We start from the raw sequence: 57488 nt of genomic DNA, 5'->3' as shown, positions 1-57488 counted from the left end.
TCGACTTTTTTCAAGAACAATGCGGCTATGAAGCTGCCGTCGCGCGCGCAATCCTTGACAGCCGCCATTATGCCAAACGTCAGATGACCTGGATCCGCAACCGGGCTGCGGCGTGGAAAGTGATTGACGTATGATTGTGGCTACATGGCAATTGTGATTGCTCTGTCGCCAATAGTGTCGCAACACAGATTGGCAAAGCCTGTTAAGGGCCAAACGAGAATCAGGCGGGGAGCGCGATGTCAGGTCCATTAAGCGGGGTTAAAATTGTTGAGTTTGAAGCCATCGGGCCATGTCCGTTTTGTGGGATGCTGCTCTCGGATTTAGGCGCGGACGTGATCCGTTTGGATGGTCCCCGCTCGCGCTCAGGCGGTGGCGCTCAAGATGTCACAGGCCGTGGTCGGCGCTCGATCAGCCTTGATTTGAAGAACCCGGAAGATCATGAGACCTGTTTAAAGCTTTTGGATAAAGCCGAAGGCTTGATTGAAGGCTATCGGCCAGGCGTTCTTGAAAAACTGGGGCTAGGCCCTGATGTGGTTTTGACGCGTAATCCAAAGCTGGTATATGGTAGGATGACCGGATGGGGTCAGTTTGGACCCTTGGCTAAGGCTGCTGGTCATGATCTCAATTACATTGCGCTAACGGGTGCTTTGTGGGCGAGCGGGCGCAAAGATAGTCCGCCAGCACCTCCGCTTAATCTGATTGGCGATTATGGTGGAGGTGCGCTTTTTCTGGCCTTAGGGCTTTTGGCAGGGATACTTCATGCGCGCGCAACCGGTGAGGGTCAGGTGATTGATGCGGCCATGACCGATGGCGCGGCTTCTTTGACTGCCATGTTCTGGGGCATGCGGGCCGGCGGCTTTTGGCAGGACAGCCGCGACGCCAATCTTTTAGACGGCGGCGCGCATTTTTACGATTGCTATGAAACCGCTGACGGCAAGTGGATTTCGATTGGTGCCATTGAGCCCCAGTTTTATGCGTTGCTGCTGGAGAAGGCCGCCATCACCGACGAAGCCTTTTTGACCCAATATGATCGCAAGGCTTGGCCAGATCTTTCGATAAAGCTCGCCGAGATATTTAAAGCTAAAACCCGCGACCAGTGGTGCGCCCTCCTTGAAGGTACCGATGTGTGCTTTGCCCCGGTCCTGGATTGGCAGGAAGCGGCCACCCATCCCCATAATGTGGCGCGGCAAACCTTTATTGAGATTGAAGGCGTGATGCAGCCAGCACCTGCCCCGCGCTTTTCCAAAACTCCGGGCTCTGTATCTTCGATTGCCCCCAAGCCCGGTGAACATCATGCGGCGATCTTAAAAGACTGGGGCGTCTCCTAAAGTCGGAGTTGGCAGGAACCATTGGCGGCGGCGGATTTATCTGATGCGCCACGGCAATAGGGATTATGGCCGACGTATGGGGGTGAAAGCCATGACCTCACCGTGGTCCGGCTTACCCCTGGGCAAAGACCAAGCCGCAGCAGCCGGAGCCGCCTTTGCCCATATGCCCTTGGATATTGCGGTATGCTCTGGTCTAAGCCGCACCCGCGAGACAGCGCAAATTGTATTGTCCCACCGTATAGCACCACCCGCGTTAGTGGATGGCCCGGCCTGACCGCGCTTCATTCAGGCGCGTTTATTCCCTTCACCAGTAAGCAAGAACTCAGCGCCTATTTGACCATCACGTTTGAACAGACAGGGGGGGAAGGCGCACGCTTTTTTGAGGGCGGGGAATTATTTTGTGACGCCTATGCGCGAGCTGTCGCAGCGATAGAGAAGCTGCTTCATCTCCCCGGATGGAGCAGTGCTTTGGTCGTGGCCCATGAAGGGATCAACCGATTGCTTTAGGCTGGATGTGTGGCGCAGGACCCAGCACTTCCTTGCCGTTTGAGCAGGATTTAGCCTGCATCAATGTGCTCGACTTTGATTTGGTCCCCGATGAAACAAATGGCCCGATCAGCCGGATTGAACGGCGCATCATCAAAGCCACCAATGTCACGCCTTACGGTTGGCTCAAAGACGGCATGCACGAGACCAGTTTTGAGGCGATTTTTACAGCACTAGACTTAAAGGAGGTGGCTGAGGACGCGGGAAAAGCAACCCACGCATTGTAAAGCGTGGGCGACCTTCCTGATTGGCTCTATTTGCCCGATGACCGCACCGCTGGCACACCGCGCTCAAGATAGCGGATGGCGGTTAGGATATGGGTGCGCACGCCCAGCGGTAGCGCGGCTTCATTGGTATCAAATTGGGGGGAGTGATTGACCACCCATTCTGATTCGGGTGCGCCATCCTTGCTGACGCCCAAATTATAAAACACGCCGGGAATTTTGGCTTGGAAGTCTGAAAAGTCTTCAGAGCCGGTTTTAGGCGGCCTATTGATATCAACTTTGCCTTTGCCCGCCGCTTCTTCTAGGGCTGGTAGCGTGGCCCGCGCCAAATCAGGGTCATTAAAAGTGACATTATTACCGCCGTAGGGATCGCCACCGTTGAACTCAATGCGGGCTTGGGCACCGTATGCGGCAGCTAGAGAAGCGACACTTTTAGCCATACGGTCTTTGATTTGTTGACGTTGGGTTGTGTCAAAGGTCCGCAATGTTCCGCCCATTTCAAGGGTCTCTGGAATGATATTGTGGCGCACACCGCCGTGGATCATCGCGGTGGTTATGACCGTTGGCGTGGCCGTAACGTCAACCGTTCGTGCAGCCAGCCGGTTAAAATCCTGCACAATGGCTGCTTGGAGCGAGACAATATCGATCCCGCCCCAAGGCACCGCCCCATGGGTTTGCTTACCCTTGATAAAGACCTGAAATTTGTCCGACGCGGCCATAAAGCCGCCCGCGCGATAAGAAATGCTGCCCACTGGGCCTGGGGCTACATGGAGACCGAAAATCGCAGAAGGGGCAGGGTTTTCCAATGCCCCTTCCTCAATCATCAAGGCCGCACCACCTTTTTCGCCCGGAGGTGCCCCTTCTTCTGCGGGCTGGAAGATAAAGACGATGGTGCCTGGAATTTGCGCCTTCATCTTGCTTAAAATTTCTGCCGCGCCCATCAGCATGGCAACATGGGCATCATGGCCACAAGCGTGTGCGACGGGTACGGGATTACCTAAATATTCACCCATGGCTTTCGAGGCAAAAGGCAGGCCGGTCGCTTCTAGAACGGGCAATGCGTCCATATCGGCCCGCAAAGCCACCACAGGGCCGGGTTTCCCTCCGCGCAAAACACCAACAACGCCGGTTTTGGCGACATTTTCGCGCACTTCCATACCTAGCGACTTCAAGTGTGCGGCGACCAAAGCACTGGTTCTAAACTCCCGATTGGAAAGCTCTGGATGCTCATGAATGTCCCTTCGCCATGCGATCACTTTGGGGGCAATGGCTTCAGATGCGGCTTTAATCTGCGCAGCTGAAATTGGGGTAGCGGCATTGGCCGTGGAGACAAAGCTCATGGCCAAAGCCAAGCTTACGAAGCGGAGGGGGGCGTTGTTGATCATGAGAGGGAGGCTAGGATACCCTTCCTATATGTCAAGGCTAAAGAGGGCATCTTGATTTTCGCAACCGGGGTTAGTCAATTCCTTAGAATCAGATTCAGCAAATCAAGGAAAACGCCGCCTTGATTGAATCTTTTAGGTTTTGTTATGATAAGTTTCATTGCTCTAAGGGCCGTGGACATGCTAATTCGCCCGCCTGCCTTTGGCTGACTTGCTCATTGGATTGAGAAAGCCTACCTAGAGCGCAGTTTTGATCCCAAGCTTTTTTGAGGTATTTCATGTTTTCCAACCCCGCATACGCTCAAGCCGCCGGCGCAGGTGCCGCTGCAGGCCCAGAAGTGATCATGATGCAATTATTGCCTTTGGTAATGATTTTAGTGGTGTTTTACTTTTTGCTTATTCGCCCCCAGCAAAAGCGGATGAAACAGCATACTGAAATGTTGGGCGCGATCCGCCGTGGCGACACTATTGTGACATCTGGTGGCATCATTGGAAAAGTCACCAAAGTTGCTGAAGATGAGTTAAGCGTTGAGATTGCACCCAATGTGACGGTTCGTGTGGTTAAATCGACCGTCAGTCAGGTTCAAGGTAAAGGTGAACCCGTTGTTGCCAACGATGCCAAATCCTAATGTAGTTGAGATTAGGCCAAGCAAGGCCTGAGATAGCCAAAGGTCTATTCAGACGTGTTACATGTTGCGCGCTGGCGGGTTCTCGCCGTCATCATCGTCACCTTATTGGGCCTTATTTTTGCCCTGCCAAACTCTATACCCGCGTCCATACGCAGCGCAATGCCAAGCTTTCTGCCCAATAAGACGGTTAATCTGGGCCTTGATTTGCAAGGCGGCTCTTACCTCATGTTTGAAGTTGAGGCTGGTGCTGTTTATAAAGCGCGCTTGGAGAGTGTGGCCGACGATCTTTCGCGTGAGCTGCGCGGGCAAAAGCGCCCGGGCGAATTGGGTGCTGCTAAAAGGCCCATCGCATTTTCAGGCCGTGGACTGTCCCCTGACGGGGAAGTTGTGCGCGTCACCATCGACAATAGTGCGGATATTCCTGAAGCCATCAAACGTATTGCTGCGCTTGCATCCCCTGTGGTCGGTCTAAGTGGCCCAACCGGTGGAAGCGACCTTGAAATAAAGCAAGCGGCTGGCTCTGTCCTTGAAATCCGGCTGACCCAAGAAGCCAAAATCTCCATGACCCGGCGCGCCGTCAGCCAATCCATAGAAGTGATCCGTCGCCGCATTGACGAAACCGGCACCAAAGAACCTGCCATCACCCGTCAAGGTGTGGACCGTATTGTGGTGCAAGCGCCCGGCGAAAGCGATCCTGAAAAACTCAAGCGCCTTGTGGGTCAAACGGCGCGCCTAACCTTCCAAATGGTCGATGAAAGCATATCGCCCGCCGAAGCAGCGGCAGGGCGCATCCCACCTGGTTCTGTTTTGTTGGCGCAACCAGGCGACCCTAACGAGCCCTTTGTTTTGGTACGTCGTCGCGCGCTGGTTACAGGCGATAATTTGACCAAAGCCGATCCAGGTTTTGACCAGCAAACCGGTGTACCTTCGGTGACCTTCCAATTTGATGGCGCGGGTGGGCGGGCTTTCGCGCGGGCGACCACCGAAAATGTTGGTAAGCGCTTTGCCATTGTGCTCGACGATAAGGTGCTGTCGGCACCGTCAATCCGCGAGCCGATTTTGGCGGGCAGTGGTCAAATCACGGGTAACTTTACCATCGAAAGCGCCAATGAATTAGCGACCCTATTGCGGGCAGGGGCTCTACCTGCCCCTTTAAAAGTCATGGAACAGCGTACCGTCGGTCCAGAGCTTGGACGCGATTCCATTAATGCAGGAGCGACCGCAGGCATCATCGCGATGTTGTTGATCGTTGTCTTTATGATCTTGGCCTATGGGCTGGTTTTTGGCGGTATCGCCATCATCGCCCTTGCGGTCAATCTGATCTTGATCATCGCCGCCATGACGGGAGTAGGGGCAACTTTAACCTTACCTGGGATCGCGGGCTTAATCTTGACCATCGGTGCGGCTGTGGACGCCAATGTTTTGATCTATGAGCGGATGCGCGAAGAAGAATTGGCAGGTCGCTCAACCGCTTTGGCCATAGATGCAGGCTTCAAGCGGGCGATTGTCACGGTGATGGACGCCAATGTGACGGCACTATTGACGGCCTTGATCCTGTTTTATTTTGGAGCAGGTCCAGTGCGTGGCTTTGCTTGGACATTGTCGATTGGTGTGATCACATCCTTGTTCACCGCCATTTTGATGACGCAGGTTTTGGTTGCGGCTTGGTATTGGCGCACCAAGCCTAAGCGCCTCCCGATTTAAGGAAACCTACAATGAAATGGCCATTTATCAAACTTATCCCTAAGAACACGCAATTTGGGTTTGTTCGTTTTTCCTTCCCTGCGGCCATTGTGTCGGTGGTTTTGTGTATGGGCTCGCTTGTGGCTTGCTTTACCTTGGGCCTTAATTTCGGCATTGACTTTAAAGGTGGGACTGTGGTGGAGGCAGTGTGGGACAGGCCGATCAATCTGGCGCAGGTGCGTCAACAAATTGGCAATATGGGTTTACGCGATGTCGGTGTGCAGGACTTTCAAGAACCCACCCAAGCTATGATCCGCTTTTTACCACCTGACGGGGCGGATGCGTCGGCAACGGTTGACCGGGTAAAAGGTGAATTGCGCACCATGATGCCCGGGGTTAAGTTTCCTCGCGTAGAAGTCGTTGGTCCGAAAGTGTCTGAGGAACTTGGTGTGAACGGGGCTTTGGCGCTAGGCATCGCGATTGTACTGGTGGTGCTATATATTTGGACCCGGTTTGAGTTGCAAATGGGCTTTGGTTCTATTGTTGCTTTGGCCCATGACATCATTTTGACTTTGGGCTTTATGGCCGTCACGCAATTGGATTTTTCCCTTACCACTATTGCGGCTTTATTGACCATCATAGGCTATTCCATGAATGACACGGTCGTAGTGTTTGACCGCATGCGCGAAAATATGCGCAAATATAAAAAAATGCCCTTAGGCGATATAATTGACCTTTCGACCAATGAAACATTATCGCGCACCATCATTACGGCCTTAACGACATTCTTGGCACTTTTGGGCCTTACCGTAGTTGGGGGTGAGACCATGCAAGTATTTACCATCATCATGCTGTTTGGCGTATTCATTGGCACCTATTCGTCTATCTATGTGGCCGCACCGGTCTTGATCCTGTGGCCGCCAAAGCGCGGTATTGAAAAAGCTGTGGCAAAGACTGCGGCGGATGCGAGGCCCTAAGCGGTCATGAAATTGGTTCCAGCCACCGGCAAGGGCCGCCCTTTGATCACGGCCTATGGCGCGGGCGGCTTTCGGTTTGGCTTACCCAGCGGCGACATTCGCATTGATGGCTCGGTTCTGGTTCTCGCAGATCAGCCAAGCCCTTGGGCGGTTTCGGACATGGAGGTCCTGCGCCAAGGCCCACTTGAAACCCTGCTTGCCCCCATTCTTCAAGGAAGTGGACAAATTGAGTTTTTGCTGTTTGGGACGGGCGCGACCATTGAAGCGCCACCCCTTCACATGCGGGAACGATTGCGCGCTGCAAGCATTGGGCTGGAGATCATGTCAACGCCCTCAGCGTGTCGCACCTATAATCATTTAGCCAGCGAAGGACGTCACTTTGCAGTGGCAATGCTGAGGGTTGGGTGACATGGCTTCAAATTAAGCTAAAAAGATATCTAACGAACGTCAGCATATAGGGGTTATCATGGGTGCTTTATTGTCCAACTTTCGAAACACAATGATCGTCAGTCTTGTGTTGGCTATTGCCTTAATCGGCGTCTTCGCGACACAGCCTTCCAACACCATGGGAAATATGCATGAGTTGATGGGCCACGCGGCCATGCGCTGGCTGCACGTATTTTTTGGTATCTTGTGGATTGGATTGCTTTATTATTTCAACTTTGTACAAATCCGCACCATGCCAAAAATTCCCGATGAGCTCAAGCCCGCTATTGGCAAATTCATTGCCCCAGAGGCTCTGTTTTGGTTCCGTTGGGCAGCCGTGGGTACTTTGGTGACCGGGCTTTTGGTGGCTTGGGCACGCGGATATCTGGTGCCAGCTTTGAGCCTTAATGCAAGCGATGGCTTTGCGCTCGATGATGGTAATGTCTTTATCGGCATTGGCATGTGGTTGGCGATCATCATGTTTATCAACGTGTGGTTTGTGATTTGGCCAAACCAGAAGATAGCTCTGGGACTGGTTGATGCCCCAGCTGAAGCTAAGCCAAAAGCGGCGCGCACCGCGATGTTATTCTCGCGCACCAATCTCTTGCTATCCTTGCCCATGTTGGTGGCGATGAGCATGCGTCAGACCATGTGGGGTTAAGCATCCTTGGAATAGTGTAAGACGGCCCGCTACCTCGCGGGCCGTTTTTGATTTAGGGCCAAGCATGATCAAACTCAGCCAAGATTTGATTGAACAGGCGGCGCGCGTGGCCCCTGATGCCACCTTGGCGACCCACTTTTTGCTGCCAGAAGCACGGCCCGCCATGCTGGCCTTGCTTTTGTTTCACCACGAAATTGCCCGTGCAAGACAAGTGGTTTCTGAGTCTATGTTGGCGGCTATGCGCCTTCAGTGGTGGCGCGAAACAGTGCATGAGATTTATCAGGCAAACCGCGTTCGGGGCCATCCAATTGCTGAGGCCTTAGCACAAACGATCCGCCAGCATGAGCTTCCGCGGGCGCATTTCGACGCGATGATTGACGCATATGGCGCTGAGCAAGAGCCCCAACCCTTTCGCGACTGGCCTGCCTTATTGGCCCATTGTGATCAAAGCCTTGGCCAGTTTCACCGCCTCGCCCTCCTGATCGGTGGTGTGGGTGCCTTATCGTGCCCGTTGGATGAAGCCTGCAAACAGGCTGGGATTGCTTGGCGCTTGTGGGAGTTGATGGCGCATTGGCCCAAGTGGGCGCAGCGGCACCAATGCTGGCTTCCAAGTGAAGCCCTAACCAGTGCAGATCTAGAAGAGGTCTGTCGTGGGGCCCTGAGTTTAGCAGCCCAAAGTGGCCTGCGCCAAGCCAAAGATCAAATCAACACTGCATTGAACGCCGCAAATCGGGCTCTAGTTCGAGCAGATTTAAACCAAGCTTTTGGGGCGATCGCTTATGTCAGCCTCGCCAGAACTTACGCCAATAGATTTACCCGCCTAACCGATCCCTATGTCCACCCAGTCCAGATATCGTTACTTCGCCGACAAATGTTATTGATTTGGTCAGTTGCGCGCCAGCGTTTATAAAGTTCAAGCGTTAGCGTGCAGTCGTTTTTGGCGCAACTGATAGGAAAATAGCGCGGTGATGACCCCCACTAAGGGCACTACCTAGCTTACATTTTGTCACTTTAAGATCGCGCACATAGACATGATCATAAGTAACGCCAAGCAGGCCGTAGGCTTGGCTTAATGTCGTGCCGAAGAGGCCACCACATTGTATCCGAACAACATTGCCATAATGGCGAAACCGCCCCATCGCCCCGTCCCATGGCACGGCATTAAAATCACCAATAACGGCGATCGGTCCGGCTTGATCCCCTGCACGAATGGCCGCACGGTTGAGCTGGGCTTCACGTGTCACACGGTCGCTTTGGGTACCATTAGGCGGCTGTGGCCGTACCCCGATCACAGTGAGATCGATGTTGTTGTTGTGCAGCATGGCTGGCTCACCTGGCGTGGTCACTGATTTCCAAGGGTTTTTGGCCAGAACTGCAATACTGGATGTATCGGCAAAATCTGGTTTTTCAAGCAATGTCCACCCGGGAGGCGGTATCAGAATTGATTTGGGCGGCTCACCAATCATGATCAAGCTCGCCTTTTGCTTTTCACTTTGCGCAATAAGTTGCTCAAACCCTAGTTGAGCCCCCTTCACATTGGCCCATGCCACAATAGCTTGGGCATCCCTGCCGCCCTTAGGAGACTGACCAATAGACGGCAACATCACGACACAATTAAGCCCCACCACGAGGCCAGAGAGGATCATCATACCCCTGCTACGGACAAAAGCCCATGCGCAGAAACTGACCAGTGCCATCAAGGTCCAATACCAGCGATAACTTGACACCATATCATAGGGATAACCCAGTGGTGCCGCAAAGGAGAAAAAGGAGGCAAATAAAGCTGCGTGGAACAGTCCAAATCCTAAAATTGTTGCAGCAAGTTTCTGCAATGCTAAGCGCCGTGCAACCGCACTTCGTATCGGCAGGTTTTGGCGACGCGCTTGTCGATCCGCCTCACTGGGCGTGCCGACCTTGAACGATTCAATCACCTCACCCATTTTAAAGATTGGCTTAAGCCATTGTCCAAGTGGTTTACCTGCAAGGGTTTCTTGGATCTTTGCCATTTCGATCCCAGCACCAAATTGGGGTATAAAAGCAAGCCTTGGACGCTTCCTATTCATGGGGCTTTCTAGGGGTTCATCTGAGGCAGGTAGCGTCTTTTGTGTGTCTAACTTGATATCACTTTCGGTCGTTGGGAGGTCAGCTATGAAGTCTAACCAGGAAGAGGCCTGGGTTTGATCGGGGGAAGAGGCCCCAGATCGCGAACGCAAACGTGATTTACGCCCTAAGATATTCTGTCTTTGGGCACCACCCTCAGGGATCAGTATGTCGGTAATATCGACTTCGTCAAACACGCTTTGATCCAGATTGAGCCGTGTTGGGCGGGGCTTAGGCACACGGTCTGGTTTTTCGCGCACTGTGCGCCCAAGTAGGGGGTCGAACTCAGTATCGTGTTCTTCACCCACTCGATGTTGCAAGATCGGTTTTGCCATGATTACCCGATGTCCTAACTTGCTTGCGTGACCAATGTCTTTAGCCCAGAACAGAATGAGCCTGCTTAGGCCAGCAAAGGGAGCAGCCTTGCTCTTTAAGGAAATAAAGGCTCCATGGTCAATGCTTCTGACTCAGGAAGGTCAAAAGCACTATTCATATTTTGAATGGCTTGCCCGCCAGATCCCTTAACCAGATTGTCAATCACGGCCACCACAATCACCCTTCCAGGTATGCGATCCGCAAACACCGCAAGCAAGCAAAGATTAGTGCCGCGCACCCAGCGCGTATCGGGGCATGCACCCGCCTTTGCCACTTTGACAAAGGGTTCCTCTGCATAGCGTTGACTTAAGACTTTGCGAACATCCCCGACTTCGGCCCCATGTGCCAGTTTAAGATGGCACGTGACCAATTCGCCGCGCGTCATCGGCACCAAATGCGGCGTAAAATTCACTAATACCGATGCGCCTGAAGCCAGTGACAATTCCTGCTCAATCTCCGGTGCGTGACGGTGCTGGCCCACACTATAGGCATGGATGCCTTCTGCCGCTTCACAAAACAGATTGCCTTCTTTCAGGCCCCGTCCTGCCCCTGACACACCCGATTTGGCGTCAATAATAATATCAATAGGTAACACGATACCAGCCTCCAGCAACGGCTTTATCGCCAGAAGGCTTGCGGTGGGGTAGCAGCCGGGGCAAGCAATGATTGGAGGCCTGTTGGCTAAGGCTTCGCGGGCAAACTCGGTCAAGCCATAAATCGCCGATCTGGTCTTGTCAGGATGCGTATGGGTGCGACCATAATGAACGGCATAGGTTCTCGGATCACGAAAGCGAAAGTCGGCGGATAAGTCGATCACCGTCACATGGTCAGGCAATTTACCCAACACTTCTTCACTGGTCCCGTGTGGTAAACAGCCAAACGCCACATCCACCCCATCCCAATTCACATCTTCTGCCTTCACCAAGTTACGTTCTGCAAAGGGGTGAAGATGGGGAAATAAGTCACCCAAGCTGCGCCCGGCCTGTGCATGGGCGGTAATGGGCCCGATGCGGACATTGGCGTGGTGGGCTAATAGGCGAATGGTCTCTGCCCCTGTATAGCCAGAGGCACCAAGTATAGCAGCGTTAAGGGTCTGAGTGGTCATGGATTGGCGGCTTTCTCCAAAGTCTTAAACGAAAACGGGCGGCCCGCTAAGGCCGCCCGCATCAACCATAGATTGGCTGACCGAAAGTCCTAGCGCTTGGAGAACTGGAAGCTACGGCGTGCTTTCGCGCGGCCATACTTCTTACGCTCAACCACACGGCTGTCTCGGGTCAGATAGCCAAATGGCTTCAGAACTGGGCGCAAGCCAGGCTCAAATCGAGTCAAAGCGGTTGCAATACCGTGACGGACAGCACCAGCCTGGCCAGAAAGGCCCCCGCCCTTGACCGTGGCGATGACGTCAAACTCGGTTGCGCGGTTTGTTACTTGCATCGGCTGGTTGATAACCATGCGCAGAACAGGGCGGGCAAAATAAGCGCCATGGTCCTTGCCATTGATGGTGATCTTACCGGTACCGCGCTTAACCCAAACGCGCGCAATCGCGCTTTTACGCTTACCGGTGGAATAGGCCCGTCCTAAGCTGTCGATCTGAGGTTCACGAACAACCACTTCCACAACACCTTCACCGGTGCCCATGGCTGCGAGGTCTTCGAAGCTTTTTGCTACTTCTTCCATTAGGCGGCCCTAACGTTCTTGCGGTTACGACCCTTGAAATCCACCACTTCGGGGGATTGGGCCTCATGTGGGTGTTCTGCGCCAGCGTAGACACGCAGCTTGCCGAATTGCGAACGCGCCAAAGGGCTTTCCTTTGGCATCATACGCAGCACAGCTTTTTCAAGTACCCGCTCAGGAAAACGCCCAGCGAGCAAACGTTCAGCTGTTGTTTCTTTAATGCCGCCAGCATAGCCGGTGTGGCGGTAATAAACTTTGTCACGCTGCTTGTTGCCAGTGAACACGACTTTCCGCGCATTAATAATCACCACGTGATCGCCAACATCGGCATGGGGGGTAAAATCAGGACGGTGCTTACCGCGCAAACGCATGGCAATAAATGTCGCGAGACGGCCAACAACCACCCCTTCAGCATCTACGACAATCCATTTATGCTCGGCTTCGTGCGTTTTGGCACTGAAGGTCTTCATGGGGTTGTTCCAATTGATTGCGGCACCCAAAGGGGCCAAGTCTTGTGCGCGTGCTTCTAGTTGGCGAAGTCGGTTCTGTCAATCGATTTACTGAAAGTCTTAATGAAACAGATACTTATAAGTATGGTATTATATTACCACTCTAAGCTTAGGTCAAGCCTAGCATAAAGTTTCAGCTTACACTGGGGTTTCAAGGGGGGGCATTGCAGAGTATGCGGCAGCTGTGGGCATCCAAGAAAGGCTGTTTATTGTTGGAGAGAGGCAATAATTACAAGCTGGAGGACCTAGCTCAATCCATTTATCGCAATGCGCTTGATGCCGTAAGCGCTACCAACCCACATCCTCTAAGCGATGAGCCTGAATACAAATATCTTACCATCGCTGCTCGGATGTTAAAGGACCGTGGCGTTGATACTAAGAAAGTCAATTGCCAGGTCGATGAGTTTGATAAACGCGTCGGTGCTGGCCTGCGGCACGATTATAGTTTTGAGGATCTTGCTCCAGGTCAGCCTTAATGGTTTCTTATGCCCGCGAGGTGATCCGTCGGTGTGAGAGTATCACCACCCCGCCACCAATACCCACCCAATTATGACCAAGCGATGATGGTTTTGCGACGGGGCCTTCATACATCCGTAGCCGAAGTTTCACGGGGCCGTGATCAAACCGTCAAACCATCGAGTTAGTGGCGCTACCCAACAGAGAAATTGCGATTCTGTTGGATAGGGGACATTCCATCATGACAAAGAATACCATCTCGCGGCGCCTCTTGTGGGCATCTGTAAGCGCTTTTGCTTGCTTGGTAGCGGGCCCCGCTTTGGCCGTGGGTGCCCCAACGCCAGAAGATGAGCCGGCCCTGGGTTTGGATGTCATCGTTGTCACGGCGCAAAAGCGTGAAACCAACCAACAGACCACTCCTATCGCGATGTCGGTTTTGGGTGGGGAGCAATTAAAGGCGCGGCGAATTGAAAGCTTGGCTGATCTGATGAACGGCTCGATTCCTTCGCTTCGGGTCGCACCCTTCTTCTCGCGTAGTTCAGCCCTAACCGTGGGTATTCGCGGCATTGTGCCATTCGATGCGAACCAGCCCAGCCGTGACGCAGGTGTGGGCGTTTATATTGACGGGGTTTATCTTGGCCGCTCGCAGGGGCTTGGTGCTGCATTGATGGATATTGAGCGTATCGAAGTGCTCAAAGGGCCCCAAGGCACCTTGTTTGGACGTAATTCTACCGGTGGGGCTGTCAGCATCGTGACACGCAAGCCTTCAGGCAAATTTGGCGTGCGCCAAACCGTTGGGATGCGTAATTTTGGCGGCTATCTCTCTGAGACCCATCTGGATTTGGAAGAAGTCAATAATGTCTCCGTGAAGCTCGATGCCGTGTTCACGGGCCGCGACGGTACAGTTGAGAACACGCTGCAAGGCGAAGAAGATTTCAATAAATATGAGCGTCGCGGCGTCCATCTGGGTGTGCGGTGGCAGGCGAGTGAAGCGATCACGGCCCAATATGATTATGATATCTCCAAAGACATCACCACGCCTTATTATGTGCAATTGATCGAGAAGAACCCAGCTGCACCGGCACTCGCACCCTTGGTAAAAGAACAAAGGGGCCGCGCCCGTGAAACCGATATCGGCGTACCCCAAGAGGACAATGTTGGTAATATCTCCGGCCATGTGGTCCACATCAACTGGCAAGCCGCGCCCTCCATTGATGTGCGTTCGATCACGTCGTTCCGCACAGTGGATCAAACCCAATTGGATAACGGGATTGGTGCCCATTCAGGGCCTTTCCGCCCCAGTGGCAATTTTGCGCGCTATAGCCTTGCATCCTTGCGCCAAGAACAATTCAGCCAAGAGTTTCAAATTCTAGGTAGCATGGACCGGCTGACCTATGTGGCCGGTACCTATTTCTATCATGAAAAAGGCGATGACGACGCGTGGACACCCAACACCATGACCTGGAATGCCACAGGCACGGCCGCTACACGCATCCCATCGCTGCAAGCAGGCGCTGCTACACCATTCCCGGATCGCGCCAGCACGGCCAAGGCCGATAGCTTTGCGGTATTTGGGCAAGCAACTTACGCGCCAGCCGCCTTTAAGGATCAACTCCACCTGACAGCGGGTGCGCGCTACACCAAGGATAAAAAAAGGGGCGTTCTAACCAAGGTCAATGGCGCGGATACCACTTTCAGCTTCAACACGTCGTCGGACCGGATCGATCCGATGGTGACGGTCAGCTATGACGCGACCGATACAGTGCATGTCTATGCCAAATGGGGCACAGCTTATCGCGCCGGGGGTGCAAACTCCCGCTCTGTCAATTACCGCGCCTTTGATCCTGAAGAGGTAGAGACCAGCGAAATAGGCGTGAAGTCAGAATGGCTTGATCGGCGCGCACGTATCAATCTTGCGGCCTATTCCACCAAATATAAGGATATTCAGATCGATTTTTCGGCGGTCAATCTGCTCAATAGCAACCGCGGCACGCTCGAAACCGTCAATGCACCAGGCAAGGGCACCATTGAAGGCTATGAGGCCGATCTTTTGTTCGCGCCCATTGAAGGCCTTACCTTGTCGGCCAGTTATGCTTATACCAATGGAAAGCTGCCAAGAGCAGCGAACCCCTTTAACAATAACGCGCTTCAAAACGTGTTTATCGTTTACACCCCCAAGAATGCGATCAATTTTGCGGTCGATTATCAACGCCAAGCTTTGGGTGCGCTGTTCAAAGCCCATCTCGATCTGAGCCAAGCAGATGGCTATCGCAGCTCGTCTGGGGAGGCGACATTGACCGATAGCTCCAGCGTCCTCAATGGACGCTTGGCGTTGAGCGAAATTAATGTTGGCAAAGGGGCTAAGCTTCAGCTTTCCTTATGGTCGCGCAATATGTTGGATGAAGAGCATACCTTTTATGAGAGCCGCGCTTCTTATGCCTTCATCGGCACGTTTGGCATGTATAATGAGCCGATGACTTATGGGCTTGATGCGACGGTCAGCTTTTAATTTGTATTGATATCTCATCACTTGTTCAAAAAGGCATTTGGCCATGGATCGTAGAAGCTTTCTCGTCAGTGCTGGCTGCGCAGGTGCGCTTAGCCTGCCAGTCGCGGCAGATGCTGCCACCCCAATAACAGCCACAGCCGTGCGCTTGGATGCTGGCAAAGTTCGGCTAAACTGGTCGGATAAGGCCGCGAAAGCCACGTTACGGGTCGCCGATGCCCCAGATAAGCCTGCTGTTTTGATGCGCACCTTGGTCAAGGGTGCGGGGGGCGGACAAGCTGAGGTGGCAGCACCAACCACCCCTCGGCCTTATTTCCTGATCGACACGGGCTGGGGTCGCCAAGTTCGGGTCGCAGAACGCTTGCTACCCCTTCAATGCGGCCGCAATTTCCGCGATCTGGGTGGGTATCAAACCCAAACTGGTCAGGCTGTGAAATGGGGCAAGCTTTACCGGTCTGGCGTTATGTCCAATCTGTCGCGCAGCGATATTTCGTATTTGGCGCAACTGGGCATTGCGATCATCTGTGACTTGCGCAGCCAGCAAGAGCGCACCAGTGAGCCCAGCCAGCTTCTGGCCAGCGATGCGATCAAAACCTTGGCGCATGATTATGAGATGCAATCCTCGCTCGCGAGCTTATTGCGGGCCAAAACGCGCGCTGAAGCCGTGAACATATTTTCAGAGGTCTATCTGAACTTCGCCACGATGCTAGCACCCCAATATACAGAGATGTTTGCCAGCATGCTGGAAAACAAAGGCCCACTGGTGGTCAATTGTACGGCTGGCAAGGATCGCACAGGCGTGGCCAGCGCCTTGATCCTGTCTGTTTTGGGCGTCCGACGGGAGACGGTTATTGCCGATTATGCTTTGAGCCAAACCTATGTGCCAGTGTCCTATTATTTGAATCTGGCCCAACAGGCTGGCAGTGCACCAACCGGTACGGCCGCCCAAACCAGCCCGTTCGCGCGCTTGCTGCCGGAAGTTGCCACGGTCATTTTAGGGTCCGATGCCGAGGTTATGCGCAAGGCCTTAGCGCAAATGGACACACAATTTGGCGGCCCAATCGGTCTGGTTAAGCAGCGTTTTGGTTTGAGTGACGCTGCAATCAAACAGTTGCGCGCCCTTTATGTTGCATAAGCACAGCACCTCGCCCTGCGCCGTAGGGTGCATTCCTTATGGAATGCACCGATTTAACGACCGAACCATCCAAAGGTAACCATTTACCAAAGACATAATTCATGATGATATCGACCCATGCCAAACTATCGCCGGATCAAAATCGAAGGTGGGTGCTTTTTCTTCACGGTTTGCCTTGCCGATCGGCGCGCCACGACTTTGGTGGATCATATAGGGGAGCTTAAAATGGCTTGGCAGTGCACAAAGGCGCACAGGCCGTTTTCCAGCCCCGCTTGGGTCGTTTTACCAGATCATATTCACTGTATTTGGAAGCTGCCGCCAGATGACGATGACTATGCGCTTCGTTGGTCGTTGCTCAAACGACACTTCACCCGCGCCATGGGGGCGCATGCTAAGGCTCCAAAAGGGCAACGCAAAGGTGAGCGTGGCCTTTGGCAACGGCGGTTTTGGGAGCATGCAATTCGAGACGAACGCGATCTAGAAAATCACTATGCGTATATCCGCGCAAACCCGGTGCGCCATGGCCTGGTAAAATCCATCGAAGATTGGCCGTATTCAAGCTTTTATGGAAGGAATATATGAAGCCGATGGATGATCTCGATAAACTTGGCCCGTCGTTTAGGATGGTGCATTCCTTACGGAATGCACCCTACGGCGCGGAGCGCATTGCTGCAATCAAGCAATTGCGCGCCCTTCATGTTGCATAAACGCCTTTGGGCCCAAACCATGGGCGAATTGCCGGGCTCTGCGTGGACTTTGCCCGCATAAAAACAAGCGCCTAGCCCCGCTTAGGTTCTCTGATCGGAATGGACCCGCTGCCTCTTAAAGGTGGTGGGTTATTCATTTTAGCAGCTTCTTAATCCTTATTTTGGAATTCTCTCCAGTTATATCCATAATTTCCCATTGAATGGGTCTAATTCCCATGATATCCCTTACGCGATGAGAGTGTGAGGGCTAGATGCGCTTTGTTTCAACCTATGATGCAGGACTGGATGACAAAAGGCGGGTAACCTTGCCTGCGGACTTCCGTTCCAGCCTTAAAATTGGGGCAGAGCCAAGTGATCATGTACGTGTTTGGCCTGGGGAAGGCGCTTGGCTGGAGGGCGGGGATGATGCATTCATCGCGGCCCTGTCGCAGTCTGCCGAAGAATTAGCGCAAGACGATCCCGATGTGGCAGAGGCCGCGACCTTGGCGATCCTGGGCGGTTCGAGAAAATTGACATTAGACAGTGCGGGCCGCATGGTCTTGCCTGAGAGCTTTGTGGCGCATGCAGCGCTTAGTGAGCGCGTGAATTTCATCGGGCTTGGGCCCTATTTTCGGATCACCAGTCCTGAAGTGGCCATTAGCATGGCCCAAGCGGCGCGCGATAAAACCGTCCAGACCAAGGCGCGAATTTTTGCCATGGCGCGCAAAAAAGTCCGCGAGGCCTATACGCCATGAGTGGTCATCAGCCCGTCATGATGCAAGAAGTGCTGGACGCTTTATCGCCACGGGCCGGGCAAGTCATTGTGGATGGTACTTTTGGTGGCGGGGGCTATACGCACGCGATACTAGCCGCAGCACCATGTCAAGTCATTGGGCTCGACCGCGATAAGGATGCCGTTGCGCGCGGTATGGCCTTGGCGGCGCAAATGCCAGATCGTTTTACGATGGTTGAGACAAAATTTTCGCAATTGGCAGCTTTAGGTCGGCCTTTCGACGCCGTGGTGCTCGACATTGGCGTGTCGTCTTTTCAGATCGATCAAGCTGAACGCGGTTTCTCATTCATGCAAGACGGGCCCCTTGATATGCGCATGGGCACCGATGGCCCAAGTGCGGCCGACGTGATTGCACAGCTCAGTGAAGCAGAACTTAGTCGGCTGTTTCATTTTTATGGTGAGGAGCGCGAGGCCCGCCGCATTGCGCGCGCCATTGCTACCGACCGGCTAATTACACCTTATCTGCGCACGTCCGAATTAGCAGGCGTGGTTTCGCGTGTGATCGGCCATAAACATAAGGATCACATCCACCCCGCCACCCGCGTGTTTCAAGCGCTACGCATCTATGTCAACGACGAGATTGGCGAATTGGAGATGGCTTTGACTGCTGCGGAAGAAAAACTGCCTGAAGGCGGGCGCTTGGTGGTGGTTACCTTTCACTCACTCGAAGATCGGGTCGTCAAGATCTTCTTTAATGAGCGCAGCAAGGAAGTGACCGGATCGCGCCACACCCCCAGAAAAAACGGTCCCGCCCCTAGCTTTAGCCTGATCCACAAAAAGGTGGTTCGGGCGAGTGATCGGGAGATTGCGCAAAACCCACGCTCGCGCTCAGCGAAGCTTAGAGCTGCGATCCGTACAAGCGCGCCCGCGCTCCCAAGCCATGTGACTGGCCTGTCTGGGGTTCCGCCATTGACGCAAATAAAGAGGGTAGCATGAGCCTGACCCGCGCACATCTGTTCGGCTTTGCCGGTCTTGTTGCACTTGCCTTTGCGCTCTATTGGGCCAAGTCAGAAGCTCAAACGGTCCGCGAGCAGGTGATCCAATTGCAAGGTGAAGTGGAAGCCGAACGTCGCCAAGTGCGAACCTTAGAAGCTGAGCTTGCCTTTATCGAGCGTCCTGATCGATTGGAGACGGCGGCAATCGGCCAACTTAATTTAGAACCTATTGCTGCTGATCGTATCGCGACGATAGAGCAACTCGATCAGCTCGTGCCCTTGCCAATGAACGCAGAAACACCTGAAAAGGTCCCAGTCACTTCTAAACCAATTGCTGAAGCATCGCGATGAAGAGTCCGCGGATCACCCCTGAAGTCATTTATGATTGGCCGCGCCCGGTTCCTCGCGATCAAGGCGGGATCGGGACCATGAGGGGTCGCACCATTGCACTGGCCGTCGCCTTTTGTGCGGGCTTTGGCGTGTTGAGTTTGCGGGCGATACAGATCGGGTTGTTTCGTCCCGTTGATGAAGCCGCCACTGCGGCGCGCGCCGAAGCAACCCCCCCCTCCAAGCGGGCCGATATTGTGGATCGAAACGGTCAGCTATTAGCGACGTCCTTGGTCGCCCATTCACTCTATGCCGACCCCAAACGGGTCTGGGATCCGGTGGAGACCGCGCGCGCGCTGCGCACCGTGTTTCCGGATATGGATGAAGCTAGCTTAATCACAAAGCTTTCCAGCCGATCTCGCTTTGTCTGGATACAACGCCGGCTCACGCCCAAACAGAAGCAGGCGGTATGGGAATTGGCGCAACCAGGCTTAGAATTTGTTGAAGAGTCTGAACGCATTTATCCTATGGGTCATTATGGTGGGCATGTGATCGGCTCTATGCATCCTGATGGGTCAGGGATTAACGGGATTGAGCGCGCGCTGAATGATCGCCTCACTACTGGGTCGGACGGTGATAAGGTTCGCTTATCCTTGGATATGAGGGTGCAATATCTGGTCGAACATGAGTTGGGCCAAGCTGCCACAGCTTTTGGTGCAATTGGCGGGGCAGCTATTATGCTGGACATTAAAACAGGTGAGGTGATCGCCAGTGCATCTTGGCCCTTTATGGATCCCAATAGACCAGAAGCCAACACACCTGATCAACAAAACAACCGCGTGACAAACTCACGCTTTGAGATGGGCTCAACGTTTAAAGTATTCACCGTAGCAATTGGCTTAGAAGATAAGGTGATCACCCCGGATACCGTGTTTGACGCACGAGCGCCCATGCGGATTGGTAGGGAATTCATTTCAGATTTCCATGCGATGAATAGAATTGTTTCAGTGGCTGAAATATTGGCCCATTCCTCGAACATTGGAACTGTTCGTATCGCCCGCACTGTTGGTGCCCCGCGGCTGCTGGAGTTTTTTGGTCGTTTAGGCTTGATGGAAGCTCCAGGTGGGGAATTGCTTGAAAATGCCCGTCCACTCTTACCTGGAAAATGGAGTGAGATTTCAGCAGCTACAGCAAGTTTCGGGCATGGCATTGCTGTCTCACCCATGGCGGTTGCAGCAGCTTATGCGGCCTTGTGCAATGGCGGACATTATGTTCGTCCTACCTTTATCGCGCGTGATCCAACACTCCCGGTTGAAAGCCAAACTGTTATCAGCCCACAAACCTCAACCACCTTGATCAAGCTTATGCGTGAAGTCGTCACAGGTGGGACAGGACGTAATGCCGAGGCTTTAGGTTATGAAGTTGCAGGCAAAACCGGCACAGCTGAAAAAGCCGGTCCCAATGGCTATGATGCGAACCGGCGGGTGTCGAGCTTTGCTGGCACTTTTCCGGCCCATGACCCTCGTTACGCGATTGTTTTTTTGCTTGATGAGCCCAAAGGTTCGCAACAGACTGGCAATGTCGCCACCGCAGCTTATGCAGCCGCCCCGTCCATTTCGCGCATTGTCGCGCGCTCTGCCCCATTATTGGGGATTGAACCCACCCGTACATTGGCGCAGAGCGAACCATGAAACTCTCCGATCTCCTGCCTCTTGAAGCTGGCCACCCTGGTGCCAATATCGAGATTTCAGGCCTTTCCTCTGACAGCCGCACAACCAAGCCTGGTGACTTGTTTGTGGCTTTAACCGGCATCAAGCGCGACGGCCGCGATTATGTTGCCCAAGCGGTGAAAGCAGGGGCGGTTGCCATTTTGGCAGCCCCAGGTCTTGCCGCATGTGGTGTACCTATTGTTGAAGACGCAACACCGAGAATGTCGCTTGCATGCGTTGCTTCTAAGTTTTACCCGATCCAGCCCGCAACCATTGTTGCCATTACAGGCACCAATGGCAAAAGCTCAACAGTTGATTTTTTGCGTCAGATTTGGACCCATGCGGGTAGAATGGCTGCCAGTGTTGGGACTTTGGGGGCAATTGGTCCTAAAGGTCGCATCGATTTAGGTTTTACGACGCCAGACCCGATTGCGCTGCATGCTACTCTCCAAAGCTTAGCGGGTGAAGGCATCACCCATGTTGCGATGGAAAGCTCTTCCCACGCTTTGGATCAGCGCCGGATGCATGGGGTCAGATTGACGGCGGCAGGCTTTTCCAATCTCACCCAAGACCATCTTGATTATCACGGCAGCATGGCGGCTTATCGTCAGGCCAAACTGCGGTTATTTGAAGATCTCCTCCACGCAGGTCAGCCTGCCATCGTCAATGCTGACGCAGCTGAAGCGCCTGCGTTTGAAGCCTGCGCCAAAGCTAAGGGGCTTGATCTTAAGCTTGTCGGCTGGCGCGGGGATTTCCTAAAGATCGAGGAATTATGGCCAAAACCTGCCAGTCAGCGCGTCGATTTGCGTTATGGCAGCAAAACTTATCCCGTTGAAATCCCATTGATTGGGGAGTTTCAGGCCCTCAATGCGGTTATGGCAGCAGGCTTTGCTTTGGTACTGGGTGAAGCCCCCAGCACTGTGTTTGAGGCGCTTAGCACCCTTAAAACCGTCAAAGGCCGGATGGAGCATATTGGGGCAACGGCGCAAGGTGCCCATGTGTTTGTCGATTATGCGCACACGCCAGATGGGCTCGATGTTCTATTACGTGCCGCGCGCCCACATGCGCCAGGTCGCGTGGTATTGGTGTTTGGCTGCGGCGGCGACCGTGACAAGGGCAAGCGGCCACTGATGGGGGCATTGGCCGCCAAATTTGCCGATGTGGTGATTGTCACCGACGATAACCCTCGTACTGAGGATGCTCAAATCATTCGCCGTGAAGTAATGGTCGGGTGCCCTGAAGCTGAGGAGATTGGTGATCGCGGCGAGGCGATAGCCCATGCCGTAAAGCTTTTGAACAAGGGTGATTGCCTATTGATCGCAGGCAAGGGTCATGAAATCGGTCAATGCGTGCAAGGTCAAATCCTGCCTTTCTCGGATCAAGAAGAGGCTGCGCGTGCTTTGCTGGCGGGTGGAGGTCACCTTGACTGAGCCGCTTTGGACTTCGGCGCAAGCCGCCCTGGCAGTGGGTGGAAAGGCTCAAGGGACATGGGTAACACATGGCGTCTGCATCGATAGCCGAGCGGTTGAGCCTGGCGATCTTTTTGTTGCCTTGAAAGCCAAGCGCGATGGGCATAGTTTTGTAAGCGCGGCGCTTGCTGCAGGGGCGGGTGCTGCCATGGTGGTTGATCCCAGTTGCGCGGACGCCGATGCGCCACTTTTAATCGTTCCTGATACGCTTTTAGCCCTCGAAAACCTCGCAACTCAAGCGCGCCGGCGCAATGTGATTGCAAAACGAGTTGCGATCACAGGTTCGGTCGGCAAGACCACAGTTAAGGAAATGACAGCCGCAGCCTTAGCCCAAACGGCCAAAACCCATTTTTCGGTGAAATCTTATAATAATCATTGGGGTGTGCCCTTGACTTTGGCCCGTATGCCTGCCGATGCACGCTTTGGTGTCTTTGAAATTGGCATGAACCATGGCGGAGAGATTGCCCGCCTCGCCCCCCAAGTTCGGCCCCACATCGCTGCTATTACTACCATTGCCCCTGTACATATTGAGCATTTTGACGATGAAGCGGGCATTGCCGATGCTAAGGCCGAGATCTTCCTAGGCCTCGATCCAGGTGGCACGGCGGTAATTCCCGGTGATAATCCCTATGCCGCGCGCTTGGCTAGCCGTGCGCGTGACCGTGATGGTATCAAGCTTGTTACCTTTGGCACCAGTCAGCACTTGGATGCACATGTGGTTGGCATTGATACAATCGGGGCAGAACGTCGTGTAACGGCCACCATCATGGGTCAATCTTTTCAATGGCACATCAAAGAGCCTGGTGACCATTGGATTCATAATGGCTTATGCGCCTTAACTTTGGCTGTACTAGCGGGGGGCGATGGTGAAGCCTCTGCCATGGCTTTATCGCAATTTGGTGCGATGGATGGCCGGGGCATATCGCGTCCGATTTTTTTGGCACCGGGAGAATTTTTTGTCCTGGTAGATGAAGCTTATAATGCAAACCCAACTTCCATGGCTGGGGCGATTGCAACCTTGGCAGGCCGGTCTGGCACGCGCCGCTTGGCCGTTTTGGGGGATATGTTGGAATTGGGCGTGCTTGAGGATGCGTTTCATAGTGCTTTGGCAACCGAACTTGCCCGGGCGAAGATTGATCTCGTTTTTTGTGCAGGTACCCGTATGAAACATTTGTGGGACGCCTTATTGCCTAGCCAACGTGGGGCCTATGCGTCCACAGCTTCAGAATTGGCTCCCATTGTTGCTAATGCTGCGCGCGCAGGCGATGTCATTATGGTCAAGGGTTCAAACGGATCGCGCATATCTGAAATTGTTCGCGCGCTAAGTGCGCTTGAAACCACCTCCGGAGATCTTTGATGCTCTATGAATTGATGCACCCCCATTTCAATATATTCACTTATCTGACTTTTCGCACCGCTGGCGCTGTGGTGACGGCGGCTTTGATCTTGTTTGTCTTTGGCAAGCCTATGATTGGTTGGTTGCGGATCCGTCAAGGCAAGGGCCAGCCCATTCGTTCCGACGGACCAGAAAGTCATTTCATCAAAGCAGGTACCCCCACAATGGGCGGCGTAATGATCTTATTGAGTGTTTTTATAAGTTCATTTTTATGGGCTGACCTCCATAATTCCTATGTTTGGGTCGTTTTGGGCGTTACGGCCGGTTATGGCCTGATCGGGTTCTTGGACGATTTTGCAAAAGTGTCGAAGCAAAAAACCGATGGAGTATCTTCACTTCTGCGGCTCGCTGGAGAGTTTATCATTGCCTTCCTCGCCATATATTACATTGCTCAACTCCAAAACCGTGGGGATAATGCACCCCTAGGCTTTGGTACCTCCATCGCCTTTCCTTTCTTCAAGGACCTGTTGCTCAATTTGGGATGGGCTAGTTTCATCTTCGGCATGATTGTCGTGGTTGGGTTTGGCAATGCGGTGAACATGACAGACGGTCTTGATGGTCTCGCCATTATGCCTGTGATGATTGCTTCGGCAACTTTTGGTCTGATCGTTTACTTGGTGGGCAATTTTGTATTTGCCAATTATCTCCAGCTCCATTTTGTCCAAGGTGTGGGTGAAATTGCGATCATTCTTGGAGCGGTTTTGGGCGCGGGCTTAGGCTTTTTGTGGTGGAACGCGCCACCGGCACAAATTTTTATGGGTGATACGGGCTCCTTGGCGCTGGGTGGGCTTTTAGGCGTAACCGCCGTTGCCAGTAAGCATGAATTTGTTCTGGCCATTGTGGGTGGCTTATTTGTACTCGAACTTGTATCGGTCATTGTGCAGGTTGCAAGCTTTAAGCTCACCGGTAAGCGGGTGTTCCGTATGGCCCCAATCCACCACCACTTTGAGAAAATGGGTTGGAGTGAGCCTACCGTCGTGATTCGTTTTTGGATCATTGCCACAGTTCTGGCCCTGATTGGCCTTACCACATTGAAACTGCGCTAACCGCCAAGGACAGAAAGCCTATGATCCCTGTTACCACGCTTAAAGGTCAGAAAGTCGCCGTATTTGGCCTTGCACGAACTGGGATCGCGGCTGCCTTAGCGTTAGAGGCAGGGGGCGCGTGCGTCTTGGCGTGGGATGAAAGCGAACAATCGCGTACAATAGCTCTCGAAGCAGGTCTTACTTTAACCAATCTCTCTCAGCATAGTTTTGATGACGTCGCAGCCCTTGTGATGAGTCCAGGTGTGCCCATTTATGGCCCCAACCAACATTGGATCGTGCCTAAAGCGCAGGCAAGTGGGGTTGCGGTCATTGGCGATGTGGAGCTTTTCGCCCGCGAGATTAACGCGATGCCAGAGGCGTTGCGGCCCTTTATCATCGCGATCACTGGCACTAATGGCAAATCCACCACCACAGCTTTGATCAGCCATATATTGGCTTCAAGCGGCAAAAACGTCCGTATGGGCGGTAACATCGGAACCAGTGTATTAGCTTTAGAGCCTCCTCGCCCGGATGCCATTTATGTGTTGGAATTATCCTCGTATCAGTTGGATTTGGTCGAAAGCCTGCGCGTCAATGCCGCTGTCCATCTTAATTTAACTCCAGATCATCTTGAGCGCCACGCCACGATGGAGCGTTATGCCGCAGCCAAACAACGCATCTTTGCCAATCAAAAGCCCAGTGATTGGGCGATCCTTGGCGTCGATGATGATTGGGGCATGGCCTTATGCACCCGCTTGCATGCAGCGGGGGGGCGCACAATTGTGCCGATTTCTGCGAGCCAAGCTTTAGGCAAGGGTGTGTGTGCATTGGGCTCGATCTTATGGGACAATTTAGCCGGCCGCAGTCACATGGCGGTTGATCTTACCCACGCACCCGCTTTACCCGGTGTGCATAATGCACAAAATGCCGCAGCCGCATATGCGGCCGCGCGCGCAGCTGGGTTGAGTGTTGAAGCGATTGCCAAGGGCATAAAGAGTTTTGCGGGACTAGAACATCGCTTGCAAGAAATTGCGAGCTTTGGCGCTGTTCGTTTTTACAATGATTCCAAAGCAACCAATGCGGATGCCACAGCCCAAGCCTTGGCTGCTTTTTCTAGCGTGCGCTGGATCGTGGGGGGACAAGCGAAACTGGGTGGCATCGAAAGCCTGCGCCCGCTCTTTGGCCATGTCAAAAAAGCCTATTTATTCGGGGAAGCCGCAGCCCAATTTGCCCAAACCTTGGAGGGTGAGGTATCTTATGAGATGTGCGAAACCATAGATATTGCAACTAAGTGTGCTTGGCAGGACGCAAGCCAAACAGACACAGAAGAAATGATCATCTTGTCACCCGCCTGCGCCAGCTTTGATCAATTCCCTGACTTTGAAGCCAGAGGACGCTATTTTACCGCCTGTGTGAAAGAACTTCTTAACCAAGGCGTATCAAACGAAGAAGAACCCGCGATCTTGACCGCTTGATCATTGCATAAGGACAATCCCTTTGGAGCCAGCTATGGCCAGTCTTGCTCATACGACACGCACATCGCGCATTGATTTGACCCTAATGGGTGATTGGTGGCGCACCGTCGATCGACCTGTATTTAGTCTAGTCATCGTTTTAATGACATTTGGCTTGGTGTTTAGCTTTGCATCTTCCGGTGCCGCATCGGGTCGATTGGGGTTTTCAAACGAATATTTCTTTGTATTGCGCCAAGCCATTTTCGTGTGTGTGGGAGCGGGCGTTGTCCTTGCGCTTTCCCTTTTAAGCCCAGTTGGTGCACGGCGTGCGGCAGCTATCTTCTATGTTCTGGCGGTTGTTTTGATGGTTTATATCATGCTGTTTGGCCATGAGGCTAAAGGGGCGCAACGCTGGCTGCGAATTGGTGGATTTTCGTTTCAACCCTCTGAAATCCTAAAACCCGCTTTGATAGTGTTAGCGGCGTGGCTGTTCTCCAAACGTATTGAGAACCCCACTTTCCCCGCCGCACATATTGCAATGACCCTTTATGTCTTGCCCGTGGCACTTTTAATCATTCAGCCCGATATTGGCCAGACGGGTCTATTGACCATAGCCTTTCTCACAGTCTTTTTAATATCAGGCATGTCGTGGGTTTGGATCGCGACCTTTGCGGGTGCCGCGATGATTGGTGGGGGGACGCTTTATTTCGCGTTTGAGCATGTGCAAAAGCGCATTCAAGGCTTTCTTAACCCAGAAGCGGGTGAGACCTATCAAACCGACCGCGCGCTCGACGCCATTGCAGCAGGCGACTTTTTGGGTCGTGGGCCGGGGGAAGGGGAAATCAAGCACTTTTTGCCCGATGCCCATACCGATTTTATCTATTCGGTAGCGGCAGAAGAATTTGGTCTGATCGCCAGTGTTGGCTTGGTCGCTTTGTTTTGCGCTTTGGTGGTCCGCGGCCTTGTGGTCGCCAATCGTCAAAGTGATACATTTCCTCATCTTGCAGCAACGGGCCTTTTTGCCTTGATCGGCTATCAGGCCGCGATCAATTTAGCTGTCAATTTAAACCTGATGCCAGCCAAGGGCATGACGTTGCCCTTCATCTCCTACGGTGGCTCTTCCATCCTCGGATCGGCAGTAACCATTGGTTTGGCCCTCGCCTTAACCCGCAAGCGCCCAGGCCAAGCGTTGCGTGATGCCAATGCACAAAGGTGGGTGGGCTGGTAAGTCACGCAAGTAGGCCTTTGTTTTAGCCACAAAGATCGGCTATTCAGCCCGAAAGGAATCGGGTTTGGCGTGAGCCACAAGTTAAAGGATAGATTTTGCCCATGGGCCCACTTGTTATCATCGCAGCTGGCGGCACGGGCGGCCATATGTTTCCAGCGCGTGCGTTTGGCGATGCGATTGTGGCGCGCGGCGGTCAAGTTGCCTTGATTACCGACCCACGCGGCAAGCGCTACACTGAAGGGTTTCCGGCCAAGGACATTTTGATCCTGCCCGTTACCAATGCCGATGAAGGCGGACTTCGGGGAAAAATTGATGCGGGCTTTGCCGTGATGAAAAGCCTGAGTTTGGTCCGCCCCTTTATGAAAGACTTACATCCTGATGCAATCATTGGTTTTGGCGGCTATCCGACCTTTCCAGTCCTCGCTTCCAGCGGTAAAGTTCCCGTCTTGGTACATGAACAAAACGCGGTATTGGGCCGGGTCAATCGCTTGTTTCAAGGCAAGGCCGTGGCCATTGCATCGGGTTTTGCGCAACTAGAAGGCTTGGATGAACCTGATAAGCATGTGGTGGTGGGCAATCCCGTCCGCCAAGCCATCGTTAATGCCCGTTTGGGTGGCTATCCCGATTTATCGAGTGGCGATTTGCGTATCTTGGTAACGGGTGGCAGCCAAGGTGCGCGTATTTTAGGAGCAGTGGTTCCAGAAGCGATTGCGGCCTTGCCGGAACATATTCGCGCCCGCCTGTTTGTTTCCCACCAAGTCCGCGAAGAGCAATGCGATGGCGCGCGCGACATCTATGTTCAAGCTGGCGTCGGGTGCGAGGTTTGGCCTTTCTTTAAAGACATGGCCGACCGTTTGGCCAAATGTCATCTGGTGATTGGGCGGGCAGGGGCTTCAACCGTTTCTGAAACCGCCGTCGTTGGGCGCCCAGCTATTTTAGTGCCACTGCCTGGTGCCACCAATGACCATCAGACCTTTAATGCTAAAGCCTTGGCCAGTGTGGGTGCGGCAGATATTATTCAAGAACAAGCCTTCACCGCTTCTAAGTTGACCGATCTTTTGGGAAATCGTTTGACGGCACCTGACGAGCTCCAAAAGCGTGCCAAGGCCGCCAAGTCTGTGGGTCAGCCCGATGCGGCAGAAGCCTTGGCGGATCTTGTCTATCGTGCGATCAGCCAAAACCAATTGGCTGTCGCTTAAACTTGGTGCTAGGCGTCTTTTTGATCTGCAAGGAAAGACCCCACTAGATGCGAACCAATTCTATCCCGCTCGACATTGGGGCGATCCATATTGTAGGTATTGGCGGTATAGGCATGAGTGGGATCGCCGAGGTCCTCGCCCACTGGGGGCATAAGGTTCAAGGCTCAGACGCCAAGGATAGCGCCAATCTGACCCGCCTGCGCAAGGCTGGGATCAAGGTCTTTGTCGGACATGATGGGGCCCATGTTGCCGACGCTGGCATTGTTTTAATCTCCTCAGCCGTCAAGCCAGACAATCTGGAGGTGGTGGCCGCGCGCGACCTTGGTATTCCTGTGGTGCGGCGCGCTGAAATGCTGGCTGAATTGATGCGCCTCGGCTGGACCATTGCCGTGGGCGGCACGCATGGGAAAACGACGACGACCAGCATGGTAGCCACCTTGCTTGATGCCGCGGAAAAAGACCCCACCGTGATCAACGGTGGTATCATCAATGCCTATGGCACCAATGCGCGGGTAGGCTCTGGCGATTGGATGGTGGTGGAGGCCGATGAAAGCGACGGCACCTTTACCAAATTACGCCCCACCATCGCCATCGTCACCAATATGGACCCTGAGCATTTGGATTTTTATGGCACGGGTGAGGCCATGGAAGCCGCATTTGAGACCTTTGTGCATAGCGTGCCGTTTTACGGCTTCGCCGTCATGTGCATTGACCATCCAGGCGTTCAAGGCCTTGTTGCGCGCACCACGGACCGCCGCGTTGTCACCTATGGCTTTAATCCCCAAGCCGATGTGCGTGCCTTAAACCTTGAAGCTGACCCCGATGGATCACGCTTTAGTGTTGCTTTTGCGCCAAAGCGGGGCAGTCCCGCCCATCAGATTGACGCTTTACATTTGCCGATGCCTGGCCTTCATAATGTCACCAACGCCGTGGCCGCGATTGCCGTTGCGCGCGAGCTTGGGGCAACTGACACCCAGATTATTCGTGGCCTTGGGCAGTTTGAAGGGGTTAAGCGGCGCTTCACCAAAGTGGGGGAATGGCAAGGTGTGCGCATCATTGATGATTATGGCCATCATCCGGTTGAGATCGCGGCGGTTCTCAAAGCCGCCCGCCAAGTCACCCAAGGCAAAGTTATCGCCGTCGTACAACCCCATCGTTTTAGCCGCTTGCAAGCCTTGTTTGAGGATTTTGCCTGTTGCTTCAATGATGCCGACGTAGTGGCCATCGCGGATGTCTACACAGCAGGTGAAGCCCCGATTGCAGGCGTGGACGCGGACGCATTGGTTCGCGCGGCGCGAGATCATGGCCATAAGCGCGTGTTAAAACTAGCCTCCCCCGACGATCTACCAGCGTTGTTAAAGTCCGAATGTAGCGCAGGCGATATCTTCGTGTGCCTTGGTGCTGGCGATATCACCGCTTGGGCTAATGGCTTGCAGGCGAAGTTATAGGGAACTTGCGCCATGCCCAATCCGTCTGACCTGCAAGCTTCGATCATTCCGGTTACACCGTTTCAACAAAACACCACGCTGTTGTGGTCGCAGGCTACTAAAGAAGCGGTGTTTGTGGATCCCGGTGGTGAAGTGCCACGCCTGGTCGCTGCGGCCCAGCAGACGGGCGTTAAGGTTGTCGCGATTTGGTTGACGCATGGCCATTTGGACCATGCCGGTGGGGCCACGGCCTTGGCGCGAACCTTTGGCGTAGACATTATTGGCCCACACGAAGATGACCAATGGCTGCTCGACACCATTGTTGAGGATTGGGCCAAATATGGTCAAACGACAGGCTTTGAGAATTGTGTGCCGACCCGTTATCTCAAAGACGGCGATACATTGGAGCTGGCGGGGCATGTTTTTGACGTCGTTCACTGCCCCGGCCATACCCCCGGCCATGTTGCGATTATCAACCAAGCCGCCAAGCTCGCGTTCGTGGGCGATCTATTGTTCAAGGGCTCAATCGGGCGCAGTGACTTTCCCAAAGGTAATTTCGAGGACCTGATCGCTTCGATCACTGGCAAGCTCTGGCCTTACGGGAACGACATCCACTTTGTGCCGGGCCATGGTGAAATCAGCAGTTTTGGCCAAGAGCGCAAGACCAATCCCTATGTCAGTGATCGGGTCTTGGGGCGGGAGTAGGGGGACATGGTTTTAAAATTTACCCTCCACCATGCTTCGCATGGTCCCTTTCCCCCGTAAGTAGGGGAGGACAAATGCTGCGTTTACCTTGAATGGTCCTAACCCCCCTTGCATCTATGACCTAACCCTTTCACAAGGCTGACCATGATCTTAATCATTCATCCCGAACTTTCCCTTGCCCAACCGCTTCTTGAAAATATCGCCCCGTGCACACGCGTGTGGGAGATTGAGGATTTAGCCGCCTTTGCGGCGGGGCCTGGTGCCGGGGTGCGCGCGATTGCCTGTATTGGCGGCAAAAAAACCGATGCCGCTTTATTTTGTCTTTTTCCTAAGCTTGAGGCCGTGATTGCCGCTGGCGTGGGGGTAGACGGGGTGGATCTTGCGGCGGCGAAAGCGGCGGGCATTGCGGTGTGTAATTCACCGGGCATCAATACCGATGATGTGGCCGACCTTGCCATGGGGTTGTTGATTGCGGGCGAACGCAACATCATTGAGCTCGATCGTTTGGTGCGTACTGGTGAGTGGGCGGATGCTTTGACCCATGCACCGCGTTATCGCTTGCGGGGGCGGACATTGGGCATTTTGGGCATGGGTGCCATTGGGCAGGCTATTGCCGTGCGGGGGGAGGCCTTTGGCTTGAAGATCATATGGTCTGGCCCCAATCCCAAGCCGGAGCTTGTTTGGCCGCGGGTCGAGAGCGTGCTGGAGCTTGCCCGCCAGTCTGACATTTTGATGTTGGCCTGCCCCCTATCTGAGGCAACCCGCCAAGTGGTGTCGCGTGAGGTGCTCGATGCTTTGGGATCAGAAGGCGTGCTGATCAATGTGGCGCGCGGCGGGGTGGTGGATGAACCCGCTTTGCTAGACGCGCTAAAAAATAAGCGCATTTTAGGCGCAGGCTTGGATGTGTTTGCGCACGAGCCAACCGACCCAAAGCTTTGGGCCGAATTGTCCAATGTCGTTCTGACCCCACATGTGGCGGGCCGCACGCGTGAAAGCGTGCAAGAAGCCGTGCGCGCCGCGATTGGGAACCTGATCCGAGTCTATCAGGGCCAGGCCTTGGAAAATCGGGTAGTCTAAATCCATATAGGGATTGATTGAGGCCTAGAGGTGCTAATCGCGTTTCAGGTTAAGCTATTCAGTAGTCTGGGATGCGTTTTTGGTGCCCATTCTGGTTCAAAACCGCTTATCGATGATGACTTGCCAAATCGCCCACTGACAATTCAATGAGGCCTTTGGAGTAAGCGAGGCCTGCACCAAAGGCCTTTTCAAACGAAAAGCCGCTAAGATTTTTCCATTGCGTGCACCGTATTCGAGTTTCAGCTCTCAATCGGGCCCATCGCGGTTTGGAGATAGTTTTGCAGACCAAGCTTATCGATCAAGGCCAATTGGGTTTCTAAGAAGTCGATATGCTCTTCAGTATCTTCGAGGATTTTTGCGACGATGTCACGCGACACAAAGTCGCGAACCTTCTCAAAATGCTCAATCGCGTCTTTCATTTGACCTTGGCCGCGATATTCCACCGCAAGGTCAGCTGCTAAGCATTCGGGGACCGCTTCGCCCAGTTTCAGCTTATGCATGTCTTGCATATTGGGCAAACCATCGAGCATCAATATGCGCTCGATCAGATGATCGGCGTGCTTCATCTCGCCGATGGATTCCTTATAGGTCACATCGCCCAACTTAATCAGGCCCCAGTTTTTATACATGCGCGCATGCAAGAAATATTGATTGATGGCGGTTAGTTCGTTGGTGAGAATGGTGTTAAGGCGCGCAATGACGCCCTCTGCGGCTTGCATGATGTACTCCTAATCTGGGGACAGTATAGACTTGTCGAGGAATTCGACAAGCAAGTGCCTAGCATTGGGTCTGATACAAAGGGCGTGCAAGACTATCGATCATTGCCTGCATGTCTTCCACGCAGCGGCCACATTGAGCTTTGCAACGGTGCTGATGAAAAATCTCACAGGGTTGGCGGGCACCACGCGAGATCGCAGCTTGGACGCAGCGCTCACGAATTCCATTGCAATTGCACACAAACATGCGAGTCTTCCGTTTCTGACTTTAAGCCACATGATAATAGCCCGTGATAATAGCGCATGATGCCTCTTATTGCAAGTGCTTCGCAATAAAAATAACGGCACGCTCAGTGCTTCAACGCTCCACACACACTGCAACCCCCATGCCCCCGCCAATGCATAAGGTTGCAAGGCCGCGCTTAACGTCTCTGGCCGCCATTTCATAAAGCAAAGTGACAAGCACACGCGCGCCAGAGGCCCCAATAGGATGACCCAACGCAATCGCGCCGCCATTCACATTGACCTTGCTGGTATCCCAACCCATTTCACGATTGACTGCTATGGCTTGGGCGGCAAAGGCCTCATTGGCTTCAATCAAATCAAGATCATTTGCCCGCCAACCTGCTTTTTCCAAAGCGCGTTTGGATGCGGGTATCGGCCCGGTGCCCATTAAGGCAGGATCCACACCTGCGGTTGCAAATGAAGCGATCCGGGCAAGTGGGGTTAGCCCGCGCTTACTGGCTTCAGAGGCACGCATCACAACCAAAGCCGCCGCGCCATCATTTATGCCCGATGCATTGCCTGCGGTCACCGTGCCATCTTTTTTGAACGCGGGCCGCAAAGCTTGTGCGGCCTCCAAAGTTGCGCCGCGCCGAATATATTCGTCTTTAATGACTATGACTTCGCCCTTGCGGCTTTTTACGCTGACCTTGGCGATTTGGCTGTCGAAGCGGCCTGCGTCTTGGGCTGCTTCGGCTTTATGTTGGCTGGCGGTAGCAAACGCATCTTGCTCCTCACGCGTGATCTGCCACTTTTCTGCGACGTTTTCTGCCGTAATCCCCATGTGATAGCTAAAGAAAGCATCGGTGAGGCCATCCTTGATCATGGTGTCGATGAAGGAATGATCACCCATTTTAGTGCCTGCGCGCAGATAGGCACTATGCGCTGACAAGCTCATACTTTCTTGACCACCTGCGACCACGATATCGGCACTTCCTGTCATGATTTGTTGGGCGGCAAGCGCAACAGTACGCAATCCTGAGCCACAAACCTGATTGACCAGCCAAGCGGGGGCGCTATCGGTGATGCCAGCAGCGCGGCTGGCTTGGCGCGCGGGGTTTTGACCTTTGCCAGCGGTGAGCACTTGACCGAAAATGACTTCGGATATTTCCTCGCCACCGATACCGGCACGCGCTAAGGCAGATTCAATCGCCACGGCCCCTAATTCATGCGCCTCAAGCGTCGCAAACGCACCAGAAAATGACCCAATCGGCGTGCGGGCAGCAGATATAATGACAATATCCTCAGACGACGTGCTCATGTCAGGAACTCCCTAGAAATTTCAGGCCAATCGGTCGCGCCCAATCAGCGTTCTTCGTTAGGATCTGTCTCGCGTAAGAATGATGTGGCGTCAATCGGCAAAACAATTCTTTACAATGTCCAAGTGCGAAAAATAGGTCTGGGTGGATTATGGTGTTGGCATAAGGGCCTAGAAACCCATTGGCTATCTAAGGCGTTACGCACCTGCCCAATTGCCTTGCATCTGCGAACAAGTACAGCGAAGCTGATGACCCATACCTGCTTAAAGGAGCTACAATTGAGCGAAACCAAATTGGCTAAACCCGTGGTGACGATCAAGAAATATGCCAACCGGCGGCTCTATAATACAGCCACCTCAGCTTATGTGACTTTGGAACACTTGGCCCAGATGGTGCGCGATGGTGTTGATTTTGTTGTGTTTGATGCCAAATCCAACGAGGACATTACCCGCTTCATACTCACTCAGATTATTCTAGAAGCCGAAAGTTCAGGCAATAATCTTCTTCCGGTTGGCTTCTTGCGCGATATCATTCGGTGCTATGGCGATAGCGTGCAGGGATTTTTGCCGTCCTATCTAGATCTGGCGATGAAGAGTTTTACCGATAGCCGTGAGCACTTTTCAAAGTCATTGAACGGCGGATTTGATCTGGCGGGGCCGGTTGAGTTTTTTCAACAAGCCGTCCGCACCAATATGTCAATGATGGCCGAAGCCGCGCGCACCTTTACTGGGGTTGTTGTACCAACTGTTTTGCACGGCAAAAGTAAAGCCGCACTGCGTCAAGAAACCGCGCAAGAATTAGTCGCGATGCGCGCCCAAATGGAAGCGATGCAAGCTCGGCTAGACAAGCTTGATGGTTCAACAAAGTAAATCGAAGCAATAAAGGGGCGCGTCTTATGTCGTCGATCTTTGATCTAAGTGGAAAAACCGCAATTGTTACGGGCTCCTCACGGGGTATCGGCAAAGCCATAGTTGAGCAATTGGCTGCCCATGGCGCTAATGTAGTGGTATCTTCGCGCAAAGCTGGCCCTTGTGAAGAGGTCGCCGCCAGTATCAATGCAACCCTTGGCACCAATGGAAAAAGCCCCCGTGCCATCGCCATTCCAGCCAACATCTCCTCAAAAGAGGATTTGCAGCGCTTAGTCGATCAAACCAACGAAGCTTTCGGTCAAATTGATATTGTGGTGTGTAACGCAGCGTCTAACCCTTATTACGGGCCGATGGCTGGTATTGCGGACGACGCCTTTGCTAAGATTTTGCAGAATAACATCATCTCCAATCATTGGCTGATCTCGATGGTGGCCCCAAAGATGCGGGCGCGCCAATCTGGAAACATCACAATCATCTCCTCCATTGGTGGGATCAAAGCCACCGATGTGATAGGGGCTTATAACATCTCCAAAGCGGCAGACATGCAGTTGGCGCGCAATTTAGCGCTCGAATTTGGTGGCGATGGCGTTACGGTCAATTGTATAGCACCTGGCCTCATTAAAACCGACTTTGCCCGCGCTTTGTGGGAAGACCCCAAGATACTCAAGCAAGCCACCACCCATTCGTGCCTCAAGCGCATTGGTGAGCCCGATGAAATCGCCGGTATGGCGGTTTTTTTGGCGTCGCGGGCAGGGGGGTTCACCACGGGTCAAACCTTTGTCATCGATGGTGGCGCAACCGTTGTTTAGGAAGTCAGCATGAAAAAGTCTTTGGTCGGCCTCGCACTTGTCCTCACGCTTGGTGCCGGTTTGGGCATGTCGCAATTTGTTATGGGCCTCAACGCCGCCCCTAAGCCCGCGGGCAAAGCCAAACCAGCTACACAAACCCTAGCCCCGATTGAGGATGCGCGCCTGCGCAGCCACATCAAAACCTTGGCGGATGACTTTTTTGAAGGTCGAAGCCCTGGAACCCGCGGCGATGATATGGCCACAACCTATATTGCTGGTGCCATGGCCGCGATTGGCTTAGAACCAGCGGGCGATCAGGGCACCTGGTTTCAAAACTTTGACCTTATCCGCTTTACCACAGCACTAGGTGGAACATTCAGTGTTGAAGATGAGATGTGGAAGCAAGGCTCTGACGTGATGATGATCAGCCGCCGCGCGGATGGCTCGTCTTATAATCTCAAAGACGCACCAATCGTGTTTGCAGGCTATGGCGTCACGGCACCTGATAAGAACTGGGATGATTTTGCTGGGTTGGATTGGACAGGCAAAATCGCGCTTGTACTGATCAATGACCCCGATTTTGAAGCAGCCCCGGGTGATGCTGTTGCCGGCCAATTCGGCGGCAAAGCTATGCAATGGTATGGTCGGTGGCCTTATAAATTTGAAGCCGCTGCCAAAGCTGGTGCAGCGGGTGTGTTGATCATTCATGAAGATGCGCCAGCCGCATATGGTTGGGGCGTGGTGCGCAATTCAAACGGCACCCGGTTTGATTATGTACGTCCAGATAAAGGGGCATCTTTAGTTGCCGTGGAAGGCTGGATATCTCGGGCGGTCGCGGTTGAGTTATTGCGCAAATCTGGTCTTGATTTTGAAGCCTTAAAGCGGGCGGCTCGCATGCCGGGGTTCAAGCCTGTTCCTTTGAACCAAACAGCCACCATCGAAATGGAGGTGTCGCGCGAAACCATAGCAACCCGTAACGTCGTCGGCTTTCTAAAGGGTTCTGAGCGCCCAGATGAAACCGTTGTTCTAGGTGCCCATCATGATCATTTGGGCATACGTGAGCCAATTGATGGCGATGCGATTTATAATGGCGCGATGGACAATGCTTCAGGTGTTGCGGGCATGCTTGAAATCGCGCGTACTGTAGCCACGGGTCCAAGGCCTGCCCGTTCGATCGTGTTTGCATCCTGGGCTGCAGAAGAACAAGGTTTGTTAGGCTCAGACTATTATGTCACCCATCCGCTTTTTCCCTTGGCCAAAACCGCAGCCGCTTTAACCTTGGATATGTTGGCCCATAGGGGAGTGACGAAGGAGATGGAGTTTCCAGGCTCTGGCAAGTCCAGTCTAGACGACGTGATGAAAAAGATACTGGCCAGCCAAGGCCGCGCTTTTACCCCTGACCGCAATCCCCAGTTTGGCTTATTTTATCGCTCAGACCATTTTCCCTTTGCCCGCGCCGGGGTTCCAGCTTTGTTTCCTACAACCGGCACGACATTGGCTAAGGGTGGGGTTGAGGCGGGGCAAGCCGCAATGAGAGAATGGATCGATAAACGCTATCATAAGCCCCAGGATGAATATGATCCAAGCTTTGATTTTTCAGGTGCCTTGTTGGATTTAACCGCCACGCGCAGCTTGATCTTGGAGATAGCCAATGACAAGGCTTGGCCAAGTTGGACCATGGGTGATGAGTTTGAAGCAGTCCGCAAGCGCAGCGACACCCAACGAACAGTGCGTTAACTGACCTATTGGATGGATTTCGCCACATCCCTTGCCCATACATTGCAGAGCAAGGTTGGCGTTTTCATTGATAACCGCTAGAAGCCCGCAACTTATCGGAGATTTTCACTATGTCTAACGCCCAAAATGGCGAATCGCCTATTACTGGCAATGTATTACTTTATAAAAACCCAGAACCTTTGTCCTTAGAGGCGCACAAACAGCTAGGTTTGAAAAATATTGCGCGCCCGTTTGGTTTTGTTGAGACAACCCATGTTGTCCCCTTAACAGTCCAAGAATTTGGAATGGCTGCAGGGTCAATGCCGATCATCTTTGCACCCGACGGCAAAACACCCTTGGCCGTTTTATCGGCGCGCGCTGGCGATAATCTTTTCGTGGACGGCGATGGTAATTGGGAATTGGACGGCTATATACCGGCTTTTATTCGCCGTTATCCCTTTGTGTTTGCAGCCGACCCACAAGGTGACAATTTCGTGGTTTGCATCGATACCAAAGCAGAAATGATTGGTGAAAACCCCGATCTTCCCCTGTTTGCTGATGATAAGCCAACAGCATATACCAATAATGCTATGGAGTTTTTGCAGGACTTTGAACGTCAGCGCCGCTCGACAGAAGAATTCATGAACATCATCACAGCCATGGATTTACTGGAAGAAAAAACAGTCACCTTCACACCAACCAATGGCGATGGTAGCCCAGCTGAGCCACTGAAAGTAGCCGATTATATTGGTATTTCTGAAGAAAAACTAAATGCACTACCCGCTGCTAAATTGCTTGAGCTCAAGCAAAAAGGTTGTTTGGGTGCAATCTATGCCCATTTAGTATCGCTTTTACAATGGCAAAAAATGGTGCAACGTACCTTGCGCAATGCACCCCAATCCCCAGAAATTGCCAACGCCTAAACTGGCTCTTTTGGACAAAACAATACAGGGTGGCCGATAAGGCCACCTTGTGTTAGCGTGTTAGGGGTTGGGTTCGATGTTAACCAATCAAGGCTGCCCCAATCACCCAAACGCCTATGGCTGCAAAGATCGCGCCGGCTATTGTGCGAACCACTTGCAGCGGGACAATTTTAGTGGCGGCTTGGCCTAGATAAACGGCGGGTACATTGGCCAGCATCATACCAAATGTTGTGCCGATTGTAACAAAAGTGATGTTCTCAAAACGGGCTGCCAACAAAGACGTTGCGATCTGGGTCTTATCGCCTATCTCAACCAAAAAGAATGCGATCAAAGTGGTGATAAAAACCCCACCATGGGACTTTTCGCCAGCTGCCACATCTTCCTTGTCGGGTATCAAAGCCCATCCGCCCATCAGAATAAAAGCTGTACCCACCCCGATTTGAAACCACTTGCCGGTGATCAATTGGGCAATGCCATAGCCGAGGCTGGCGGCAAAAGCATGATTGATCAAAGTGGCCACTAGAATACCTGCAAAGATCGGTACCGGTTTTTGAAATTTGCAGGCCAAAACAATGGCTAAAAGCTGGGTTTTGTCACCGATTTCTGCGATGGCAACAATAAGGGTAGATAGCCAAATGGCTTCCATATCAACATTCCTCACCAAATGTTTTGTCTTGAGCTATCCTTAGCCATATAAGGCTGCGCGATAAAGGGCGTGATAATCATCCTGAGTGGTCGTTTTGGGATTGGTTAGATGCGCAATGTCCAAGAGAGCATGGCAGACAATGCCATCGGCATGATCGTCGGTGAGACCCAATTCAGACAAATTCGCGGGAATGCCCAAGTCTTGGTTCAGCTTCGATAGTGCATCAAACAAATCTGCACCAGGGTTTAGGCCCATGGCGTGGCGAATGCGCGCTTCCCCATCTGTGTTTGCGCCTGCATTGAATTTCATCACATGGGGTAAAAAGATCGCGTTTAAGGTGCCGTGATGCAGGCTAGGGCTTTTAAGACGACCTGCGGCATGGGATAAAGCGTGAACGCTGCCTAAGCCCTTCACAAAAGCCAAAGCGCCTTCAGTGGAGGCCATCATCATGTGCCAACGGGCATCACGGTCACCCCCATCTTTGACGGCGCGGGCCAACATACCTTCACCAACCGCACGGCTGATCCCGTCGGCGGCTATTGCGTCAGCAGGTGGGTTGATCGTAGGAGACAGGATGCTTTCGATACAATGGGTGACGGCATCCATACCTGTTGCTGCTGTAAGCCCAGCGGGCAGGCCCAGGGTCAGTTCGGGGTCACAAAGCGCGATACTTGGGATTAGAAATTTTGATACAAATAATTCTTTCTCACCCGATGCAAGTACAATAATCGCGCCAATCGAAACCTCTGACCCTGTTCCAGAAGTGGTTGGTATGGCAATGAGAGGCGGGATTTTTCCAATGAGACGAGAGCCGCGCTGTGCTGTTCCAAAGCGTGCCAATGGTCCCTCCCCATGCACCAAAAGACCTACACCCTTTGCTAAATCCATGGCCGATCCACCACCAAGCGCAATGAGAGAATCTGCCCCACAAGACTGATAGAGCTGGGAAGCATTGATCGTTGCGGCTTCAGTTGGATTGCCAGGTGTTTCATCAAAAATAGCCGCAGGACCAATGGGATGGTCAAAAGCGTCCAACGCATCGAGTAGCCTCTGCAGCAATCCAGCCGCGACAACGCCTTTGTCCGTAACGATCAAGGGACGGCTGGCGCCAAGGCTTTGTAAGGCCTTGCCGATCTGGTTGATGGCCCCGTGGTCAAAGCGAAGATCAGTGAGATAGGGAATGTTGGCCATGGTGCGTTTCCGAGATAAACTAGGATTTTTGCGACCTTATGGGCAGTGCATCCTGCCTGCAATGTCATAACATGTGCTTGAGCAGATAGACCGCGCGGCCTAGGCTGAGTAAGGCAGAATCTGAGCAGTTTGATTTGAGGAAACCTATTGATGACAAACCCGATTTTGAGTGTGCGCGATCTGTCGGTGACGTTTTCTACGCCAGACGGTCCGGTTCAAGCGGTTCGAGGCATCAATCTGGATATCCTGCCCGGCGAGTGCGTGGCGGTTGTGGGCGAATCCGGCTCCGGCAAAAGCCAAACCTTTATGGCGGCGATGGGCTTGCTCGCCTCCAACGGCGTCGCAAGCGGCTCTATCCAGTTTAAGGGTCAAGAATTACTGGGTTTAAAACCCGCTGCCCTGAACTCCATTCGCGGCAAGCAGATGGCAATGATCTTCCAAGACCCCCTTACCTCCCTCACCCCGCATATGAAAGTGGGTGAGCAAATGGCTGAAGTGCTCAACTTACATATGAATTTAAAAGGCGAAGCCGCCACCAAGCGCTGTATTGAATGGCTAGAGCGGGTGCGGATCCCTGAAGCGGCCCGCCGCTTGTTCCAATATCCCCATGAGTTATCGGGCGGAATGCGCCAACGGGTTATGATCGCGATTTCGATGCTGTGTGAGCCAGCTTTGCTGATCGCGGATGAACCCACCACAGCACTTGATGTCACGGTCCAAGCCCAAGTTCTTGAATTGATGGATGAGCTCAAACGCGACACCGGTGCTGCCATCGCATTGGTGACCCATGACATGGGCGTGGTAGCTCGCTTGGCTGACAAGGTGCAGGTGATGCACAAGGGCCTCTATGTTGAGACAGGCGAAGTTCGCGCAATCTTTGGCGCACCCAAAGACCCCTATACCCAAAAACTACTCGCCGCCGTGCCCCGCTTGGATCGCCCACAGCGCCTTGGCGTCCAACTTGCTGATCCGCCCACGGATGATGCACCGATATTGGTTGAAGCCAAGAACCTTCAGGTTCATTTTCCGATAAAGGTCAGTGGCGGCCTTTTCCCGCAGACTCAGCCACTGCGCGCCGTCGATGGCGTTGATTTGACAATCCGCGCTGGAGAAACTGTTGGCGTAGTTGGAGAGTCTGGGTGTGGTAAATCGACCCTAGCGCGCGGGATTTTGCGTTTAGTGCCTGCGAGTGCTGGGGCCGTCGTATGGCTTGGGAAACCGGTGACTGGGACCTCTAGAAGTCAGCTTCGCGCATCGCGCAAGGACTTAACCATCGTGTTTCAAGACCCTTTGGCGAGCTTGGATCCCCGCATGACCATTGGTGCCTCCATCGCGGAGCCGCTTCTAGTCCATAAGCCAGGCATTGGTCGGGTTGAGCGCGACGCCATGGTGAAAGACATGATGAACCGTGTCGGCCTCGATCCAAATTGGCTCAACCGCTACCCGCACGAATTTTCAGGCGGCCAAAACCAACGTGTAGGCATCGCGCGCGCTATGATCTTGCGGCCTAAGTTTGTGGTTTGTGATGAAGCGGTCTCAGCACTTGACGTCTCTATCCGTGCGCAGATCATTGATCTTTTAATGGATTTACAGCGCGAGTTTGGCCTTGCCATGTTGTTCATCAGCCATGATTTGGCGGTAGTTCGCGAAATCAGCCATCGTGTTATGGTGATGTATTTGGGTCGTGTTGTTGAGATGGCCGATCACAATGCAATCTACCTCAATCCGCGCCATCCTTACACACGGGCGTTGATTTCAGCCGCCCCCATTCCTGACCCTGAAATCGAAAAAAACCGACCTAGAATTCCCTTGGAAGGCGATCTTCCCTCTCCTTTGGATCCACTTGCGCATTTGCGGTTTATGAAATCAAAACTGGTGGCAGGTACCGGACCGCAATATCGGCCTTTGCTGCAAGAGATAGCACCCGGGCATTGGGTGGCAGAGCATGACGCGCTTTAGTTTATCGTCGTCATTTTCGCACCATGATGGCGGCTATGGTCGCGACTGTTAGATATGAGTGGTCTACCCTTTTTTTGGAGGGAAAACTGCCATAACAAAGACTAAGTCGTTAGGTTTAATGTTTTGACCTATCATCATTGTGAGCCATCAGGGGGAAGCCATGCAAATTACGCGTCGAGATGCTTTATTGGGTGCTGCATCCGTTTGTGCGGGTAGTTTTTTGTGGGGCTGCAGTCAAAGCAAAGCCGATAATCCTGCCCTCAAGGCTTTGATCGACACCATCACGACAACCATGCTTAAAGACTCACCTGAAATTGCATCATCCCTCACTGTACCTGAAGCTTTGGCAGGGGGGCCCTATAAGGCACGGGTGTCTGATGCTTCGGCTGATGCAGAAATCAAGCGCAATCAATGGGTTGCAGGCTGGCTAAAGGATCTTGGTGCCATTGATCAAACAAGTCTCAACCCCACTGATAAAATCACCCATCAAGTCGTCACCTCGGCGCTGACCTATTCAGCAGCCGCTGCCCCCATGGGCTATGGCTCAGCGGGTTACGGCTCACCCAACCCGTATTTGGTGTCGCAATTAACCGGCTCTTATGTTGGCATGCCCGATTTCCTCGATAGTCAGCACGTGGTCAAGACCAAGGATGATGCGCAGGCCTGGCTTTCGCGGGTTGAGGGTTTTGCAGGGCAAATGGGTCAAGAAGTTACACGGGTGAAAGCCGATGTGGCTAAAGGGGTGGTTCCGCCCGACTTCATCATCGATCGTACACTCGGCCAATTGCGTACCTTTATGAGAACTCCAGCCAAGGATAGCGTCCTTGTGGCGGGGCTTGTACGCAAGGCCAAGGAGGCGGGGCTTGATGCAGCGGGCTTAGGCGAAGCGTGCACTAAGCTAGTCATTGAAAAGGTTTTACCCGCCTATCAGGCCCAAATTGACTTGTTTGAAGGTCTACGCGGGCAAGCGAAGTCCGATGCTGGTGTATGGAAACTTCCTGAAGGGGAAGCTTATTACCAAGCTGCCCTTGGCTATTGGACCACAACCAAAATGACCCCCAACGAAGTTCATGAATTGGGGCGTGATCTGGTTGGTTCTTATGGTTCGCAAATGGATGCTGGTCTAAAGCAGCTGGGCATGACGCAAGGCAGTGTCGGGGAACGCATGGCGGCCTTGGGCAAGGATCCAAAATATCTTTACCCCAATAATGAAGCGGGCAAAACCCAATTATTGGCCGATCTCAATGTGCAAATGGCCAATTTGAAAAAACGTCTGCCAGAAGTTTTCGCCACCCTCGCCAAAGCCGATTGTGAAGTCAAACGCGTGCCTGCCTATACCGAAGCAGGCGCTCCTGGCGGTTATTACCAACAACCAGCACCTGATGGGTCGCGCCCGGGGGCATATTATATCAATCTGCGTGACACCGCCGCTAGGCCCAAATGGTCCTTGCCGACTTTGACCTATCACGAAGCCCAGCCCGGCCATCACTTGCAGATTTCTTTGGCGCAAGAAGCCCAAGGATTGCCATTTTTACGATCAAAAATGCTGTGGTTTGGCGCCTATGGTGAAGGTTGGGCCCTTTATGCTGAGCAATTGGCCGATGAGCTGGGCCTCTATGAAGGCGATATCGCGGGCCGTTTAGGCTATGCGCAATCAGCGGCATTCCGTGCGGCACGCTTGGTTGTCGATACCGGCCTGCACGCAAAAAAATGGAGCAAGGAGCAAGCCGTCGATTATATGATGGAGGCGACAGGGGATACGCGCGACAGCATTGTCACCGAGGTTGAGCGCTATTGCGTGTGGCCCGGCCAAGCGTCCAGTTATATGGTTGGCAAAACCAATATCATCCGTTTGCGCACCGATGCCAAGACAAAATTGGGTGACAAGTTCGACCTTAAAGCCTTCCACGATCAAATCCTATTGCGCGGCCCAATGCCCTTGGACGTGTTAGACCAAGTAATTGTCGACTGGCAAAATGGGATCAAGGCCTGATCATTTTAGAACCTAATGCCCCAGCGCCGCATTCTTCTCTACCTGCAAAGGCGCAGTGCATTTTGCACGCTCATGTTCTGCCTAGCTACCTGACCTCAATGGCGTGAGTTGGGGTGTGGGGAGGCAGTATCGGACTTATAGGGTTTGATGGAAGACATTGAGCACCAATATCGCTAAGTTGAGTATTCCCGACACCAATTTTAAAAAGCAGAGTGTCCTTGGCCGCCAATCGTCACGGTGCGGCCTAATTGGCCGGCCCGTTCAATGATAAATTGCCAAGCGCTACGTCCTGAACGCGCACCGAGCTTTGTGGACCATTGCAATGCGCTTCTCTCAAGTTCAAGGTCACCAGGATCAAGATCAATCTTTGGCAATAAGGGGTCACAATGGATAACCACACTGCTTGATCAAAGGGATGAAAACCCAACCAGAGGCCAAAACGCTCGGCCAAGGCACGTTGTTCTTCTGCCGTTTCCTCAGGTCTAAACTCCTGCTGGGAGCCGTCGGGGCGATTGATTAAATGGCGCCGATTGGATGTGGCATAAACCAAAAGATTGGCCAAAGCCCCCGATACCCCGCCATCAATGACTGATTTTAGCGCCTTATAGCTATCATCGGTTGCCTCAATGGAGAGGTCATCAAAAAAAAAGATGGTACGCCAATTGGCTTGACTGTGGTGGTCGGCAAGTTCGCGGATGGTAATTCAGCCCTAGGCGGGGCTAGGCGTTCTAAAGCTTGGGCGATGCGTTCAAGGGAGGTATGGGGCAAGAGTATCACCTCGATTATTCACTGAGACTTTTTCTTTGGTGGATAGATGCAGCTTGAAAGACCACTTTCTCGAACCATGCGCGCACCCTTGACAATAGCATTGGATTTGCGCGCAATCCGACGCGACGGATTGGTCGGGCTCCACCTGCCTGGTGAGGGCAAGATGGCCGCCATACGTGCGGCTTCTAGTGGCGATAAATCCTTTGCCGGCTTGCCAAAATGATAAAGCGCTCCTGCCTCTGCCCCAAAAATACCAGGACCAAACTCAGCGACATTAAGATAGGCTTCCATAATACGACGCTTAGGCCAAACCGTCTCAATCAAAACGGTAAAGCCCGTCTCTAGCCCTTTGCGCAACCAAGAGCGTTCGGGCCATAAAAATACATTTTTGGCGGTTTGTTGACTGATGGTAGAGCCCCCGCGTAGCCGTCGTCCCCGCTCATTGCTTTTGACTGCCTTTTGAATGGCGATCCAATCAAAGCCATTATGGCTGCAAAATTTTGCATCTTCTGAGGCAATCACTGAACGCACCAGATACGGGCTTATACGAGTAAGGGGAACAGGAATACGCCGCACATCCATACCTTGCAGGGCGCGCTCCACCATCAAAATAGTGCCAGGTATCGGCACGAAGCGATAAGCGAGCGCTATCACAATCGGTGTCAAGATCAAGATCATGAGGCCTTGTATCAGGCGACGCCCCCATGTCTTACCCTTGCTTGGGCGTAGAGGTTTCTTGCGTAAAGTGTTTGGTTTGCTGGCGGGGTTCAAGGAGGGTGGCCCCATTCGGCGATGACATCGGGATCGGTTTCTCTGTGCATACTGGCCTGCGCCAAGCTTGAAAAGTCCTGGTGCGACATCAATTGCGATAAGGCCCAAATGGCAGCCCCACGAACTAAGGGGCTTTTATGTTCACTCAGGTGTAGCGCGGCTTTCATTGACGCCTTGGTCGCACTATTGCCAAGGCCAATGGCGACGTTGCGCAAGAAGCGCTCAAGACCTATACGCTTGACTGGATTTTTGACAAACAAAGCGCGAAAATCTGCATCATCAAGTTCTGCTAATTCAACCAGTTTTAAGGTGCCTAACTCTGACCGTGTGTGCAGTTTGGCCTCCTGCGCTGTTTGGGCAAACTTATTCCACGGGCAAACGGCCAGGCAATCATCACAGCCATAGATGCGATTACCGATTGCGGCGCGAAACTCACGGGGTATTGGGCCCTTATGCTCTATGGTGAGATAGGAAATGCAGCGCCGCGCATCCAATTGATATGGTGCCAGAAAGGCTTTAGTTGGGCAGATATCTAAACATGCGCTACAGCTACCGCAATGATCTGGGTTGGGCGCATCAGGCAAAACTGCTTGATCCATCAAGATACAGCCCAAAAACAGCCATGAGCCAAATTGGGTAGAAACCAAATTGGTGTGCTTTCCCTGCCAACCAAGACCCGCTAGCGCCGCCAAGGGTTTTTCCATCAAGGGGGCGGTATCAACAAACACTTTCACTTGCGCGCCATATTGTTGGTGCAACGCGCCCGCTAGTGCTTTGAGTTTTTTTTTGATCACATCATGGTAATCATCCCCACCGGCATAAACGGAGATAATGGCCCGGTCCTTATGGGCCAAATCGTCGAGGGGATTATGCGCAGGGCTATAGTTTTGTGCCAACATAATGGCAGATTTAGCTCTTTCCCACATATGTGTCGGGTGACTGCGCCGATGACTGGTTTCAGATATCCAATTCATGGTGCCGTGATGACCCGCTTCGATAAAAGCGCGTAAACGTAGGCCTGCTTGCCAAGGTGCGCTTGCATCACAAATGCCACATGCGTCAAAGCCATGCGCAAAGGCCAGCGCCTTGATACCTAGGCCATGCAACGGGGGTGAGTTGGGGGGTGGCTTAGTCACACCGAACCTAAAAGTCCAAATCGGTATAATGAGGCGGCGCGCTTAGGCCAGCTAGTCCATCCAACAATAAGGGGCGAAAGGCGGGGCGTTGCTTTAGCCTTGCATACCAATCCTTACCTGCAGGCGCACTCGCCCAATTGACCGCATCTAAATAATCAAGAACTGAAAAATGGGCGGCCACGACTAAATCGGCCATCGATAATTTCTTACCTCCTATCCAACCCTCACCTTCCGCCGCCCGACCAATCTGGTCCAAGGCTTGGTTGGCCTCACCGTGAGCTTGACGCAGGATGGAAGGGTCAGGTGCACCTCCACGGGTCATGAGTTTTCGGGCTTTTTCGGTGACAATGCGCTCTACAATTGGCCCTAAAGACCTTATGGCACGAATGGTCAAGGTGCGCACTGCCGCGCGCTCTAATGGCCCACCCGGCAATAGGGGTGGGGTTGGTAATAAGTCTTCCAAATACTCAAAGATCGACAAGGCTTCAGAGATCGTGGCCCCATGCCCCCAGGAATCATCGACCAAAATCGGCGTAGTGCCGTCTTGGGATAGGGCCAAAATCGTCGTATCCTCTTCAAAGGGAAGGGCTTCGCGAACGTGAAAGACGGCCCGCTTCTCACCTAAGGCCAAGCGCACAGCCCGTGATAGGGGGTCCAATGTTCTGGTGTGGACAATGAGCATTGGATTTCTTTGTGCGAGCCCATCGGTAAGGTCAATGATTCCCCGCATCGCAGCGGCTTCACAGAAACGAATAAGGGTCGATGTCGACTTGCACGCGCACACTAGCTGGTACGCGGAACTGGCGTCGCCATGCGGCCATGAAGGCTGACAAGTCCACTTCTTTGGTGGATTGAATCAAAAAGCGCCGCCGGTGCCTACCCCGGATCATAGACAGTGGCGGTGGCGCTGGCCCCCAAACGACCACGCCATCGACAGGAAACAAGGCTTGTGCCGCAGTCTCAGCGGCTGCATCTACGGCACTTTCGCTCTGGGCCATCAGGTGCAAAGCCGCCATTCGTCCAAAGGGTGGCGCGCCCACGGCCGCTCGCCCCATAACTTCAGCCGCCAAAAATGCGTCGCGGTCTCCGAGGTAGAGAGCTTGTATCGCCTCATTGTCTGGATAATAGGTTTGGATCATCGCGCGTCCGGGCCGATTAGCCCGACCCGCACGCCCGGCGACTTGGCTTAACATCTGGTATGTTCGCTCGCCTGCCCGTGGATCACCGCCTTTGAGGCCAAGGTCAGCATCGACCACACCCACCAAGGTCAGGTTAGGGAAATTATGGCCCTTGGCGACAATCTGGGTGCCGATAACAATATCGATTTCTCCCACTTCCATTTGGGCCACAAGGTCGCGGACGGCTTGGGGAGTATGGGTGGTATCAGAGGAGAAAATGGCTACGCGCGCTTGTGGGAATAAATTTTCCGCCTCAGCTGCAATCCGCTCCACCCCTGGTCCTACAGATACCAGTCCGCCCGGCGTCCCACATGTGGGGCAAGAATCGGGCTTGCGCATCGAAAAGCCAGTTAAGTGGCACACCAAGCGATTGGAATAGCGATGCTCTACTAGCCAGGATTCGGTCTCTGGCGATTTCATGCGGTGGCCACAAGTGCGGCACAAAACCACGGGAGCGTACCCGCGCCGATTGAGGAATAATAAGACTTGTTCGCCTTGCGCTAATGTTTCGGCCATCGCGTTTACTAAAACCGGGCTAAGCCAGTGATCTTTTTTGGGCGGGTGCGATTTTAAGTCGATCAGGTCGATCTGCGGCAATAAGGCGACGCCATAACGGCTGGGTAGCACCAAGCGCTGATAGCGCCCGGCATCTGCATTGATGCTGGTTTCCAAAGACGGAGTGGCAGAACCCAAAACGATCGTAGCTTCTTCAAATTTGGCGCGTGCAACCGCCATGTCGCGCGCATGGTAGCGCAAACCCTCATCTTGCTTATAACTGCCATCATGCTCCTCATCGACGATGATCAAAGAAAGCTTAGCAAATGGTAGAAATAAGGCAGAGCGCGCGCCAATAACTAAGCGTGCGCGCCCGGCAGCCACTTCTCGCCATGCCCGTCGCTTGGCAGGGGACCCCACGTCTGAATGCCATTGTACGGGTGGGGTGCCAAACCGATCCTCAAAACGCGCCACAAAGGTTTGGGTCAAAGCGATTTCGGGCAACAGGATCAAAATCTGATCGTCTGGGCGCGCCAACAGCGCTTGGGCCACCGCTTCCACATATACTTCGGTCTTGCCTGATCCTGTTACACCATCGAGTAAAAACGGTTTAAAGCCACCTTGTTGCACCGCCCGCCCAATGACATGGGCTGCGTCGGCTTGACTATCGGACAGTGGGCGGCCAGCGCGGGTTGGATCAAGGGGTTCAAAAGGTAGATCAACCGGGCGTTCTATTTCTTTTAATGCCCCTTGTTTTATAAGAGCTGTGACAATTGCTGAACCCACTTGGGCTTCTTTTGCAAGCAAAGCCCGCGGCAACGGGATTTGCGCCAAAGACAGCACGCGTGCACGCGCCGCATTTATGTTTTCAGGGATAAAACCTGTTGTTACCGCTAGTCGTTCAAACGGGCCAGGACCTAAAGCTTCAGGCTGGCGTAGCACCATGGCGAGCACTTGCCCAGGCGGGGTTACGAGATAACGGGCCGCAAAGTCGATAAATTGGCGTAATGCCTCGCCAAAGGGGGGGCTATCCAAACGCGATTTAACCGGTTTTAAATTGCTGCCATCCTGATCGGGCTTTAACGCCCAAACGATGCCAATGCGTGAATGGTGGCCAAGAGGCACCTCTACCACATCGCCAAGGCCCAGCATCAAGCCACCTGGCACGACATAATCGAATGCTTCGGGCAAAGGCAAAGGCAAAAGGACAGAAACAACCGGCATTGCTTCCTCTTAATCGAGCCCATGCGATTTGGGCAGAGGCTTTAAGCTTCGACTGCGGTTGCCACGTGGGTTTGAAAGGCAGAACCCGCGCGCACGAGGTGAGCAATGGTTTCAACGTCTCCCAGCGCGACGGCTTGAGGTGCATGACGCGCTAACAGCATTTGGGCGCGAATTGCTGCTTTAACAGCACCATCTTCGTGAATAGCACCTGCCTTTCCAGGCTCAAAGCCCAGCCAAGTTCCACAGGCGCGCGCGAAGGATTGATAGATACGATCGGCTTCCTTTTTATTTTTGACGCGATTGGCCAAAATGCCAATTCGGGCATCGGGGTTGCGCGTGCGCACCAGTTTCACAAAAGCATAACCATCGGTCAAAGAAGCAGGTTCATCGACCGCGACCAGTAAAACATCATCGGCATCGGCGGCAATTTTCAACACGGTCTTTCCAATGCCAGCTGAAAGATCAACCAAAATGCGGTCATAGGAAAAACTCAATGCGGTAATGCCAGCACCCATGCGCTGTACCTCACGCTCGCCTAGCTCAGCAATGGATGAAACCCCATGACTACCTGGCAATAAGTCAAAGCCGCCGAGACAGGTCGAACCCCCAGCGATGCGCATCACCGCTTCGGCCAGAGTGGCTTCCCCATCCATAACATGGCTTAAATTAAGGTCTGGATGGATCCCCAATTGGATATCGACATTGGCAAGGCCAAGATCACTATCCACAAGCAGCACACGCTCGCCCAGTTCAGAAAGCGCACGTGCAAGGGTAACCGCCACAAAGGTTTTGCCAACTCCCCCTTTCCCAGACGCAATCGCCATGATACGTCCCAACGGTTTTTTGGTTGGAAACTTAACAACTTGGCCAAGCTTATCGTTCATGCTGCATCCTCGGCTTGGACATCATCAAAGGGCTCTAACAATAAAGCGGCCAAGCGATTGGCAGACGCGATCGCTACACCACCGGTTATCAGGGGTGTTGATGAGATTTGTGCTAAGGCCAGATCAGCGCTCTCTAAGGCCAAAAGCACCGAAGCGCGTCTCTGGGTAAGATCAAGGCGGGTGATTATGGCGCGCTTAGTACCAAGAGCCCGGTAAGCCTTAGCCAAATCCTCTTGATCATCAAACCGCATATCCGCCGGGATACACACGATTGGCTCAAGGCCAACATCGTCGATCAAGCGCTTAATCGCACGCATATCGGAAGGCTGTAGCGGGCTGGCGGCGGCGGCATCGACAAGAATGCATTGACCTGATTTTCTAGCTTCCTTGGTTAGGCGGTTCAGATCTTGCACAGTGGTGCTGGTTGCAAAGTGTGCCCCCAAGCGCTGCGCCAAAGCGCACAATTGTTCAGCTCCGCCACAGCGCTCACTATCAGCTGAAATCATTAAGGTTTCATAGCCTACAGCCAAAGCGCGGGTCGCAAGCTTAGCTACCGCAGCTGACTTACCAGAACCCGGTGGCCCGACCAATACTAAGGGTTGGGTTGGGGCAGCCTCAATGGGTTCAAACCGCATGCGTTGTTCGAGCGTCTGGGTTAAGGCTATGCGTAGTTGGGGATCGTCACTGATCGTCCAAGTCGCTGCCTGTTGGGGGGTTAGGCCTGCGCGCAGCCATAGCTGAGTAAGACGAGAGGGAGCAGGTTTGGTGAATGGTATGTCGCTGGCTTTGGCTGGTTGTGCCGAGAAGGGGGGGGAGGTTGTACTGCCTTCTGATTGTGATGGATCATGCCGGTTTGGACGGGCTGACGGGGTGGCAGGGGCTGATTGATTGCGTGTGTTTGGTTCAGGTCTAGTCGCCAAGTCAGGTTTTTTGATCAGACCTTGTTTTGTCAGTAAAGCTTCAGTCCCACGACCCACAATCGGGGGAGGTTTTGTTTTAGGTGCTTCTTTTGACCATTGTACAGGTTTTGGGGCGTCATAGGCAAAATCTTCAGGTTTAAAATGTTGGGACAGGGTTTCTGACTTAGACTCAAATGGGATCGGTTTAACGCGCGCGTGGCTGCGAACAGGTTCATCTTGTAGATCATTGCGTGAAGATCTTCCCGGCATGTGCTGATCAGACTTAAGCGTTTGTTGGCGCTGAGTTTGGCGTTCGGGCTTTTGGGGTTCGCCAGATGCACTGATTTCAATGCCGCCGCGTGTATTACGCCAGCTCAAAACCACTGCTTTTGGGCCAAGTTCTTTGCGCACCACTGCGATGGCTTCAGGCAAGGTTGCTGCAAAGAAGGTGGAGACGCGCATCAATCAAACTTTCTAAACACTACCCAAGGTGCGAAGTTTCGCTTTAGGGTGAATTTCGTTTTGGCTCATCACCATGGTCTGAGCGCGGAATCGCTCAATCAGAGAACGCACATAGGGTCTGATACCCCCTGACGTTAGGATGACTGGTATTTCGCCACCCTGGGCTGCACGATCTAAAGCGACTCGTACCGCCTGCACAAACTCATGCACTTGGCTAGGTGCTAAGGCCAATTGACGGTCGCCACGTTCACCCACAATGGCTTCAGCAAACGCTTGCTCCCAATGAGGGGACAAAGCAACAATGGGCAGGGATCCATCCGAGCTTCTGTTTTGAAAGCAGATTTGGCGTGATAGACGGGCCCGTACATGCTCAACCAAGGCAACAGCATCCATAGATGTTCCTTCTGAAATGGCTTCCACGATCGAGGCCAGATCGCGGATGGATACCCTTTCGCGCAATAGACTTTGCAAGACACGCTGCACAGTCGCCCAGGAAACTTGGCTTGGAATAGTATCTTCCACCAGTTTTTGATGCTCTTTGGACAATTCCTTGGTCAGGCGTTGCACTTCGGCAATCGAGAGCAGGTCTGGCATATTATCTTTGACGACTTCGGTTAGATGCGTGGTCAGTACGGTTGCAGGATCTACAATCGTATAGCCTTTAAACGCAGCTTCTTCCCGTAAGCTTTCACTCACCCATGCAGCAGGCAAGCCAAATGCAGGCTCTTGGCAAGGTTCACCGGGCAGATTGGGTGTTTCGCCCGATGGGTCCATAACCAATAATTGGCCAATCCTTAACTCACCTTCCCCGGCCTCCATCTCCTTCACCCGAATAGAATAGCCATTATTGGGTATGGTCATATTGTCGAGAATGCGTACGGCTGGCATGATAAAGCCTAGTTCTTGCGCAATTTGGCGGCGCAGTGCTTTGATTTGATCGGTAATGCGTTTGCCTTGCACATCATTGACGAGTGCCAAGAGGCCATAGCCCAATTCAATCTTAAGCTCATCAATGCTGAGCGCGGTGGCAATGGGTTCGTCTTCTTCGGTGGTTGGAAGTGCATTTGCAGCCTCTTGGGCAGCGGTATCTAAGCCAAATTGTTTGTCGGCTTCAGCTTTCCATAATTTATAGGCTAAATAAGCCGCACCAGCTCCAATCAACCAGAAAGCAATCATCGGCATGCCAGGCAGAATGCCTGCGATAAATGCAGTTGCCGCGACCATGCCTAGAGCTTGAGGACTGCCGGCGAGTTGACGGGCAATCGCCGTTTCAGCGGCTTCATCAACGCCTGCTTTGGCGACCAACATACCCGCGGCAAGCGAGATGATCAAAGCGGGAATCTGACTGATCAAACCATCACCAATGGTTAATTGGGTATAAGTTTTTCCAGCCTCAGAAAAGCTTAGGCCTTCTTGCGCGATCCCGATAATGATACCACCAATGATGTTGATAGACGTGATAATCAGACCGGCCACCGCATCGCCACGAACGAATTTGGACGCACCATCCATCGCCCCGAAGAAATTGCTTTCCCCTTCCAATTCTTTGCGTCTTCTTCTCGCTTCTTCCTCATTGATCAAACCCGCCGACAAATCAGCATCCACTGCCATTTGCTTACCAGGCATAGCGTCCAAGCTAAAACGGGCTGCAACTTCGGCAATACGGGTTGAACCCTTAGTGATGACGACAAAGTTCACAATCACCAAAATGATAAAAACGATAATCCCAATCACAAAATTGCCACCCATGATAAAATCACCAAAGGCAGCAATGATCTCCCCCGCTGCATCTGGGCCTTGATGCCCATTGCTGAGAATCAGCCGAGTAGAAGCAATATTCAATCCAAGCCGAAACATGGTTGCAACCAGCAACACAGCAGGGAAGGCACTAAACTCAAGGGGCTTTCTTATGAAGAGAGCGGTCATCAATATAAGCACCGAACCTGTGACCGAAACCGCCAATAAAAAGTCCAGCATGAATGGTGGCAATGGAATGATCAGCAAGACCACCAAACCGACAATACCCACACCCATCAAGACCTGACCGGTCATAACCCCGCCCATTAAGGCCTTGAGGTTCAATTGGGGTGCCTTTGGGCCAGAATTTATGGCTTTATCTATGGTTGTATCTATGGCTGCAGATGTGTCGGTCATTGAGAGCCTTTAACCGTATACAAAACGTGTTTCATTTGTGCCGGGCGCTGGCACTTCAATACCTGCATCAAGATATTGTTTTAACTTATTGCGCAGGGTTCTAATTGAGATACCAAGGATTTGTGCGGCATGGGTTCGATTGCCATAGCAATGTTTAAGCGTATCAAGGATCATCTCCTGCTCCACTGCTTCAATGGTTCGCCCAACTAGATTGGCGGACGCGGCTTGCACGGTTTGGGCGGCCAGCATGGCTTGCCCCGCCAAAGCGATCGAGTTTCCACTTGGACCTTGGTTGAGGATTGAGCCATCGGGCAGGCGAATGTCATGGATTTCAATTTCAACACCACCCGAAAGCAGTACCGCCCGATGCATCGCATTTTCGAGTTCACGAACATTGCCACGCCAGTGAGTGGCCTTGATCGCTTCTAAGGCCTGGTTGGTAATGCCTTTTGGCTTCATCCCGTTTGCGGCAGTATATTTTTTTATAAAATAGGTACAAAGTGCTACCAAATCACCCGGCCGATCGCGTAATGGTGGAATGCATAGGTTCACAACATTGAGGCGATAATAAAGGTCTTCGCGGAATTTTCCGTCGCGCACTTCCTCCTGAAGGTTGCGGTTTGAGGTTGCCAAGATACGAATATTGACGGGTACGGGCTTGGAGCCACCCACGCGGTCAATGACCCTTTCTTGGATGGCGCGGAGCAATTTAGCTTGCAGTCTAATATCCATCTCGCTGATTTCATCGAGCAAAAGTGTCCCGCCATCGGCTTCTTCAAACTTGCCAATCCGGCGCGCTAAAGCGCCCGTGAAAGCCCCTTTTTCATGCCCAAAAAGCTCAGATTCAAGCAGATTGTCAGGAATGGCTGCGCAATTGACGCTGATGAAGGCTTTATCCTTGCGGCGCGAATGCTGGTGGACATAGCGGGCCATCACTTCTTTGCCGACCCCACTTTCCCCAGTAATCAGCACACTGGCATCTGAAGGCGCGATTTGCTCGGCCAAGCCTAAAACTGATTTCATGGCGGGGTCATGGGCGATGATTGGGCGATTATCATCGGTGATGGCCGCCAAAACGGCAGCAATCAGTTCAGGATCAGGGGGCAGAGGCAAGAATTCTTGCGCGCCTTGGCGAATGGCATTGGCAGCCGTTCTGGGGTCAGTCGAGACCCCACACGCTACCACCGGAACCATGATATGTTCGGCTATATTTTGAGCAATTAATGCCGCAATATCATGACTGACATCAACCAAAAGCAAGTCAGCACCCTTACCATTGCGCAAGGCCACCGTCGCCTGTTCAATGGTGTCGACTTGGCATACTTTGGCCCCGCGATCCATCGCAATCTTAGATGCGACGGAGAGTTGCCCGCTCATATTGCCAATGATCATCACGCGCATCTGTCGTCTCCCCATGCCGAAGCATGTTGTCTATGTTGCGTGCTCGCGCATGCAAAGTAAGTTCGTGGATTTCTAGCTTGAACTGTCATTGTCTTTGATAATTTCTGTCATAGTGACGCCTAAGCGCTCATCAACAACCACCAACTCACCGCGAGCAACTAGGCGATTGTTCACGTAAATATCGATGGCCTCACCGACGCGTCGATCCAGTTCGATCAGAGAGCCCCGTGCAAGTTTAAGCAAAGAGGCAACATCCATCGTGGCACGACCAAGTACGGCCTTAATATTCACCGGTACATCAAAGACTGGAGCAAGATCTGTCGCTGAGCGTGTGTATTGAGGCGGTTCCTCAGAAGGGGGAGACTCAGGTGGGAGGTCCTCAAGTTCATCGAGGTCCGGCATTTCGTAGGACTCTGTATCTTCGTCCATTTCAGGCCTCCTCAGGTCTGGCTATTTGGTCGATTATCCCTTCGGCATGTGCCGAGGCTATCCATTTTTGTGAAGCCGCCTCGATCGCGGCAAAAGCTGCCATGCGGTCATGGACGATGAGGCCGTCGCCCCAGTCCAATGCACAATCCCCCATCAAAGCCTCCGGATCAGGTCTAACTGCAAGTTCGCCGCTAAATCCCGCTTCGCGAGCGCAACTGATTAGTCGCTCTTCGATGGATTGTGCCAATTGCGGTGGAACGCGCACTATAATTCGTGGGACATCGCGCAGCTGGCTGACCGCTTCGGCAACAACCTCAACAGCCCTTTCATGCCCATAAGCATCCAGCGCTGAGCCCGCCACACTGCGCGCCGCTGTGATGGCAACTTCAGCCGCGTCTTGTCTTAGGGAATGGATCTCTTCGGCCAATTGGCCCTGCACATGATGTATAGCTTGAGCAATATTAGTCAGTATATCTGCAATTGAGGCTTCTAGTTTCACCAACTCGTCTTGACGTCCCTGCTCAAATCCAGATGCATGGGCTTCTGCAATATCTTCATCGGTAATTAATTTACGCTGGTTTGCTTTGACTTTTGGCTTGTCACCGGCCTTGGTAAACATCGGCTCAAAACTGTATTTGTTGTGTAAAATCATGTCGACCACCTCAATAGATCAGCTCGTCCTCACGCCCGCCTTCTGCCAGCATGATTTCGCCGCGTTGGGCGAGGTCTTTTGCAATTTGTACCATGGCTGCCTGAGCGCCATCGACATCTTTTAAGCGTACTGGCCCCATACTGGCCATATCTTCCCGCATGATTTTAGATGCACGCTCTGACATATTGCTGAAAAACAAATTGCGCAATTCGTCTGAAGCCGCTTTGAGGGCTAAAGCCAATTGGGATTTTTCCACAGCACGCAGAAGGGTTTGAACACCACCGGGATCGAGTTTCTTAAGATCTTCAAACACAAACATCAAAGAGCGGATACGCTCAGCTGCTTCTCGATTGCGCTCTTCAAGAGCACCAATAAAGCGGTTTTCGGTAGCACGGTCGAAATTATTGAATATTTCGGCCATAAGCTCATGGCTATCACGTTTGGAGGTGCGAGCCAGATTACTCATAAACTCATTGCGCAATGTGATTTCAATTTTTTCCAATATATCACGTTGGATCGGCTCCATGTGCAGCATACGATTAATGCATTCGAGTGCGAAATCGTCTGGCAAGGCTGATAATACCCGCGCTGCATGGTCTGGTTTAACCTTGGAAAGCACGACTGCGACAGTTTGGGGATATTCGTTCTTAAG

The 57488-nt window shown here is 52.9% G+C and carries 56 protein-coding genes and 1 pseudogene (2 of these 57 cut by a window edge); 35 read left to right on the top strand and 22 right to left on the bottom strand.

What is annotated here, in order from left to right; genetic code table 11:
• From miaA to PsB1_RS02210, 5 genes are all read left to right on the top strand, one after another.
• Positions 1-134: the 3' portion of a tRNA (adenosine(37)-N6)-dimethylallyltransferase MiaA gene (miaA, locus tag PsB1_RS02225; protein ID WP_284358769.1), read on the top strand. It extends 736 nt beyond the left edge of the window; the window shows 134 of its 870 coding nt (coding positions 737-870); the start codon falls outside the window, past its left edge; its stop codon occupies positions 132-134.
• Between the two features lie 102 nt (positions 135-236).
• Positions 237-1328 (top strand): CaiB/BaiF CoA transferase family protein, encoded by a 1092-nt coding sequence (locus PsB1_RS02220; RefSeq protein WP_284358768.1) that lies wholly within the window; start codon positions 237-239, stop codon positions 1326-1328.
• Positions 1329-1371: 43 nt separating this feature from the next.
• A complete protein-coding gene (locus PsB1_RS02215; protein ID WP_284358767.1) occupies positions 1372-1602 on the top strand; it encodes a histidine phosphatase family protein in 231 nt (76 codons plus the stop codon).
• Positions 1512-1835 (top strand): histidine phosphatase family protein, encoded by a 324-nt coding sequence (locus tag PsB1_RS11895; protein WP_420887864.1) that lies wholly within the window; start codon positions 1512-1514, stop codon positions 1833-1835. The genes PsB1_RS02215 and PsB1_RS11895 overlap by 91 nt, the downstream gene beginning before the upstream one ends.
• A 5-nt stretch (positions 1836-1840) precedes the next feature.
• Positions 1841-2101, top strand: coding sequence for a hypothetical protein (locus PsB1_RS02210; protein WP_284358766.1), 261 nt, complete (start codon positions 1841-1843; stop codon positions 2099-2101).
• A gap of 26 nt (positions 2102-2127) precedes the next feature.
• On the opposite strand, the gene PsB1_RS02205 is transcribed toward PsB1_RS02210, so the two are convergent.
• Positions 2128-3438 (bottom strand): amidohydrolase, encoded by a 1311-nt coding sequence (locus tag PsB1_RS02205; protein WP_284358765.1) that lies wholly within the window; start codon positions 3436-3438, stop codon positions 2128-2130.
• A 320-nt stretch (positions 3439-3758) separates the two neighbouring features.
• Here PsB1_RS02205 and yajC point away from each other — a divergent pair, with 320 nt between their 5' ends.
• The 6 genes from yajC to PsB1_RS02175 all read left to right on the top strand — a co-directional run bounded on the left by yajC (position 3759) and on the right by PsB1_RS02175 (position 8766).
• The gene (yajC, locus tag PsB1_RS02200) at positions 3759-4109 is read left to right on the top strand and encodes a preprotein translocase subunit YajC (RefSeq protein WP_284358764.1); all 351 of its coding nucleotides are present in this window, start codon (positions 3759-3761) and stop codon (positions 4107-4109) included.
• Positions 4110-4163: 54 nt separating this feature from the next.
• A complete protein-coding gene (secD, locus tag PsB1_RS02195; protein ID WP_284358763.1) occupies positions 4164-5813 on the top strand; it encodes a protein translocase subunit SecD in 1650 nt (549 codons plus the stop codon).
• An 11-nt stretch (positions 5814-5824) separates the two neighbouring features.
• Positions 5825-6769: a protein translocase subunit SecF gene (gene secF, locus PsB1_RS02190; RefSeq protein WP_284358762.1), complete on the top strand. Its 945-nt coding sequence runs from the start codon at positions 5825-5827 to the stop codon at positions 6767-6769.
• Between the two features lie 6 nt (positions 6770-6775).
• Positions 6776-7177, top strand: a complete 402-nt coding sequence (locus tag PsB1_RS02185; protein WP_284358761.1) for an Mth938-like domain-containing protein — start codon at positions 6776-6778, stop codon at positions 7175-7177.
• Between the two features lie 58 nt (positions 7178-7235).
• Entirely contained in the window at positions 7236-7856 is a 621-nt protein-coding gene (locus PsB1_RS02180; RefSeq protein ID WP_284358760.1) for a urate hydroxylase PuuD, read from the top strand.
• 64 nt (positions 7857-7920) lie between these two features.
• Positions 7921-8766 (top strand): squalene/phytoene synthase family protein, encoded by an 846-nt coding sequence (locus PsB1_RS02175; RefSeq protein ID WP_284358759.1) that lies wholly within the window; start codon positions 7921-7923, stop codon positions 8764-8766.
• A gap of 10 nt (positions 8767-8776) precedes the next feature.
• Here PsB1_RS02175 and PsB1_RS02170 read toward each other — a convergent pair whose 3' ends face one another.
• From PsB1_RS02170 to rplM, 4 genes are all read right to left on the bottom strand, one after another.
• Positions 8777-10291 (bottom strand): endonuclease/exonuclease/phosphatase family protein, encoded by a 1515-nt coding sequence (locus PsB1_RS02170; protein WP_284358758.1) that lies wholly within the window; start codon positions 10289-10291, stop codon positions 8777-8779.
• A 95-nt stretch (positions 10292-10386) separates the two neighbouring features.
• Positions 10387-11436: an N-acetyl-gamma-glutamyl-phosphate reductase gene (gene argC / locus PsB1_RS02165; protein ID WP_284358757.1), complete on the bottom strand. Its 1050-nt coding sequence runs from the start codon at positions 11434-11436 to the stop codon at positions 10387-10389.
• An 89-nt stretch (positions 11437-11525) separates the two neighbouring features.
• A complete protein-coding gene (gene rpsI / locus PsB1_RS02160) occupies positions 11526-12008 on the bottom strand; it encodes a 30S ribosomal protein S9 (RefSeq protein ID WP_284358756.1) in 483 nt (160 codons plus the stop codon).
• Entirely contained in the window at positions 12008-12475 is a 468-nt protein-coding gene (gene rplM / locus PsB1_RS02155) for a 50S ribosomal protein L13 (protein WP_284358755.1), read from the bottom strand. Before rplM ends, rpsI begins: the two co-directional genes overlap by 1 nt.
• Before the next feature lie 212 nt (positions 12476-12687).
• On the opposite strand from rplM, the gene PsB1_RS02150 reads away from it, so the two are divergent.
• From PsB1_RS02150 to PsB1_RS02065, 18 genes are all read left to right on the top strand, one after another.
• The gene (locus PsB1_RS02150; RefSeq protein ID WP_284358754.1) at positions 12688-12990 is read left to right on the top strand and encodes a hypothetical protein; all 303 of its coding nucleotides are present in this window, start codon (positions 12688-12690) and stop codon (positions 12988-12990) included.
• Positions 12991-13211: 221 nt separating this feature from the next.
• Positions 13212-15479, top strand: coding sequence for a TonB-dependent receptor (locus PsB1_RS02145; protein WP_284358753.1), 2268 nt, complete (start codon positions 13212-13214; stop codon positions 15477-15479).
• A 43-nt stretch (positions 15480-15522) separates the two neighbouring features.
• Positions 15523-16611, top strand: coding sequence for a tyrosine-protein phosphatase (locus PsB1_RS02140; protein WP_284358752.1), 1089 nt, complete (start codon positions 15523-15525; stop codon positions 16609-16611).
• Positions 16612-16728: 117 nt separating this feature from the next.
• On the top strand, positions 16729-17193 hold the full coding sequence (locus tag PsB1_RS02135) for an REP-associated tyrosine transposase (RefSeq protein WP_284358751.1): 465 nt from the start codon (positions 16729-16731) through the stop codon (positions 17191-17193).
• Positions 17190-17318, top strand: a complete 129-nt coding sequence (locus PsB1_RS02130) for a hypothetical protein (protein WP_284358750.1) — start codon at positions 17190-17192, stop codon at positions 17316-17318. The genes PsB1_RS02135 and PsB1_RS02130 overlap by 4 nt, the downstream gene beginning before the upstream one ends.
• 251 nt (positions 17319-17569) lie before the next feature.
• Entirely contained in the window at positions 17570-18052 is a 483-nt protein-coding gene (locus tag PsB1_RS02125; RefSeq protein ID WP_284358749.1) for a division/cell wall cluster transcriptional repressor MraZ, read from the top strand.
• Positions 18049-19026: a 16S rRNA (cytosine(1402)-N(4))-methyltransferase RsmH gene (gene rsmH, locus PsB1_RS02120; protein ID WP_284358748.1), complete on the top strand. Its 978-nt coding sequence runs from the start codon at positions 18049-18051 to the stop codon at positions 19024-19026. The genes PsB1_RS02125 and rsmH overlap by 4 nt, the downstream gene beginning before the upstream one ends.
• Positions 19023-19376: a cell division protein FtsL gene (gene ftsL / locus PsB1_RS02115; RefSeq protein ID WP_284358747.1), complete on the top strand. Its 354-nt coding sequence runs from the start codon at positions 19023-19025 to the stop codon at positions 19374-19376. The genes rsmH and ftsL overlap by 4 nt, the downstream gene beginning before the upstream one ends.
• Positions 19373-21043, top strand: coding sequence for a peptidoglycan D,D-transpeptidase FtsI family protein (locus PsB1_RS02110; RefSeq protein ID WP_284358746.1), 1671 nt, complete (start codon positions 19373-19375; stop codon positions 21041-21043). Before ftsL ends, PsB1_RS02110 begins: the two co-directional genes overlap by 4 nt.
• Positions 21040-22491: a UDP-N-acetylmuramoyl-L-alanyl-D-glutamate--2,6-diaminopimelate ligase gene (locus PsB1_RS02105; RefSeq protein ID WP_284358745.1), complete on the top strand. Its 1452-nt coding sequence runs from the start codon at positions 21040-21042 to the stop codon at positions 22489-22491. Before PsB1_RS02110 ends, PsB1_RS02105 begins: the two co-directional genes overlap by 4 nt.
• The gene (locus PsB1_RS02100) at positions 22484-23887 is read left to right on the top strand and encodes a UDP-N-acetylmuramoyl-tripeptide--D-alanyl-D-alanine ligase (protein ID WP_284358744.1); all 1404 of its coding nucleotides are present in this window, start codon (positions 22484-22486) and stop codon (positions 23885-23887) included. Before PsB1_RS02105 ends, PsB1_RS02100 begins: the two co-directional genes overlap by 8 nt.
• Positions 23887-24972, top strand: coding sequence for a phospho-N-acetylmuramoyl-pentapeptide-transferase (gene mraY, locus PsB1_RS02095; protein WP_284358743.1), 1086 nt, complete (start codon positions 23887-23889; stop codon positions 24970-24972). The genes PsB1_RS02100 and mraY overlap by 1 nt, the downstream gene beginning before the upstream one ends.
• Positions 24973-24992: 20 nt before the next feature.
• Positions 24993-26426 carry a UDP-N-acetylmuramoyl-L-alanine--D-glutamate ligase gene (murD, locus tag PsB1_RS02090; protein WP_284358741.1) on the top strand — a complete coding sequence of 478 codons (1434 nt, stop codon included), beginning with the start codon at positions 24993-24995 and terminating at the stop codon, positions 26424-26426.
• Between the two features lie 34 nt (positions 26427-26460).
• Positions 26461-27633, top strand: a complete 1173-nt coding sequence (locus PsB1_RS02085) for an FtsW/RodA/SpoVE family cell cycle protein (RefSeq protein WP_284358740.1) — start codon at positions 26461-26463, stop codon at positions 27631-27633.
• A gap of 101 nt (positions 27634-27734) precedes the next feature.
• On the top strand, positions 27735-28832 hold the full coding sequence (locus tag PsB1_RS02080) for a UDP-N-acetylglucosamine--N-acetylmuramyl-(pentapeptide) pyrophosphoryl-undecaprenol N-acetylglucosamine transferase (RefSeq protein ID WP_284358739.1): 1098 nt from the start codon (positions 27735-27737) through the stop codon (positions 28830-28832).
• A gap of 47 nt (positions 28833-28879) precedes the next feature.
• Positions 28880-30280 carry a UDP-N-acetylmuramate--L-alanine ligase gene (gene murC, locus PsB1_RS02075; RefSeq protein WP_284358738.1) on the top strand — a complete coding sequence of 467 codons (1401 nt, stop codon included), beginning with the start codon at positions 28880-28882 and terminating at the stop codon, positions 30278-30280.
• Between the two features lie 12 nt (positions 30281-30292).
• Positions 30293-30964: an MBL fold metallo-hydrolase gene (locus tag PsB1_RS02070; protein WP_284358737.1), complete on the top strand. Its 672-nt coding sequence runs from the start codon at positions 30293-30295 to the stop codon at positions 30962-30964.
• A 144-nt stretch (positions 30965-31108) separates the two neighbouring features.
• Complete coding sequence (locus PsB1_RS02065) at positions 31109-32041, top strand: NAD(P)-dependent oxidoreductase (protein ID WP_284358736.1); 933 nt, start codon at positions 31109-31111, stop codon at positions 32039-32041.
• A 239-nt stretch (positions 32042-32280) separates the two neighbouring features.
• Here the strand turns inward: PsB1_RS02065 and bfr are convergent, their stop codons facing one another.
• From bfr to PsB1_RS02050, 3 genes are all read right to left on the bottom strand, one after another.
• Positions 32281-32760 carry a bacterioferritin gene (gene bfr / locus PsB1_RS02060; protein ID WP_284358735.1) on the bottom strand — a complete coding sequence of 160 codons (480 nt, stop codon included), beginning with the start codon at positions 32758-32760 and terminating at the stop codon, positions 32281-32283.
• A 58-nt stretch (positions 32761-32818) separates the two neighbouring features.
• Positions 32819-33004, bottom strand: a complete 186-nt coding sequence (locus PsB1_RS02055) for a (2Fe-2S)-binding protein (protein ID WP_284358734.1) — start codon at positions 33002-33004, stop codon at positions 32819-32821.
• A gap of 111 nt (positions 33005-33115) precedes the next feature.
• Positions 33116-34300, bottom strand: coding sequence for an acetyl-CoA C-acetyltransferase (locus PsB1_RS02050; RefSeq protein ID WP_284358733.1), 1185 nt, complete (start codon positions 34298-34300; stop codon positions 33116-33118).
• A gap of 276 nt (positions 34301-34576) precedes the next feature.
• On the opposite strand from PsB1_RS02050, the gene phaR reads away from it, so the two are divergent.
• From phaR to PsB1_RS02030, 4 genes are all read left to right on the top strand, one after another.
• Positions 34577-35167: a polyhydroxyalkanoate synthesis repressor PhaR gene (gene phaR, locus PsB1_RS02045; protein WP_284358731.1), complete on the top strand. Its 591-nt coding sequence runs from the start codon at positions 34577-34579 to the stop codon at positions 35165-35167.
• A gap of 26 nt (positions 35168-35193) precedes the next feature.
• Complete coding sequence (locus tag PsB1_RS02040; protein WP_284358730.1) at positions 35194-35976, top strand: SDR family NAD(P)-dependent oxidoreductase; 783 nt, start codon at positions 35194-35196, stop codon at positions 35974-35976.
• A gap of 9 nt (positions 35977-35985) precedes the next feature.
• Entirely contained in the window at positions 35986-37692 is a 1707-nt protein-coding gene (locus tag PsB1_RS02035) for a M28 family peptidase (protein WP_284358729.1), read from the top strand.
• 110 nt (positions 37693-37802) lie between these two features.
• A complete protein-coding gene (locus PsB1_RS02030; protein ID WP_284358728.1) occupies positions 37803-38594 on the top strand; it encodes a SapC family protein in 792 nt (263 codons plus the stop codon).
• 79 nt (positions 38595-38673) lie between these two features.
• On the opposite strand, the gene PsB1_RS02025 is transcribed toward PsB1_RS02030, so the two are convergent.
• Both PsB1_RS02025 and PsB1_RS02020 read right to left on the bottom strand, forming a co-directional pair.
• Complete coding sequence (locus tag PsB1_RS02025; protein WP_284358727.1) at positions 38674-39240, bottom strand: TMEM165/GDT1 family protein; 567 nt, start codon at positions 39238-39240, stop codon at positions 38674-38676.
• 39 nt (positions 39241-39279) lie between these two features.
• Positions 39280-40431 (bottom strand): iron-containing alcohol dehydrogenase, encoded by a 1152-nt coding sequence (locus PsB1_RS02020; RefSeq protein WP_284358726.1) that lies wholly within the window; start codon positions 40429-40431, stop codon positions 39280-39282.
• 150 nt (positions 40432-40581) lie between these two features.
• Between PsB1_RS02020 and PsB1_RS02015 the strand changes: the two genes are divergently transcribed.
• The gene (locus PsB1_RS02015; protein WP_284358725.1) at positions 40582-42390 is read left to right on the top strand and encodes an ABC transporter ATP-binding protein; all 1809 of its coding nucleotides are present in this window, start codon (positions 40582-40584) and stop codon (positions 42388-42390) included.
• Between the two features lie 160 nt (positions 42391-42550).
• Positions 42551-44383 carry a DUF885 domain-containing protein gene (locus PsB1_RS02010; protein WP_284358724.1) on the top strand — a complete coding sequence of 611 codons (1833 nt, stop codon included), beginning with the start codon at positions 42551-42553 and terminating at the stop codon, positions 44381-44383.
• A gap of 200 nt (positions 44384-44583) precedes the next feature.
• Here the strand turns inward: PsB1_RS02010 and PsB1_RS11890 are convergent.
• The 12 genes and pseudogenes from PsB1_RS11890 to fliG form a co-directional block, all read right to left on the bottom strand.
• Positions 44584-45035: pseudogene (locus PsB1_RS11890) on the bottom strand (DUF815 domain-containing protein).
• A 134-nt stretch (positions 45036-45169) separates the two neighbouring features.
• Positions 45170-45937, bottom strand: a complete 768-nt coding sequence (gene mtgA, locus PsB1_RS02000; protein ID WP_420887861.1) for a monofunctional biosynthetic peptidoglycan transglycosylase — start codon at positions 45935-45937, stop codon at positions 45170-45172.
• Positions 45919-47058 (bottom strand): tRNA epoxyqueuosine(34) reductase QueG, encoded by a 1140-nt coding sequence (gene queG, locus PsB1_RS01995; protein WP_284358722.1) that lies wholly within the window; start codon positions 47056-47058, stop codon positions 45919-45921. Before queG ends, mtgA begins: the two co-directional genes overlap by 19 nt.
• A 7-nt stretch (positions 47059-47065) precedes the next feature.
• On the bottom strand, positions 47066-47788 hold the full coding sequence (locus tag PsB1_RS01990) for a glutathione S-transferase family protein (protein ID WP_284358720.1): 723 nt from the start codon (positions 47786-47788) through the stop codon (positions 47066-47068).
• 10 nt (positions 47789-47798) lie between these two features.
• The gene (locus PsB1_RS01985) at positions 47799-49955 is read right to left on the bottom strand and encodes a primosomal protein N' (RefSeq protein ID WP_284358719.1); all 2157 of its coding nucleotides are present in this window, start codon (positions 49953-49955) and stop codon (positions 47799-47801) included.
• 41 nt (positions 49956-49996) lie between these two features.
• Positions 49997-50839: a nucleotide-binding protein gene (locus tag PsB1_RS01980; RefSeq protein WP_284358718.1), complete on the bottom strand. Its 843-nt coding sequence runs from the start codon at positions 50837-50839 to the stop codon at positions 49997-49999.
• Positions 50836-52200: a flagellar biosynthesis protein FlhF gene (locus PsB1_RS01975; RefSeq protein ID WP_284358717.1), complete on the bottom strand. Its 1365-nt coding sequence runs from the start codon at positions 52198-52200 to the stop codon at positions 50836-50838. The genes PsB1_RS01980 and PsB1_RS01975 overlap by 4 nt, the downstream gene beginning before the upstream one ends.
• Before the next feature lie 12 nt (positions 52201-52212).
• Positions 52213-54354, bottom strand: a complete 2142-nt coding sequence (flhA, locus tag PsB1_RS01970; RefSeq protein ID WP_420887859.1) for a flagellar biosynthesis protein FlhA — start codon at positions 54352-54354, stop codon at positions 52213-52215.
• 9 nt (positions 54355-54363) lie between these two features.
• On the bottom strand, positions 54364-55755 hold the full coding sequence (gene flbD, locus PsB1_RS01965; RefSeq protein WP_284358716.1) for a sigma-54-dependent transcriptional regulator FlbD: 1392 nt from the start codon (positions 55753-55755) through the stop codon (positions 54364-54366).
• 72 nt (positions 55756-55827) lie between these two features.
• Positions 55828-56184, bottom strand: coding sequence for a flagellar motor switch protein FliN (fliN, locus tag PsB1_RS01960; protein ID WP_420887857.1), 357 nt, complete (start codon positions 56182-56184; stop codon positions 55828-55830).
• A gap of 1 nt (position 56185) precedes the next feature.
• Positions 56186-56836, bottom strand: coding sequence for a FliH/SctL family protein (locus PsB1_RS01955; RefSeq protein WP_284358715.1), 651 nt, complete (start codon positions 56834-56836; stop codon positions 56186-56188).
• A gap of 10 nt (positions 56837-56846) precedes the next feature.
• Positions 56847-57488 carry the 3' portion of a flagellar motor switch protein FliG gene (gene fliG, locus PsB1_RS01950; RefSeq protein WP_284358714.1) on the bottom strand. 366 nt of this gene lie beyond the right edge of the window, so 642 of the gene's 1008 nt are visible here — the last part of the coding sequence; its start codon lies off the right edge, out of view — the gene reads right to left on this strand; its stop codon occupies positions 56847-56849.

It is taken from the genome of Candidatus Phycosocius spiralis (assembly GCF_030158815.1).
GTDB classification, from domain to species: Bacteria; Pseudomonadota; Alphaproteobacteria; order Caulobacterales; family Aquidulcibacteraceae; genus Aquidulcibacter; species Aquidulcibacter spiralis.
This window is presented reverse-complemented; position numbering and strand designations above follow the sequence as displayed.

Coding starts and splice junctions, on each gene's coding strand:
- bfr (WP_284358735.1), bottom strand. CDS start 32,760: ATGCAAGCCGCAGAGGGCGTCATTGCGCGCCTTAACACCATTCTCACC.
- PsB1_RS02035 (WP_284358729.1), top strand. CDS start 35,986: ATGAAAAAGTCTTTGGTCGGCCTCGCACTTGTCCTCACGCTTGGTGCC.
- PsB1_RS02110 (WP_284358746.1), top strand. CDS start 19,373: ATGAAGAGTCCGCGGATCACCCCTGAAGTCATTTATGATTGGCCGCGC.
- PsB1_RS02080 (WP_284358739.1), top strand. CDS start 27,735: ATGGGCCCACTTGTTATCATCGCAGCTGGCGGCACGGGCGGCCATATG.
- PsB1_RS02150 (WP_284358754.1), top strand. CDS start 12,688: ATGCGGCAGCTGTGGGCATCCAAGAAAGGCTGTTTATTGTTGGAGAGA.
- PsB1_RS02175 (WP_284358759.1), top strand. CDS start 7,921: ATGATCAAACTCAGCCAAGATTTGATTGAACAGGCGGCGCGCGTGGCC.
- rplM (WP_284358755.1), bottom strand. CDS start 12,475: ATGAAGACCTTCAGTGCCAAAACGCACGAAGCCGAGCATAAATGGATT.
- PsB1_RS01975 (WP_284358717.1), bottom strand. CDS start 52,200: ATGCGCGTCTCCACCTTCTTTGCAGCAACCTTGCCTGAAGCCATCGCA.
- PsB1_RS02145 (WP_284358753.1), top strand. CDS start 13,212: ATGACAAAGAATACCATCTCGCGGCGCCTCTTGTGGGCATCTGTAAGC.
- PsB1_RS02130 (WP_284358750.1), top strand. CDS start 17,190: ATGAAGCCGATGGATGATCTCGATAAACTTGGCCCGTCGTTTAGGATG.
- PsB1_RS02085 (WP_284358740.1), top strand. CDS start 26,461: ATGGCCAGTCTTGCTCATACGACACGCACATCGCGCATTGATTTGACC.
- PsB1_RS02140 (WP_284358752.1), top strand. CDS start 15,523: ATGGATCGTAGAAGCTTTCTCGTCAGTGCTGGCTGCGCAGGTGCGCTT.
- ftsL (WP_284358747.1), top strand. CDS start 19,023: ATGAGCCTGACCCGCGCACATCTGTTCGGCTTTGCCGGTCTTGTTGCA.
- rsmH (WP_284358748.1), top strand. CDS start 18,049: ATGAGTGGTCATCAGCCCGTCATGATGCAAGAAGTGCTGGACGCTTTA.
- mraY (WP_284358743.1), top strand. CDS start 23,887: ATGCTCTATGAATTGATGCACCCCCATTTCAATATATTCACTTATCTG.
- PsB1_RS02010 (WP_284358724.1), top strand. CDS start 42,551: ATGCAAATTACGCGTCGAGATGCTTTATTGGGTGCTGCATCCGTTTGT.
- PsB1_RS02125 (WP_284358749.1), top strand. CDS start 17,570: ATGCGCTTTGTTTCAACCTATGATGCAGGACTGGATGACAAAAGGCGG.
- PsB1_RS02030 (WP_284358728.1), top strand. CDS start 37,803: ATGTCTAACGCCCAAAATGGCGAATCGCCTATTACTGGCAATGTATTA.
- PsB1_RS01955 (WP_284358715.1), bottom strand. CDS start 56,836: ATGATTTTACACAACAAATACAGTTTTGAGCCGATGTTTACCAAGGCC.
- PsB1_RS02170 (WP_284358758.1), bottom strand. CDS start 10,291: ATGGCAAAACCGATCTTGCAACATCGAGTGGGTGAAGAACACGATACT.
- PsB1_RS02020 (WP_284358726.1), bottom strand. CDS start 40,431: ATGGCCAACATTCCCTATCTCACTGATCTTCGCTTTGACCACGGGGCC.
- PsB1_RS02070 (WP_284358737.1), top strand. CDS start 30,293: ATGCCCAATCCGTCTGACCTGCAAGCTTCGATCATTCCGGTTACACCG.
- PsB1_RS02015 (WP_284358725.1), top strand. CDS start 40,582: ATGACAAACCCGATTTTGAGTGTGCGCGATCTGTCGGTGACGTTTTCT.
- PsB1_RS02210 (WP_284358766.1), top strand. CDS start 1,841: ATGTGTGGCGCAGGACCCAGCACTTCCTTGCCGTTTGAGCAGGATTTA.
- PsB1_RS02025 (WP_284358727.1), bottom strand. CDS start 39,240: ATGGAAGCCATTTGGCTATCTACCCTTATTGTTGCCATCGCAGAAATC.
- rpsI (WP_284358756.1), bottom strand. CDS start 12,008: ATGGAAGAAGTAGCAAAAAGCTTCGAAGACCTCGCAGCCATGGGCACC.
- PsB1_RS02055 (WP_284358734.1), bottom strand. CDS start 33,004: ATGTTTGTGTGCAATTGCAATGGAATTCGTGAGCGCTGCGTCCAAGCT.
- fliN (WP_420887857.1), bottom strand. CDS start 56,184: ATGGACGAAGATACAGAGTCCTACGAAATGCCGGACCTCGATGAACTT.
- PsB1_RS02065 (WP_284358736.1), top strand. CDS start 31,109: ATGATCTTAATCATTCATCCCGAACTTTCCCTTGCCCAACCGCTTCTT.
- PsB1_RS02205 (WP_284358765.1), bottom strand. CDS start 3,438: ATGAGCTTTGTCTCCACGGCCAATGCCGCTACCCCAATTTCAGCTGCG.
- PsB1_RS02050 (WP_284358733.1), bottom strand. CDS start 34,300: ATGAGCACGTCGTCTGAGGATATTGTCATTATATCTGCTGCCCGCACG.
- yajC (WP_284358764.1), top strand. CDS start 3,759: ATGTTTTCCAACCCCGCATACGCTCAAGCCGCCGGCGCAGGTGCCGCT.
- murC (WP_284358738.1), top strand. CDS start 28,880: ATGCGAACCAATTCTATCCCGCTCGACATTGGGGCGATCCATATTGTA.
- mtgA (WP_420887861.1), bottom strand. CDS start 45,937: ATGGGGCCACCCTCCTTGAACCCCGCCAGCAAACCAAACACTTTACGC.
- argC (WP_284358757.1), bottom strand. CDS start 11,436: ATGACCACTCAGACCCTTAACGCTGCTATACTTGGTGCCTCTGGCTAT.
- PsB1_RS11895 (WP_420887864.1), top strand. CDS start 1,512: ATGCTCTGGTCTAAGCCGCACCCGCGAGACAGCGCAAATTGTATTGTC.
- PsB1_RS02220 (WP_284358768.1), top strand. CDS start 237: ATGTCAGGTCCATTAAGCGGGGTTAAAATTGTTGAGTTTGAAGCCATC.
- PsB1_RS01980 (WP_284358718.1), bottom strand. CDS start 50,839: ATGAACGATAAGCTTGGCCAAGTTGTTAAGTTTCCAACCAAAAAACCG.
- murD (WP_284358741.1), top strand. CDS start 24,993: ATGATCCCTGTTACCACGCTTAAAGGTCAGAAAGTCGCCGTATTTGGC.
- secF (WP_284358762.1), top strand. CDS start 5,825: ATGAAATGGCCATTTATCAAACTTATCCCTAAGAACACGCAATTTGGG.
- PsB1_RS01985 (WP_284358719.1), bottom strand. CDS start 49,955: ATGCCGGTTGTTTCTGTCCTTTTGCCTTTGCCTTTGCCCGAAGCATTC.
- flbD (WP_284358716.1), bottom strand. CDS start 55,755: ATGCGCGTGATGATCATTGGCAATATGAGCGGGCAACTCTCCGTCGCA.
- PsB1_RS01990 (WP_284358720.1), bottom strand. CDS start 47,788: ATGCGGGGAATCATTGACCTTACCGATGGGCTCGCACAAAGAAATCCA.
- PsB1_RS02105 (WP_284358745.1), top strand. CDS start 21,040: ATGAAACTCTCCGATCTCCTGCCTCTTGAAGCTGGCCACCCTGGTGCC.
- PsB1_RS02180 (WP_284358760.1), top strand. CDS start 7,236: ATGGGTGCTTTATTGTCCAACTTTCGAAACACAATGATCGTCAGTCTT.
- PsB1_RS02215 (WP_284358767.1), top strand. CDS start 1,372: ATGCGCCACGGCAATAGGGATTATGGCCGACGTATGGGGGTGAAAGCC.
- PsB1_RS02185 (WP_284358761.1), top strand. CDS start 6,776: ATGAAATTGGTTCCAGCCACCGGCAAGGGCCGCCCTTTGATCACGGCC.
- PsB1_RS02040 (WP_284358730.1), top strand. CDS start 35,194: ATGTCGTCGATCTTTGATCTAAGTGGAAAAACCGCAATTGTTACGGGC.
- flhA (WP_420887859.1), bottom strand. CDS start 54,354: ATGACCGACACATCTGCAGCCATAGATACAACCATAGATAAAGCCATA.
- PsB1_RS02135 (WP_284358751.1), top strand. CDS start 16,729: ATGCCAAACTATCGCCGGATCAAAATCGAAGGTGGGTGCTTTTTCTTC.